The organism is Paenibacillus xylaniclasticus (assembly GCF_004001065.1).
Taxonomy (GTDB): Bacteria; Bacillota; Bacilli; order Paenibacillales; family Paenibacillaceae; genus Paenibacillus_T; species Paenibacillus_T xylaniclasticus.
The window spans coordinates 1-47,703 of record NZ_BIML01000031.1; the positions used below are offsets into that span (position 1 = coordinate 1).

Below are 47,703 nucleotides of genomic sequence, written 5' to 3' on the forward strand. Positions count from 1 at the left end.
TTAGCGTTGAGTAAGCATAGTCACCCACCCTAAGAATATTCCAGTTGGTCTCGCTGTCCGGCTCGAACGGAAACAATTGAGCAGCACTGGCGCTTGCCGTGAACATAAGGATTACGGCAAGGCATAACGTCCCCAATGAGGCTGCTATCTTCTTACCGAGCTTCATCATCATAACCATTCCTCCTGATCATATCATTCATTCGGACTGGCCAGTCACAACATAAATCTATCCAAATTCCCTTACCTAGGAAATAATACCTAAGCCCTATTTTATGGAATGGATAAAATATCTCAATGAGTATTTATAGTATTATGCGCATAAAAGGAAAAGGTACAAAGCCCTCCTTCATTGTGAGTGCACTGTACCTTTGGCCTCTTACCTCCACAAACGACTGTGTACTAGAGTATATCCCGTACAGGTCCCTCCATTACTTATGATATCTGGATGAAATATGGATTCCCTATATAATATTGAGTGTATTCACCCGTCACGGTAATCATGAGTTCTGCACCTGGAGCGCATACGAAGTCAAACTGGTAATATCCGTTTTGCACCACTACCGGAGTTATGCCTAAAATGCCATTCCCGGAAATGAGTGGGACATAGTTGGCGCCAGACGGACTACGGAAGGTCAAAGTAATCGTACGTGTAGATAAGGTAGGATTCGTGAATTTAAAGTAATCTTTATCCAATGGATATAGCGTAGCGTAAGACCAGTCACCCAAATTAAGAATATTCGGGTTGTCGAGGCTGTCCGGCTCGAACGCGATCACATTGGCAGCGCTTACATTATTCGAGAACATAAGCATTACCGCAAGGCATAATGTACCTAACGTGGATACTATTTTCTTACCGAGCTTCATCATCATAACCATTCCCCCTGATCGTATCATTCATTCGGACTGGCCAGTCACAACATAACTCTAACTAATTTGATGATACGACGAAATAATCCCCAGGACCTATTTTTCTAAAATTTATTGTTTACTCTATTAACATCCATTTTAATGGCGCGATAAAAGAATACAGGCCCTCAAATGGTTGAGAACCTGTACCTCTTCGTCTATCTCCACTCTGATGCCTTATAATTCCTCCGTGCTTAACGTAAAGCCTTCAATTACCGCGTCCTCGTCAACCTCGATCAGTATGCATCGTTTTCCTTTATAATTCACCTGCTTAACATATTTCAGATCCTGCGGGCTGACCGAGATTGTAGCGACCTTCGTATCGATCTTGATCGATTTCGAGTTGAATTTCGGAATAACGCTGCTCGCTTTGAATTCGTAATACTTGTCATCGGTGACCGTCTGGAACGCCTGCTCTACCTTGTCCTTCGTCACGTTCTCTACGCCGCTTGCCGTGAGCAGACGCTCCACATCCGTATAGTCCAGCGTCGGAGGCTCTTCTCCCTCGTTATCCTCAATAACTCGATGAATCTCCTCGTATACACAGGCGATCGTAGATGCATCGAGCTGTTCTCCCGCTACTTCCTTCACAATCTCCTCGAATACAGCCTTCTCCTCAGGCGCCGTCACCGTCTTCTCGGCATTGAGCACTTGATCGATAAAATGCTGGTTCGGCTCATTCGCCTTGCCCGAGCAATACATAATACGATTCACGTCTGAATAGTTATCCGTTACGCTAGGGTAGAAAAATCCCTGCTCCGGCGAATTCAGCTTAATGATCGGATCAACAAACACATTATATTTGTACTCCCGCTCGACATAGTCGAACATGAGTGTTTTACGCTGCTGCTCGGTCGTATTCACGCTGCACAGAATAAACGGGTGAGCAAACACCTCGTCCTTCCCGGTCTCCTCCGCTTCATCGTTCCGAGCCTTGGTTGGTCTTGAATATTGTCCGCGAACGAACGTAATAACGGTATCCCGCTCGTATTTCGTATCCTTCAGCATTTTCTCCACCAGCACAATCATCAGATCATGCCATTCATCCGGATCGCCAGTTACAAGCGCTTGATGAAGCAGCTCCTTCGTTGGCTCTTCAACGTTCTCCTGAAACTTTAGCTCGAACATCTTCTGATCCAGTTCACCAGTGAGCAATTTTTTGAAATTACCCATGTACAGCTCCTGCTTCTCTCTCTCCACCATAGCAAAAGGCTGCCGCTCATAATGATAAATCTCATTCGTTTCCTTCATAATATACACGTTAAGAATGTCATAGATCGTTAACAGTTCATGGTCCAGCTTCAGCTGCTTGCGAATATGTGCGAGTTCTTTTTTGTTCATGGTCCGTCAGACAACTCCTAACAAGTGAAATGGCCTTTCCAGTATAACCGATGGAGACCGAAATTTGTAACGGATGGCCAGCCTTTTCATGAACAGCGGCAGGCAAAATAACATCCTTCACTCCAGCACTCAAGAACTGTACGCCAAGCTCCTCACCTTTATCAGCTAATCGGGACAAGATGAAGGATGCAACGTCCTCTTTTCGCCTCAGTAGATCGTCCAGCTTGAGTGTACCAACATATTCTCGAAGAATAAGCTGCAGCTGGATGTGTATTTGATCATCGAACGATTTCATCTCCAGCACGCGTAACGGCTTGATGATCTTGTATTGGCAGACGAAATTCAAGCGCAATGTTACCTTGTCCTCCGTCATCATTTCTTGACCGACGAGATCCATTTGCTGCCAAATAGTGGATTCGTACCGACCAGTCGTACAGGATACCGCAGCCTAACAGGTACGGCACTGCGGGATTAACCGATATCCCAGCCTCGTTACGACCGTCCAATAGGAACCGATGCGTCTTACAGGTTCTATAATCGCTCATTTCAAATGGAACGAACATGGTAATTACGACTCGTCATGAGGGTTGAACTTTTGGGCGAGGAAGTACAAAAATAGCGGTGCAGGGACGACACCCTGACACCGCTATTTGCAAGAAGGTCGATCACTATAGCTGGATCAACCCTTCGTTGTTAGCTTATGCAGCTTGGACTACTGCTCCGCTTCCTCTTTCTTCTCTTCCTCACGAGCCTTTTCTAATGCAGCCTGCCCAGAGCTCTGCATCGTGGCGAGTGCCTCATCGATACTTTTGCTGCCCGATTGGACTGCCTGCAGCTCCGTCGTTGCGATCTGGTTAATCTGCATATAGAAGTCCCCAGGAACATTATACCAATAAGTCTGCTGATCTCTTGGCTTAAGCTTATAGAATGCTTCCAGGCTAGTGCCGTCCTTCGCTTTATTATACGCCACGCGTGTCTTCAAATCGGAAGTGTCCGTGCGGGACAGCAGCTTTGCGACTTGATCGCTATTTATACTCTTAACTAGCTGCCATGCCGCCTTCGTATTGGTCGACTTCGCATTAATTGCATAGATATCCGATACGCTGAATGACGTAGACAGAGTCGGATTGGCGGGATCTATCGGCTCGGTAAGTACGCCCCATTGGAACGGCTTGAACGACTGGCTGTATAACGCTCCGTTCTCCAGTTGATTCACATAATAAGAGCCTTTCAACGACATTGCCGCCCTGCCGCTAAAGAATAGGTCATTGTCCATAAAGCTCACATAATTTCCCGATTCCTGCTCCATATTCGGCACATAGAGAGCACCAGATTGTATAGCATCGATCGCTAGATCAAAAGCGTTCTTCCATCCATCTGACTGAATCGTTACTTTCTCCCCTTGGGAATCGATAATCTGCAGTCCTGCCGTTCCTCCGATCGCAGCACCAAGCTGGAAGACGCTCGATCCATAGTCCAAGGTTAGGCCATAGATACGATCCTCATTGCTGCCGGTCGTCGGAAACCGCTTCGCCAGATCGATAACCTCCTGCCAGGTCAGACTCTTATCTGGAACAGGCACTCCATACTTATCGAACAAATCTTTGTTATAGTACAATCCCTGGCTGTAGAAGCTCGGAGACAGCCCATATAGCTTGCCCCCGCCTTTCTCCCGCAACCAATCCGTCAATCCCGGAATCAAATCCTCACTCTTAAAATCCTTCTCCTGCAGCATCTGCTCCAAATCTAACAGCTTGTTCTCCTCTGCATACTTCGTGTATCGATCCGAATCAAGCAAGAGAACGTCCGGGTTTTCTTTCTCTATAAGGTCATCTAGGGCCTTCTTATAATCAGTAACGCCATCCCGATATAGGCTTTGCATATCGACCACTTCAAGCTCTACATTAGGAAACTTCGCATTGAATAAATTCCCATATTGCTGATAGAAATAAGACTCGTTTTGGGCCATGACCTTCAACGTGCCGGATTCCTCTTCCCCCATCGAATAAGCCGACTTATTGTCACCGTTCGAGCATCCTGTTACCAACATTGCCAGCACAAGCGGCACTCCCGCCCACGCTTTCTTCGAAACTCGCATTGTATTCCTCCCAAAATTATACTTCTTCTTGATTCTATCAACTCTTGTAAGTTTGTCAAATTATATATATTTACATAAAATTATTCTAAAAAATCATCACCAAAACACAATGGTCTGAGTTTGATTTACTACCTTCTTTTACCACAACAAGAGGAATTTAAACCTCCCTCCTGCATATCGGAAGAACAAAAAAACCTGCACGTTAGGCAGGTTCAGATAGATCCATCATAATGCGCTTATTCAATTCTCTGGATAGGTTACCTCAAGGATCAGCATTTGAAAAATTTCGTTCTTCCCTGATCCGAGCGTAAGGTAAGGCTGCCATTTCAAATCGTATGTGCCTGTGATGTCAATCAGCTCTTCACGGTTCCACGTCGTTCCATCGGAAGCATTCCTCCAGACAAGCTGGCCATGAAGCTGTCGACCGTGATGGATACGAAAGTCTTCATCGACTGAACGATCCCGCTTGGGTGGCTGCCAATAGTTACAATCATTCGTAATAAGAACAACATAACCCCTTGTTCCCGGCCTACTTGCAACAAGCTTTTCAATTTTCTCGACATCTTTCATATAGTCATAGCGTGCAATATCTCGTGCGAGTTGATCTTTTAGCTTGATCGTAGTGCCTTTATATATCGTGTTCAAAAGCGCTGTCTTATACCGCACCTCGATGGCAATAGCGTTCTCACCGTCTCCATCCGTCGCCCAAATATCGATTTTCATCGTCCCGATGTCTCGATTAACCTCTACCTTATATCCCATTTGCTGAAGTGCTGCTCTCAGCCTATCACGGAGATCAAGCTGGGACACGGGAATGACGCTTAATGAGCGAACAATAGAACTAATCGCTGGTATTGAACCCAACTGCTTGCTTAATGGATGACCAGGAGTAACCGCAGCCGCATCCCGAAGCAGCGATTCGGGGCTAACGGAAATTAGAAGTGACTGAATCGTTCCGGCCGGAGTATCGTTAAGGTGGCTGTACGTTGTCCAGTTCATCGTATACGTGCCCTCAATGGTTAAAGACTCTTCTCGCCCCTTCATCGTGCCTGCGCCGGTGTTCTCGCCCCAAGCGAGCGTACCTGTAATTGTCCTTCCCTGATGAATACGGAACTCCCGGTCCGCTGTAGGCTTGTCCATGCCTGTGTCCTTATAGTAGGATGCATCATTCGTCAAATAAATGAGATATCCTTGATCTACGATTCCTCTCTTCACCATTTGCTCCAGTCGTTGAAGGTCTTTCAGAATATCATAGCGGCCGTTGTCTTGAGCTCCTTGGTTGAGCAGACTGAAAGTCTCCCCTTCCCACACATACTCCAAGGCTCTCATTTTATACTTTAACTCGATTGCCACCCGTTGTCCGTCCTGCTCGACAAAGATATCTACATATGTACGGCGGTCGTTCGCAATGTCCACTCGCTTCTCCAGCCGGATTGTGCAATCGTTGCGCTCCCGTATTTCCCATGCCAACGCGTGTTGAAAATCAGCCTCGTTATGAAAAATGGGACGATTCCTCGCTAAAGCTTCTAACACCTTGTAAATATTCATCGTTTCCTCCTGCTGCAATAGGTTAGTACGAAGCTAAGTATATCACGGTCTGAGTGACATCAGCTTGCCAGCGAATAGACGTTCCCGCCATTTCATGATGCACAAATAGCACACTTAATAAGTGTGCTATCCCGCTGTCTTAACGTTAACGTCTCCAGCTTCCCTAGACGCCCGTCCGACGTTTCTGATTGTTCGGCTTTTTCTTGATCTGGCTCTGCAGCTTCTTCACACCCGTGTTGGAATTGGCCGGCTGACCCTTGCTCTGGAACTGAGCCTGCATCTTCTCCTGCAGCTTGCGCTTCATCGCTTCCGCCAAGCTTATTCTTCGCGGCTCCTTCGATTGCTCGCCATTCGATTTATCTTTATCTTCCATGATGCCTCATCCCTTTCGCGCGTAGTGCTCGCTTCCTCTATGCTAAATCATTAGCACCTAATACGCAATCGAACAGGAGGGAACGGCAAGCTTCCGTCTACCTTACACCACCGTACGTACCGTTCGGTATGCGGTGGTTCATGGCCCCTCAAACTCTCCAACCGAAGCGCTCTTCTCCTAGAAATGAATCGCATTCGTCAGAATGCCCTCTCGCTCATAGAAAGGATCATCCGCTTCAATCGGGAACTGGACACTCTGACCAAGACTCGCCGCCTTATAGATGCCGACAATGAGCTCCAGCGCGCGGCGGCCGTCTTCGCCGTCGATCAGAACGGGCTCTCCCGTCTCAATCGCCGTCAGCACATTGTCGATCTGACCGGCATGCCCCTCATAGGGAACGTCCGGCAATTGATCATATGCGGCGTTAATCTCGTCTACCAATTCCGTATTCGGAACCGGGAAGCCGTTAGGCCTCGCACTCGACGCCGCTACACGCCACGGTAAGGATACTCGACCTTTGGCCCCTTGGAAAATAAGTTGCTGCTCCTCGCCATGATGGACGACCGAGCTCGTAATTTGCGCAAGCGCCCCGTTCTGATAACGAAGAATCGCGATGGATAAGTCCTCGACTTCCGCGTTGTCATGCGACGTATTCGTCATCACCGATACGAGCTCGCTCGGGCGACCCATCATCCAAAGCAGCGCGTCAATATGGTGAACAGCATGGTTAAGGGTGCAGCCGCCGCCTTCCTTCTCCCAAGTGCCGCGCCACCACAGGTCGTAATACGAGTGACCGCGCCACCAGAACGAATCGACCTGCGCATGCACGATTGGCCCAATCATCTGATTATCCAGAATCGACTTCAACTTCATCATTGGTGACTTGAATCGGTTCTGTGCGACAACGGACAATATCCGCCCGTTCTTGCGCGCCGCCTCATTCATCGCATCACATTCAGCAAGCGACGACGCCATGGGCTTCTCGACGAGCACATGCTTGCCCGCTTCCAGAAAGTCGATTGTAATCGGCGCATGCGTATACGGCGGTGTACATATCGAGACAAGATCAATATCGTCATTCAGAAGTTCCTTGTAATCCGACACAATCTTCGCCTTCAAGCCGAAGTGATCAAGCTGCTGCTGCGCTTTGTCGATATCTCTGTTCGCGACCGCAACGATTCGACAGCGGCTGCCGAATTGTAAATAAGCTTCGATATGCGCGCTCGAAATCGAGCCGGTGCCAATAATAGCAATTTTCAACATATAGAGAACCTCCCAAGTTCATTATTAAGGACGAGTCATGAACATGGCAGCAACAAGACGCTCCGACCTTCGCGATATTCCGTTCTACTTCGTTACGTCCATTAAGACAAAAGCAAGATGATTGATAGAGAAGATGGCGAAGGATTTGCATTTGTCGCCCTATCATTTATCCCATTTGTTTAAAGAGTCGATCGGCATGACTTAATTCCAATATCGCAGGCGCTGGAGCAGCTAGCCGTTTCTGCAGCGCCATGCCTCATCTAACGTACGCTAACCAGTTTAAAAAAGGACAGATTCGCCGGCAAGCGGCGAATCTGTCCTCCACTCGAATATGTTTAACTTATTCACCTCGGCCGACATAATACGTCTCAGTTGGTCCCAAATAGCTCTCTGCAGGTTTGTGACCAGCTGGATAGATGACCAGCTTCTCAAGCACAAAGCCTGGACTAACCGCGAAGACCCGCACTCTATTCAACCCGCTCTCGCAGACGATCTGGCTGCTGTGACGACGGATATTATCCAGGACACCGGCAGCCCAATGCGGATTGTACTCCCCTACCGAATGACCCTTTGGAACAGCATTCAGCACATGAATCGGCCCATCATTCGCTTGAATACCGTAATAGATCGTATTTTCTGTCGTGACCGGGTTAGAAGGCTGCATATACAACTCAAGCTCATAATCACCAGCTTCCGAAACGACAAAATGGTATTCCAGATACGGTGCATCCTGTCCTGCTGTATAATATTGCGTCGTTGGAAACACCTTCATCGCAGATAACGTCTTCCCGTACGCCTCAAGCAGCTGAAAGCCGCCTCCTGCTGCATCCTGCTTCGCAGTATAATGCTCAGCTTCAATGGAGATATATCCAAGAGTATCTACGAATGTGTTGACCGTTAGTCCGCTCAGCTCCGGCTGCTTGGCATCTACAATGATCGTGCACGTTCCGACTGGCAGCTTCACGACGAGCTTCGCCTCGGTCTCGTCCTTCATCTGGGTGCGATCGATTCGAACGGTAATCTTGTCGCTTGCTTTATGGATTCCATCCAGCACACCACTATAGCTGGAGCAGGACAACCAAGCCGCTTCGCATGCAATCTCATATGGAGCATTCTGATCACTGAGACTGCTGATGGTGAAGGAAGCCTCTGTCACATCCGGTTGTCTGAAGTCATTCAGATACAGCTTATTCACATGCCAGCTGCTGCCCTCCGAATGCTGCTGCGTGCCGTCCAGCGATACAAGTAATCTAGGCTTCGCGGTCGGCATCACCTGCATCAGAATCGGATAACGGCATTCATCCTCATTCCATTTCGTGAAGCCTATATGCTCGGACAAGCCCATACCGTACCATTTGCCGTTATCGATCGTATGGTATTCATCCACAAGCTCCCGATCCCGCTTCATGCATGCTTTGACTTGCTCCGCCAGCTGATTCGCTTCCATCAGGTTAAGCTTCGCTGCATATTGATTCTTGCCCGCGAGCAGGTGCATCCTCTGCAAATTCAAATTTCCCATCGCCGGATAGTAGACCAAGGAGAAGAAGCTGGACATCGCCTCGCCATCCATCTTCTTGTAAAGCTCATCCGCTTCAGCCATAAGAGACTCAACCTCGGTCAGCAGACGATCAGCTTCCTGATAATGAACCGGATGATAGACGTCCGCGTTCACGGCTTCCGGCCTGCGGTTATGTGCAATTCTCGTGTATCCATCTAGGATACGATAGATCTTCTTCCGATCTTCTTCGCCGCATACAGCGCCGAATTGCTGCTCGACCCATAGACGGGTATATTCGCCCGTTTTATTAGGTGCACTTGTTCCCCATTTGTCGAAATCATAAGCCAGTTCAAGGAAATAAGACAGAGGGAACTCCTGCGTCGCAATATCGCCTACGTTAACGATCCACAGCTCACGAATGCCAAAATCATAAGCCATAGTCATCTGCTCCCATACCTTCGGCAAATAAGAGCTGTTAATCCATTCGAACGAGATCGGACCGCCATGATAGTCGAAATGGTAGTACATTCCGTAGCCGCCCTTATGGGAACGCATCTCCTCGGTCGGCAGCGTACGCAGGTTGCCGAAGTTATCGTCACAGAGCATCAGAATCACATTGTCCAAATCCTCTGAACCGATAAGGCCTGGCGTCACTTCATCTCCGTAGAAGAACGGCTCCACCTCTTTATACAGCGCCAGCATACGAGGCACTTGCTCCAGATTCGGGTTCACATGCTCCTGAATCAGCCGATTCTGAGTCCGCAGTACGTCCCGAAGCAAGTTAATATTATCGGCAAAGGTTGCTTCCTTGCCCATAATCGCCGTATCCGCCTCTCCGCGCATCCCGACCGTTATGACGTTCTCGAATTTGCCGCTGCGCTTCAGACCATCGGCCCAGAACCGGGTGATGCCTTCCTCATTCGTTCTGAAATTCCATGCATCGCCATAGATCGAGTCTTTGCCCCGCAAATATTTGTACTCTTCTCCCTGACGCAGACATGGCTCGTGATGGGAAGCTCCCATAACAACACCGTACTCATCCGCGAGCTCGGAATTAGCAAGTCCTGGGCCATCGTCATGGAAGCGGGCCGACCACATAGCGGGCCACAAATAATTGCCTTTCAGACGAAGCAGCAGCTCAAAGATATGTTCATAGGCCTCAGCATTAAACCCGCCGAAACGTTTAAAGCACCAAGAGCCAAAGGCAGGCCATTCATCATTAATAAAAAATCCTCTGTATCGGACCGATGGCTCCTTCGATACATATTTGTAACCGCTGTCGAGAACGAATTCCTCCTGACGCTTCGGCCTCACGTCGTTCCAGTTGACAAGCGGTGAAACTCCTAATACCTCTGACAGATGGAACAGACCATATACCGTTCCTCTCTTATCGCTGCCGGCAATAACGAGCGCTTGATCAACTTCCGTGCCCGGTGCATCTATGGTCTGGAATAGATAGACTTCTCTCTTTCCTCTTATCTCCTCGAGATTGATTAAGCCTTGCTCCGCCAGACGATCGAGCATAGGACTCCGTCCGATGGTCCCATAGATGACTGCACAGGATGCCAATTGACCGACAGCCACTGCCGACGTTGGACGGACGCCAAATACGAGCTCGATATCCTTCGCTACCTTATCCGCGATTTTGTGAACCCCGCTGAACGCTTCCTTTTCTTTCAGAAAGAATGCGCCTCCGCCTAGTACTTTCCGGTTAATTGTAAAGTTCATAGCTGTCTCCTTCTGCCATCATCATGCTGAATAAATAAGCATGTAGTTATTACTCTTAATATATCGTAATTTCAATTCGGTTTGATTTCGTTAATTATAGAAAAATTATTAATAATTAAAGAATTATTCTTCGTATGTAACATTTAATTCTGAATCCGCTTTTATCGGACATCAACACAACAACCAATTATTCTTAAGCTATATAAATGTCTAGTGTAATTAACTGAATTTTCATCATTCGTATTCTCCTCCAATAGGTAAATTGGTAATATGACTGTTAAGAGGGGTTGGGATCAGTGAAGAGGGACTGAAATATTTTACAACACTAATAACGAGTACGTGGGATGAGTCGATGTGGACAGCAACAAAAACAAGAAACTCCGAAAACCTATAACATGATAGATTTTCGGAGTTTCTTTCACTCTAATAGAGGCTATTTCAAAATGTACATTATAAGGATAATTATTCAATAAATGGTGTTATCCCACTTGTTTGAATATAGATTTTTAAATTTCTTTTTTGCACGTTCTAACCTTTTCCCTATAACATTACACGGTAATCCTGTAACCTCAGAAATCTCTCTATAAGACAAGTCTTTTATGTACTTTAAGTACAATAAACTCTTTTCCTCACACTTAAGTGAACCTAGCACTAAATTTAGTGTCTCGTTTCGAGCGATAGTTTCTACAATAACTTCTGGCGTATTCCTACTACCTACATTGTACATATTCTTATGTTCCGCTTCCAGCTGAACAGATAGATCTGCCGGAGAAGAAATGTAATATTTTTTATTTTTACGAAGAATATCATATGATGTATTCCTAGCAATCTGTTTAAGCCACGGTATTATATTCACCTCATCTGATAAACTTGGTCCATTTAGCATTGCCTTTATAAAAGCTTCATGAATAGCATCGTCTGTAAAGTACCTATCAATTAAAATATACGAGACTGTTCGATGCACTAATGTTCGAAAAGCCGAATACAACATTTTCTGTGTAGTGGAATCTGCGTCTCGTATGTTCTCCCGAAACATGCTATAAACCATATCTTCCAATAGATACCCCTTCAATTCACTAATAACCAATAACTTTTTCTTGAACGAACGTCAAATCGATCTCCCCTAATACGTTATAGTATTTAGAACCCTCAACCCCCCCTTTTTAATAACTTATTTACCATTTTTTTCGAGTAATTATATGTGTGAATGGGTTCTTATTTGACATACAAATTATGTAATTTAATGGAGGTGACTTCATAATGTGATTTTTCAATATGTATATATTTCAATAATATAATCTATTTATCAGTATTAAGTTATTTGAAACCTAGACCAATTTAAGAAGAAACACGAATATTAATTATTGTATTTTAGTGGAGGTAACTTATGAAGGTTTTAAAATTTTTCCTTTCTTTAATATTAATGTTTACTCTTTTCGGATCAGTTGCAATGGCATCACCAGCATCACCTGCATCCAATATAAAAAGCAAGCACAAATCTTTAATGCTTAAAGTTAGAACTTTAGTAGAAAAAGGACTTAATGAGGAAGCTATGAGATTACCGGAGGTCAGACAACTCAAAGCTGAGTTCTCTATGAATAAACAACAAGAGTCAGATTTTATTAAGTCACTAGATGCTAACAATCCAAGACTTGTTAAGGAAAAAATGAAAAACATTAAAGTGAACAGCAATGAGCGTAAAGTAATCCCGTTCGATGACGGCAGCTTTATTGTCCTCGAGAATAAAACCGAAAAAGTTACAGATCAGGTACAAGCACTGGATACATTTAACACAACTATAGGAAAAGAATGGACAACCAATGCTAAATATGAAATTTGGGGAATGTATCTTGCGGCCGAATATCACCTCATTTCAGTCTATAATGTATATTCTGGTCATACTGAAATAAAAACTACAGCAGTAACGGGCACAAAGGCTTATTTCCCGACAACTGTAAGCTCCGCGACCTCCCAAATTGTTACTAATAACTCTAGAACTAATGTAACAAGAGGTGACTACACTCAGATTGACGGGGTCTCAATTGGTGGGCAAACAATCGGCTTTACACACTTTTATAGTTTAACCACTACCATAACCGTCAATTATGCGGGCAATGGAAACATTAACTTCTCAGTAAGCAGTACTTGGTCTGGCTAATATAATAAACTCTTATTGCCACAATTTACTTACCTGACTTTCTTTTCGTTCTTCTAATGACTAAATAGACAATAAGAATTAGAGGTATTCCGACAAGAATCATTTGCGAGATAGCGCTACTTAAACTAAAATCCATAATTTTACCTACTTTATAATAGTTTACAATATAGCACGATAAAGAGGGACATGTCTATGGGACTAAAGCACAATCAAAAAATAACTTTAATTTCAATATGTATCCTTATAGGATCTTTCGCTTATATATTTTTTCTTAAAGCTTCTCCTCAATTTCCTCAAGATCAACCCTTTTTAAAACAAATAAATCCTATCCCTGTAGATAGTCCAACAGAAAAGAATGTTACTATTGCTTTAGTCGATACCGGAGTCGATTTAAATCATCGATTACTAAAAAAGTATTTAGTTCAAGGACAAAATATCATAGACACACAAACTGAGCCCCAGGACGATAATGGTCATGGTACACGCGCTGCAGGGGTAATTGCTTCCATAATTAAGTCTAGTGGTGTAAATGATTCAATTAAAATAATGCCTATAAAAGCATTAAATAATGTGGGATTAAGTCAACCTGAAATTTTAGCCAAAGCAATTCGGGTAGCTGTAGATCAAAAGGTTCAAGTTATCTCATTATCGTTAGGAATACCTTATGATTCATATTTTATTAAAGATGCTGTTAATTATGCTAAGCAGAATAAGGTTTTAATAGTCGCTGCCAGCGGCAATGATGGAGGGGAGACTTTATACCCTGCTCTATATCCTAGCGTCCTTGCGGTAGGTGGTATTAATGAAAACGACACTGATATAGCGCCTTCAAATATCGGTTCGTTGGACATAGTTGCACCTTTGAGTGTACAGATATTTAATTTAAACGGTGGATATACCCAAACCACTGGTACATCGATGTCATCTGCTACAGTAACTGCAGCAGCAGCCCTTCTCCTTCTCAAGAATCCGAGCCTAGAACCTTATGATATCATCAATGCTCTCCGGGAATCAGCCTCACAGAAGGGAGAAAGGTGGTCGGAAAAATACGGGTTCGGGATGCTAAATATAGGTAGATTATTGGAGACAAATTACATACCACATGATATAAACGAACCAAATAACAGCAAAAATAACGCTGCAATTATCCCAGATAATAAAACTATATTAGCCTTGCTTACACGAAACGATACAGACTGGTACTATACAGATCTAAAATATAGTGGAAGTATAATTCTTGACATCAATACTATGCAAAATAATTCATCCGATATACGAATAACAATATATGAAAAAGAAAATAAATACCATGAAGTTTTCTCCAACAATATTTCCTTACAAATAAGTACAAGCGTAGGAAGAACATATTTCAAGCTATCTTCCCTATCCAATGAGAGTATAGAGTATACTATAACACTAAAAAAAGTAATATATAGTGATCTTCAAGAACCAAATAACTCTAAGAATGAAGCATTTTTAATAACCGATTTAAATAAAAAGTATATTGGAACCTTTGATAATAATGATGTAGATTGTTATGTTATTAATAAACCATTAAAAGAACTAGACGTTAAAGTAAAACCGTATACAAACAAAATCGATCCTATCATACAGATTTATAGTCCTATAAATGCTCAATCCAACGAAAGTATTGATTTACATGGATTTGGCGTTGAAGAGAGTTGGAACATATCTGATTCTTCAGGTGACTATTGTTTTTGTATCTCAAATAATCACAACAATCCCGCATATGGAGAATACGAAATCAGCTTTATTGGCAAATAAAATATTTGTGACTGTCCCGATACAGGCTATGATGAGGATTTCGTCGTAGCCTTTGAGTCTGTAAAATGGTTTGTGTAAACTCCAAAACCAACTAAAATGAAAATAATAGAAAGGTTGGAGGAGAACACATGGGACTGTGGACGAAGGAGTAGTTGCGAGCGTTTATCAAAGAGAATAAACGGGTCACGGCTCAAGATGCGCAGAACACTTTATAGGATCTCTTTGCCGAGACGATCCAGGAAATGCTGGAGGCCGAGATGGACACGCATCTTGGCTATGAGAAGCACGAGGTAAAGAACAAAGCAACGACAAATAGTCGAAACTGGAAAAGCCGTAAGACTGTCGTAAGTGAATACGGTGAGCAGGAGATCTCCGTTCCACGCGACCGTAATGGTGAGTTCGAGCCTCTTGTTGTGAAGAAGCATCAGCAACGTAACTGGTATTGAGGATCAGATCATTGCGCTCTATGCGAAGGGTGTAACGACACGAGAGATTCAAGATCACCTGAATGGGCTGTACGGCATCGACGTTTCAGCTACGCTCATCTCCAATGTCACCAATAAGATCATGCCGCTTATTAAGGAATGGCAGAATCGGCCGCTGCAGAGCGTATATGCGGTTGTCTTTCTCGACGCTATCCACTTCAAAGTGAAGCAAGAGGGTGCCATTGTCAACAAAGCAGCGTACATGGTGATCGGCTTAGAATAAAGATTAGTATCATGTACAACCTGTAGCCCGCACTTTCTACAATAAATATCATCGTCTTGAAATTCTGTTCCGCAATTGGTGCAATTCATATAAACCCCTGCCTTGTATGTCTTCTGTGGAGGAACAACTTTAAGGAAAACTCGGTCACCCGTTTCTTTACGAATGTAATGAGTTTCAGATATATCTTTCAAGATGTAAGGCGCCGTTCTCCCAATACTCTGGATATTCTTGCTTAACCTTAAACCCATGCTTGATATAAAAACCTACGGTCTCATTGTATAGCGCATTGGTATGAGGCGGTACAGTCAACAAATCAATTCTTCCAATTCCATACTCGATTGTGGTATTAAATAAATGCGTTAATAAACTACTGCCATATCCCTTTCCACGCAAGCCTTTCTTGGTTGCCATTAGCGATATCCGTAACGAACCGTCGAAACTAGTGTAATTTATAAAGGATACAACATGACCGTCTTGTAATAAACATAGCGAATCATGGAATCGCAAATCCAATCCAATATCATCAATTACATCATCGGAAAACCATTCATCGGTTAATTCAGTAATGATATTCTTTATATCATTTGCAGCATTCATGTTAGTTAACGCCGGTCTCGGAATCATAATAATCTCGCTTTTCATATATGCTCCTAGTTTATATATTTATAGTAATTGCCTTATCAATCATCATCATATTTACAAAATATGACTTTGAAATTCCCCCTCAACAACAAATGTCCAATAACCTCTTCAATTCGTTCACGACTGCACTCATCTACTAGAATCATGTCACTGCTCCAGAGATACTTTCCATGCAAACATTCTCCCGTATGCCGATTCTTCTCCACAAGTGACTGTACGTTCTTGTATGTAAAGAATGATGCTACCCATCTGGAACCATCTTCAAATGTAACGATGACATCCGTATTATCGTCATACGGGTTCCATCCTCCCTCCCATTGTTCGGCTTCAATCCAAATAAAATACCGGCCACGATCTTCCATTGCTGTCCTCCCCCACACGATACTCTTAACTATCCCTTAGACCCGGCATTCGTCGTTGACGTAAACCTCGAATAACAAGATAACATAAAAAACCGAACGGACCGAACATGAGAATGGAACAAAGCAGGACCGATTGTACGAGCAGCGTAACGTAATGATGCACCATATTGTCCCGGTACACGTAGAGACCGATCGACTGGTCGAAGCAGAGCAAATGCAGCCATACGAGAAGAGCAAAGTCAGGATCGGATAAAAGTCGAACTACCCCATCCGACGAGCCAAAATCGTTTACGAAACCGAGGCCGCCCTCCGCTATGACCGTAATCATTCCGATGGTATACAACAAGGCAAGATATATCGGGAAGATGGCAGTGTTGGCCACAAGCCGAGTGAGTCGCCACTTAGGCAGCACGATCATAAGCAGCCAGCCTAGCATCGCAATTCCATTCATCGAGAATAAGATATCCATTATCGGGAACGCCCCTTCCTATTTCTTCTATCCTTCATTCTAAACCCCCTATATATTGTATTCAATTTCCCTATAACAACTTTATAAAGTTAGCTTTTCGGCGGTCCCATACCAAAAAACTATACCCTCACATAGTTTTAATGTGTTTCCCGATACCAGCCTCCACGCCCTATAATGAGACCAACTTAGCACGTAAGGAGCTGTTACATATGAAAACATCCATTATCGGTTATCCGCGAGTCGGCGGACTTCGAGAGCTTAAATTCGCATCCGAGAAATACTTCAAAGGCGTACTATCAATCGAGGAACTGCGGCAAACAGCGGCGCAGCTTAGATCTGCACACTGGAAGCTTCAGCAGGAGAATGGGATCGACTTCATTCCGTCTAACGATTTTTCCTTCTACGATGGACTGCTCGACGCCGCTTGCTTACTTGGAATTGTTCCACAAAGATATCAAGAGCTTGGACTTAGCCCGCTGGAGACCTATTTCGCAATGGCAAGAGGCTATCAAGGCGACAAAGGCGACGTTAAAGCGCTGGCGATGAAAAAATGGTTCAACACGAACTATCACTACATGGTTCCTGAGATTGACGATACGACAAGCATCCAGTTGGCTGGTTCGAAGCTGTTCGAGGAATTTACGGAGGCCAAACAGCTTGGCATCTCTACCAAGCCTGTACTGATCGGCGCATTCACTTTGCTTAAGCTTGCGAGATTCACGGGCTCGAAGAAAGCAAAGGATTTCGTGCCTGCAGTTGTCGAGGCATATAAGGCTGTCCTAAGCCAGTTGAACGCGCTTGGTGCAGCATGGCTTCAGCTGGATGAGCCTTCACTGGTAACGGATTTGACCGCTGAGGATATCGCGCTGTTCACAGAGCTTTATGATGGTATCCTCTCCGCCAAAGGCAGCGTGAAGGTTATCGCGCAAACCTATTTCGGCGACGTTCGCGACTGCTATCAGCAGCTTCAAGCACTGCCGTTCGACGGAATCGGCATCGACTTCGTTGAAGGCAAGCAGTCTTTGGAGCTGGTGCGCAAGCATGGATTCGCCAGCGGTAAAGTGCTGTTCGCCGGCGTACTCAACGGCAAGAACATCTGGAAGAACTCCTATAAGCAGACCCTTAACCTTGTTCGCGAAATCAGTCAGCATGCAAGCGAAGTCGTTATCGGCACCTCCTGCTCGCTGCTCCATGTTCCTTATTCGCTGAAGCATGAAACGAAGCTATCAGCAGCCTTTAAGCCGTATTTCGCGTTCGCAGAAGAGAAGCTGCGCGAGCTCGCAGAGCTCAAGTCCATTCTGGAGCAAGCAAATCCTGAAGAATCCTCTCTGCTTATAGAGAACGAGAAGCTGTTCTCCGCAGCGCGTCTTACGAACGATAACGCTGTGCAGAAGAGAGTGGCAGAGCTGACGGACGCCGACTTCACAAGATTGCCTGCGTTCGAGGAGCGGAAGGCGATTCAGAAAGCGAAGTTCAAGCTTCCGCTGCTGCCTACGACAACGATTGGCTCGTTCCCACAAACGGCTGAAGTCCGGGCCAACCGCGCAGCCTTTAAGAAAGGCAGCATCACCGAGGAACAATATAAGCAATTCAACTTTGACCGGATCGCAGAGTGCATTGCACAACAGGAAGAAATCGGACTCGACGTCATCGTTCACGGCGAATTCGAACGTAATGATATGGTGGAATACTTTGGCGAATGCTTGGATGGCTTTATTTTTACAGAGAATGCCTGGGTGCAGTCTTACGGAACACGCTGTGTCAAACCGCCAATCGTATGGGGAGACATTAGCCGCAGCAAACCGATTACGGTTGAATATTCCGTCTTCGCGAAGAGTCGGACAAGCAGGCTGGTCAAGGGCATGCTGACAGGTCCGGTTACGATCCTGAACTGGTCGTTCCCGCGCGAGGATATCAGCCTGAAGGAAAGCGCTCTTCAGATCGCTCTTGCCATTCGGGACGAAGTACTCGATCTCGAAGCTAACGGTATTGAGATCATCCAGGTTGACGAGGCTGCATTAAGAGAGAAGCTTCCACTCCGCCAGTCGGACTGGCAGAGTGAATACTTAAGCTGGGCAATTCCTGCCTTCAGACTTGTTCACAGCGGAGTTAAAGCCGAGACGCAAATTCATACTCATATGTGCTACAGCCAATTCAGCGACATCATCCGCGATATTGATGCGATGGACGCCGATGTGATTACGTTCGAAGCGTCGCGCTCGGATCTGGCCATCATCGATGTAATTAACGAATGCGGCTTCCGTACGGTAGTCGGTCCCGGTGTATACGATATCCACTCACCTCGGATTCCTAGCGTCGACGAGCTTAAACAAGGGCTGCACCGTATGCTCGACAAGATTGAAGTGTCCAAGCTATGGGTTAATCCAGACTGCGGACTTAAAACTCGCGGTGTCACGGAAACTTGGGCCAGCTTGACAAACCTTGTCCAAGCAGCCCAAGAAGTTAGAGCAGCACTGGAATAACATGCACAATGGAGGATGGGCTTAGTTAAGCTCATCCTCTTCGTTTATGATCGAATAGCCGAATTCAGCAATGAACGCTTTAAGCTTCATAACGTAGGCGGCAGCCAACTGGCTTAAGCTTGCCTTCTGATTCACGATGTATCCCACCTGTATGCACTCGTCCGTTCGAAGCCGTACCGATTTGATTTGCTCCCCATTCAGATCCTTATTCAGTACTCCCGAGCTAATCGTATAGCCGTTAAGCCCGATCAGCAGGTTGAACAGCGTAGCCCGGTCACTAACGAGTATTTTCTTCTTGTACGTTCGAGTGCTAAGAATTTCTTCTGCAAAATAAAAGGAATTATATTCGCCTTGCTCAAAGGCCAAACATGGGTAGTCGTCCAAATCTTCAATGTCAAGCAGCGACTTGGAAGCAAGCGGATGCTCCTTGCTGATGAATACGTGCGCTTCCGCTTGGAACAGCGGATGAAACCGCAGCCCATTATCTTTTAATAGCTTCTGAATCACCTTTCGATTGAACTCGCTCATATAGATAATTCCGAGCTCGCTTCTCATATTCCGCACGTCTTCGATAATCTCGTAGGTGCGTGTTTCTCGCAGCGTACACTCATACTCGTCTACGTTAAGCTCCTTCAGCAGTCCGACGAAAGCCTGCACGGAGAATGCGTAATGCTGTGTCGAGATCGAGAACAGCTTCTTCGAAGGCTTACGATTCATGTATCGCTGTTCAAGCAGCTCCGCTTGCTCTACGACTTGTCTAGCATAGGATAGAAACTCCGCTCCGTCGCTCGATAACACGATTCCTTTGGACGATCGACGAAAGATTTCAATACCCGCTTCCAGCTCAATTTCTTTCACCGCGTTAGACAAGCTTGGCTGCGAAATAAACAGCTGCTTGGCCGCTTCGCTTATTGAACCGCATCTTACAATGGTCAGAATATATTTCAATTGCTGCAAGGTCATTAGAATGTTCCCCTTCAAATTCTACTTTCGCTCAGGAGTTCAGAGACTGCTAATAACAAAAAAAAGCGTCCTCCCTTAAAAAAATACATAGGGAAAGACGCCTTCATCATCGTGTATTATGACGGTTCATCTAACACTTCCCTATCTCCCGTAGGTACAGCAGTGCTGTCAGAACAGGCAGGTCTCCTGGCTTTCGGAATCATCACTCGGCAGCGGCCTTCCCGATCGATACAGATCAGTGGCTGATGGAGCTGCCTGCTCCTCCGTTACAGTGGCGGGACCGCGTCGGTGTTGCACCGAACTTCCCTTTTCAGTCTGAACGACAAGCCTACTCGCCGATCAGACACCTGTTCTCCTATATGCAATTGGTACAATGTCTACATATTACTCGACTAGGAGCGGCAAAACAAGTGCAGCCGATTCCTGAATTAATTTGACCCTCTCCGTTCTGCTTTAGCTCTCTCAATTACGCCCGTTATGAAAGGATGCTTGGCATTCGTATACGCAGCTCTGTCATAACGATATCGTTCAGCCAAGCTTTTCTTTAGCTGGTGATATTGTTCCCGCACATCAGAGTGAGCTCGCAAATAATCTCTAAACAGAATATGTTTATTCCATTCGTCACTCTTATACTTGTAAATGTGCAAATGATGCGTTCCTGCTCTCCACTCACCTTTTCTAAAAAATCTTCGATTAGGAAACTCTTTATGACCCACATATTCATATCCTATTGTCGCCAGAGGTTCAATAAATTCATCAGCATCACTCAAATGATGAACACCAAGCATAAAGTCGATAATCGGTTTTGCCCCTAACCCAAGAACAGACGTACTCCCGATATGCTCAATATCCATTGCTTTATTACCCAATAACTCCATTACTTTTCTAGCTTCTTGTTGGTATTCCATAGCCCAAGCTTCATCGTATTCTACAATCGTTACTGGTTTATCCATATATCCTCCTCGTCCACTCAATCGGATCTGGGAACACCCTGTACCCGCGTAACCGTGTAAGGACAACAAAGGCCGCCACTTAGATGGCAGCCATTCATTACAATATACCATAAAATGCGAATCTGCGAACCCGCTTCTCCTGCCCGCCTTCGGTTCAGACTTTAATGTTATTTTATTTCTTGGCCTTCTGGGCCTTGGCCGCTTTATCAGCAAGAGCTTGCGTTTGGGTCTGAATAGCGGCTGAGGCCTTGTCCAGCGTTTTCTTCCCGTTTACGACCTGTGTCAGCTCTTTAGATAGAACGGACCAGAAGCTCACTTCCATATTTGACGACTGCTCGTGAGAGCATAGCTGGTTATGGATGGTTCAAAACTTGGCTTTAATTTATAGAACGCATCCAGCTTGTAACCGGAGTACTCCTTCACCATGCGCGACAGAGGAGCAGAAATAGATGAGCGTTTGTAGTACTGCTGTGCATAATCCTCCCCATTGAAATATTGAATAAAACCCCAAGCGGCGTCTACTTGAGCAGCTCCTTGTGGAATCGCGAAGATCTCGTGTATATAAACACTACCTGTTGACTTGCGATCCTCGGAAGCGGCAGGGGCGGTTACTATCCCGACCGTAAAGCTCCAGACTTTGTGGCCTCGACCGACAGACGATAGGACTTTTTCCACGCATCCGTATTTGCAGCAGCCTTAAGCGTATCCGGATCGATATACGTCAATCCTTCTGTTCTAGCGATATCCATCACGAGATTACTGGAGCCGGAGGCGCTAAGACCCCGAATGCGGGTGCTCTTATCACCTTTTGTAGGGAATTTAGCAGCCAGCTTCAATATCTCCTCCCACGTCATTCCGTCGCTAGAGTGTTGTCGTGTCATACTGATCTCGATTAATTAACGCCCCTAGGTCAACTAGCTTATTATCGTTAGCCAGCTGTTTGTAATGATAAGGGGGCAGTATCACTAGATCGGGTGAATATAAAGTTCCCATTATTGGAAACAAGCTAGTGTATTATGCGTAAAACTATTTGCAAGATATAACCCAGAATATTAGAGAGGATTGAACATTAGTGAATGTTAGAAAGTTGATTGTGGTATGTGCATTGGTTTCTGTATTAAGTGGTTGTGGCACAACGAGCAAAAATCAAAAGAACGAGGCTAATCCTACCAGCACGGATATAACGGGAACAGAGCTAGTCTCGATGAATGATGTAGTCATAACCGGAGATCAACTTAAAGACGACATCTATACCCAAATCTCAGTATCCAGTGACGGACAAAATAAAACCTTCACGTGGAATCAGGTTGCGAACGAGACCTATGCGCCGAAGTTAATGATTCAAGATATTAATGATGATGGAAGTGATGAAATCGTTATTTTTCTAACCACGGGAACTGGAACTGCAGTAAATGTGCAGGAGGCGCATGTTTTAGAAAAACAAACGTTAACCGAATATGTTGTTGAGAAGCCAATTGATTTTCTGGAGCACAATTCGAGTTCCATGATAGAAAAATATGACGATAAGGTTCAGGTTAGCTTGACCGTTCAGGATAAGAGGCTGGAGAAAGAATTTGATTCATCATTCGTTACGATGTGGCTTGATAGAGTTGGATACGGTTCTATTGTTAACTTTGATGTTCAGGACGGACGATTGGTTGCACAAGTACCGGGCGCTGTTTCTCCAACCGAGTTCCCGATCGTTGCTGAATTACAATACGGAACAGATTTTAAGATCAAAGAAGTCGAGATAATTGAAAATTAATTATTGTTAATGCATGAAATTAACTAGAGCAACTACATTGTCTTAGAGATAAGATAACGATGCAAGGACCGTCTCACCCTGCATCGCCATCTCTTCAAGCTACCCTATTAATGATACCTGTTACAGCCTAAACTGCCTTACCATGCCTTGCAGCGATTCTGCCATCTGGGACAGAGAGCCTGCTGAAGAGGATACTTCCTCCATAACGGCAAGCTGCTCCTCTGACGAGGCCGCAATCTCCTCCGTTGCCTCGCTCGTATGCTGGGCCATTTCTAATAGTTGCTGCATGACGGTGGCGACTTGCTCGACTTGAGCGGAAAACTCTAAAGCGGTTGCTGAGATGTCCTCCATTTGAGGATTTAGCTCCTGCATGCTCGTTAGAATATGACCAAATTTTTCGGCTGCGTCCTCTGTTACTTCAATACCGGTTTGGACCGTATCCGAAACGATCCCCATCATCTGCACAGATTGAGTCGTGTCGGATTGAATGATTCCGATGAGCTCGGCTATTTGGGCAGCGGAATCACGGGATCTCTCGGCTAGCTTACGAACCTCGTCTGCTACAACGGCAAAGCCTTTGCCGTGCTCTCCAGCACGCGCCGCTTCAATTGCCGCATTCAATGCAAGCAGGTTGGTTTGTTTCGCAATCTCGGAAATTACCGTAACGATGGAATCGATTTGAGCTGAATTGTTGTAAAGCTCGTTTATTTTTTCACTGGATTGTCCAACGGTATGCTTAATCTTCTCCATTTGATGTAATGCTTGTTCAACAGTCGTATTGCCTATGTTCGCAAAGCCTGTTGTTTCATTGGTTAATGCAGAAACCTTTACGCTACTCTCAGCAATGCGCTCTATACCCTCTGCCATCTCGTTCATCGCTTGTGCGCTTTCTTTAATACTTTCGACCTCTCGCTCTGTATCTACCGCCATTTGATTAACCGCAGCTGTCGAGTGCTCTACCGCCAACGTCACTTCCTCTGCGCTTGCATTTAGCTGTTCACTTGAGGATGCGACATGCTCAGCACTAGCTGCAATGCCTCGAACAAGGTCATTAAGCTGACCGGTCATGCGATTAAACGCCGTTTCGATATTCCGCATTTCATCCTTCGTATTTAATACCAGCTTGGTATTCAGATCTCCATTGGCAACCTTTGCCGTTCCCTCTTCCAGCAGTCTAATCGATTGGCGAATCGCAAGATATAAGCTAATGAACAAAAGCACTGAAACGATAAAGAGAATGGACAGTACGATAAACAGAAGACGCGTCGTACGCTCTAAATCATCATATTGCTGCTTCATAATAGATTCCAAGGTGTCAAGACTGGCAACAAAAAAATTAAAATTGTCATCTATAGCTTTCGTTGCAATATCGTAATATTCTTCTGCCGTAAGTTTCTTTGTACTTAAGCTTTCGATTGCATTCAAATAGGTATTTGTACTTTCTTGGACAGATTCCATAGGCGCTTGCAGCTCCGCTGCAAAGCCAGGATTATTAAAGATAATGGACGAGCTTTTCCAGACGTCTTGTATGGCCGTAAGCATCGGGTAGTAAATCTCGTTCAATTGTGCGTTTAGAGCTTCATTCACCCCGTCGCTATTCAGAGTACTTACTCCTAAAGCGCGCATTTGACCAAGCTTCTCTGTTAACTGCGGTAATTCAATCGACGCATTATAGATCAGATTAAACGACTCTTTGGAACGAGCCAGCAGAAGCTCAGAATTATTGGATACATCCGACATTAGATCCAGAATAGCTCTTGTCGCAGCTGCATATTCGGTCAAAATTTGCTGTTTATCTGTCCATGTTGTTTGCTGCAGTTGAGCCGCATTTTGTTGGATCGTTTGTAATTGCTCCTTCGTGCCAAAGTCATATTCCATTTGGGATTCCAATACGTTCATGTGCTCCAAAGCGCGATTTACTTTCTCTGTAGCTTCAGTTATTTTCTCTGTAGCCGATGTATCGCCACCTAGAAGAGAAATATTTAAAGCTCTTAGCTGCTGAGTGTTCTGCAAGACATCCTTTAGCCCAATATTATAATTTGCCCCCTCCAACCGTTTATTAATTTGAACCTTTTCTTCCTCCATAGTCCCTAAATAGAATAAACTTACTAAAAATAATGGAACTAATAGAATAAAACCAATAAATGAGAATTTCCTTGAATATTTCATCTTGTTTAATAAATGAATCAATGGCAAAAATACTTTCATGCAAGCCTCCTAATTGTAAATTAAAGGTAAACTAATGAGAATAGTAATGAATATATCATACTTCTCGAATCCGAAACAAGCCCAATCTTTAATATCATCAATCGTTATCACTTACTCATGAATCAGGCGTATACAAAAAGCCGTCCACGCCGAGAGAATAGCTCCTCTCTGCAGGACGGCTGTTCTGTATCATTCCGATATCTGTGTTATTTATATAGTTTAAATTTACCTGTTAACGCCTGGAGGTCCTCAGCCATATGGGCTAAATCTCCGGCGGAGGAAGCGATCTCTTCCATGGAGGCCAAGGTTTGCTGAGCCGCGGCCGCTACATTTTGCGTCGTAGAAGAGGCTTCAACCGAAACAGACGAAACTCCTTGCAAATCTTTCGCCATGGCATTCGTCTCTCGTGTAATGGACTGAGCTTGCTCGGACACCGTCTCGATTTGTTCGGTAATGTGACGGATGGCCCGCCGGATCTCGTCAAACCTTTCGCCAGTGTCATGAATAATCCGAATGCCGTCTTCTGTTTCGGCTGCTGCGGATTGGACCGAAGAAACGACACTGCTAATTTCGCTTTGGATATCTGCAATAAGCGTTTCGATCTGCTTCGTTGCCGCTGCCGACTGATCCGCAAGCTTACGAACCTCGGCTGCAACTACAGCAAATCCGCGTCCCTGCTCACCGGCTTTAGCCGCTTCGATGGCCGCATTCAAAGCCAACAGGCCCGTTTTCCCGGAGATATCCTTGATCAAGCTGACGATGCTGCCAATTTCCGCAGACCGATCCCCGAGCTGCTGAATGTTGGAGGACAGAGAACCAACATTGCGTTGAATAGAGCTCATCTGCTGAACAGCGGAATGTACCGACTGTCCGCCTATTTCCGAATGGTCTAAGGCTGCAGAAGCCCGCTTATCCAATACACTTACACTCGATGTAATCATTTGTGATCGATGAGCAAGCTCGGTACTGGCAGCGGACGAATGATCGATATACTTAACCTGAGTTTCGGCTCCTTCCGCCATCTCCTGTGCATGAATAGCAATCTGCTTGGTCGCTTTGGTCGTTTGCTCAGAGCTTGCGGTCAGCTCCTCGGAGGAAGCCGCAACCTGATTAGACGTCTCGATTACGTTAAATAAGATCGAACGAATAGAGCCAATCATTTGGTTAAAGCTGCTGCTCAGTTCGCCGAATTCATCCTTCCGTTTATAGGTGATATCTACGGTCAAGTCCCCGTCTCCGATTCTTCTTGTAGCCGCAATCAGCACCTTCATCGGTCTTATAATCGAACGCAAAATGTAATACGCCAGAATCGATCCCAAAATGATGGATATGGACACTACAATTAACGATGTGCGCAGTATTGGCGAGGCAGTGTCCGTAAATTCTGATGTATTGAAAGTGCCCGCAAGCTTCCAGCCTGTAAGCTCGTTAGTCAGAAACACCATTTCTTTCTGGCTTCCGTCCTCGTGCTTATATTTGAAAGTACCTTCCTTCTCGCTATAGATGTAGTTGCTTTGGACCGTCTCCGGTGCCTGGGAGCCCGCTTCCATCTCAGGATGATAAATAAAATTCCGTTCCTCATCCATAACATAGGCATAGCCTTCGTTACCTATTGTGATCGATTGTGCAAGCTTTTTAACCTGATCCAAATCAACGTTAATCGCTGCTACCCCTTGACCGTCGGATGTCGTTCTGGAAACTGTAATAACAAGAGTGTTAGTAGCTAAGGACGTATAGATCGGAGTTACGACAATCTCACCCTTATTCTCCATGGCCTTGATGTACCACGCTCTGGTTCGCGGATCATAATCAGCCGGATTCAACAGACTGGACGGAGCATTAATATATACACCGTCCTCTGTCGCAATATATGCAAGCGAGACTTCTGGATGGCTCGTTTTGAAAATACTCAACAGTTTAGTAGCTTCTGCACTTACGCCGACATTAGAGCCTGGCTTAGCCTTAACATTACTTCCATGTAAGGATTGGGCTAAAGTCTCGACCTCCTGCATCTTCGCTGTTATGAATTGGTCGATAACACCGTTAAGCAAATTTATACTCGTTTCCGCTTTATCTATCATTTGCTCCTGAACCTGCTGTTTGGCGGATTGATAAGAGTAGGTAGTTATTAAGATGCTAGGAATCAGCAGCACAGCCAATAAGCAAATAGCTAACCGCCCTTTTACAGATAAGAAATACATCTTGATTGACTTCCAGTTCAAATGCCCGATAGCCTTACTCATCATGTCTGCAACTTCCTCTCGTTGTATGTATCGATTCTCAGAGCATTATCAGGCTGGTGTCACTCGTCCCCACACAACCCTTTATGTTTATCGGCTATTTGAACGAAAAGGTTATATGTAAAATATTCCTGACCAATCGAGCTTTAAGGGTCATTCGTTTGATTCGCGTATGATTTGGTAACAATGAATATAACTTGTTAATGATATGGGAGACAGATAGACCATGTACGAACTTAATCCGACGGAAGCTCAAACGATCGTTGAACGAATGATGAAGGATATTCCTTACAATATTAATATTATGAATCATTCAGGCGTTATTATCGGAAGCGGAGATCCTAGTCGAATCGGGACCACGCATCAGGGAGCTGTAGAAGCTATTAAACAAGGGCGTACGATAGAAATCTATGAAGAAGATGATCTGGTCAAGAAGGGGATCAATATTCCGATAGATATAAATGGTGAAATTATTGGGGTTGTCGGAATTAGCGGCGAGGTAGCAGAGACCAGGCCGTTCGGTAACCTATTAAAATCAACGGTCATTCTATTAATTAACCAGAGCATTGATTTTAACAAAGAAGCTGCCGATCAATCCATTAAACAACAGTTTTTCCATCAAGTCATCAACAGGGATACGATCTACACACCCGAGCTAATTCAACGTGCCTTGCAATATGAGATTGTTCTTACTAAGCCCTCACTCATTGTCTGCGTGGATGCTCCTGCTCCGACGAGGTTAAGGATGAACGATCCTTCAGCATTTCATATATCTGCTCATTCTCTATGTGTCGTCATTCAGGATGAACGTCAATTGAACAGCCTTTCACAGGACATCCGCTCTAGGCACTCCAACGCTTTTATCTCAATTAGTCAATGGAACGACACCATTGCTGCGGGCTACATTCAAGCGAAATCGGCCATGCGGATTGTGAAAGGACTTAATATGAATGAAAGGCTGATCTACTACTCCAGCTGCGAGCTTACTGCTAATATGCTGGCATCTCTGCATAGCAGCACTCCAATGGCATTTGACCAGCAGCTATTTAAGCTGGATAAGGAAATGATTCATACCCTTCAGGTTTACTTAAACTGTAATCTGAACTTAAATGAAACGGCCAGTCAGCTTATGATTCATCGTAACACCTTGAGTTACCGTCTAAGCAAAATCCATTCCATTACGGGTAAAGATCCCAAAAATCTATTAGACCGCATCGAGCTCCTCTTCATGCTCATTCACCACAGCAGTTAAAGGGGCTGTCCAGAAAGTCAGGTTGCTGTCACGGACTTTCTGAACAGCCCCTTCCTATTAACCGCTTACCTTAACAATCTCGCAACGCTTTCTGCTGTACGCGCTACATTGTCTTTCCCCTGTACCAGCAAGTCCTCCAGATTTGCCGCTCCAGGAACGATACCAAAGATCGCGTCAAAGCCTTCCTCATATAAGTCTTCCACGTTCTTTCCGATACATCCGGCTAGAGCAATCACTTTGATTTGCTTATTCGTCCGTCTGGCGACCTGCGCAACGCCATATGGAGTTTTGCCGAATTTCGTTTGAATATCTATTCCGCCCTCACCGGTGAAGCAATAGTCGACATCCTTCATCTTGTGTTCCAGCCCGGTGTATTCAATGACGATGTCTACTCCTTTCTTCATCCGAGAGTTCGTAAAGGCCATCAGGCCGGCGCCGAGCCCGCCTGCACCACCTGCACCCGGTACATCCGCAACTGCAATACCAAGCTGATCTTCAACAATTCGGCTAAAATGAAGTAAATTCGCATCTAATCGCTGCACCATCTCAGGCGTTGCGCCCTTTTGCGGACCGAACACGACAGAGGCTCCACGCAGTCCGCATAACGGATTTGTAACATCCGAAGCAATCGTAATGCTAACCTCTCGTAATTGCGGGATAACGTTGGACGTATCGATGCTTGCCAGCTCTCCCAGAAACCCGCCACCGAGCGGAATCTCATAACCATCCTTATCAAGAAACTTATATCCAAGCGCTGTCGCCATACCGGCACCCGCGTCGTTCGTCGCGCTGCCGCCAATCCCGAGAATAATGTTAGTTATCCCCTTCTCAATACAAGCTCTTATTAATTCCCCGGTACCTAGTGTCGTCGTAATAAGGGGATTTCTCGTTTCCTTCGTTACATGATGGATACCGCTTGCAGACGCCATTTCGATTACAGCCGTTGTCCCATCGCCCAGAATCCCATAATGAGCTTGGACCGGAGTTCCCAGCGGCCCTGTCACTTCCATTGGCACTAACATCCCGCCTGTTGCGTCGACCAAAGACTGGACAGTTCCTTCTCCGCCGTCGGCCATCGGCACATGAATGCATATGGCATCAGGTATTGCTCGTTTGATCCCTACTTCCATCGCTTCGCATACTTCCTTCGCCGTCATACTTTCCTTGAAAGAGTCAGGCGCCAGCATGAACACTTTCCCCATTGTTGTCAGCCTCCGGTTCTACATAATAAACCCAAACCAAATAATTGCAACGATTGTCATCGTTAAGCCTACTAGCGATTCATAAAGAGCAACCTTCATCCGGTCTTTCATACTCATGCCCATAGCATTACGGGTAACGTGGAAGTACGTGCCATGCGGCAGGTGATCCAGAACGGTCGCACTTGCATGCGTCATAACGGCTGCCGATAACGGCGCTGTACCTGTATTGAGAATGGCGCTTGAGAAAGAGCCCGTTGCCAGAATAACGCCTGTCGAAGTCGATGCTGTTGCGGCAGCCATTAACAGACCTGCAATTGGTGCAAGGAATGTACCCGAAATTCCGATATTCTCAACGAGACGAACAACTTCCGCAGACAGCGTGGATGCTGTAATGAGACCACCAATCGCACCTGCACCAATAATGATCAGAATAGTCGGCGTCATCCGATTTAAGCCAGCTGTGCAGTAATCTAACAATTGCTTGGACTTGCCTAATGCAATAGAGCCTACAATACCTGCGAAAGGCAAAATAAATAACGAGTCGATTTTGATCGCTTCCAACGCATCGATGCCTAAAACTGTGCCGACCGGACTAACCATTAATAATACAATGGCGATGATGGGAGCGATAAGCGCTTTGGATAACGGAGGCAGATGGCCGGCACTATTCTTCTCCAGCTCTTTCGTTTCTTCATCTGTAACCTTGCTGCCTTTGTATTTCAGGATGGAAGCCAATAGTACAGCTGCTAGTAATCCAAAGATAGCAGGTACAATGCCGCCCATCATCACTTTGTTGACGTCTAGGTCAAATCCGCCTGCCGCTGCAATCGTATTCGGATTCGGCGAAATAATATTCCCCGCTTTACCTCCGCCTGAAAGGGCAACGAGAATAGCAATTTTGGAATACCCCATTTTATGACCAACTGTAAGGGCAATTGGTGCAACGATAAGAACCGCTACTGGAATAAATACGCCGACGGCTGTAATAACCATCGTCGCTAATGCTAGTGACAGCATCGCTTTCGTACCGCCAAGCTTATCTACGATAAATTTGGCTATCGACTCCGCAGCACCCGATTCCATCATAACCCCGGCAAATACACCAGCCGCTATAATACGAATTACAGTGCCTTGTACACTTTGTGTACCAGAGATCAAAATACTAACAACTTCTGAGAAATTAGCTCCACCGATAAAACCGCCAAGAATAGCCCCTAATATCAACGCATACGTTGGTGCAAGTCTAAACAAAATTAATGCGATCGCAATGGCCAGGCCAACCAATGCTCCGATCCAGCTAATTTCCACCTTGATGTCCTCCCCTTGATGTCGGAATGCGCTTTCATCTCATTCAAAACGTGTGACAACTGTTTTTGTATGCGTTTTCAGTATAAGTCCGGGCGGTTGTAGGAACAATTGATAATATAACGAATATATCTGTTCATTTGCACAAGATCATTCCAGCTTCATTCAATATATAGAAATAAGGGGTTGTCCGAAAATCAGTGAGAACTGACGGACGCCCCTTTCTTCGACTCTTCGATCCACCTTGCGTATCCGTACTATAGACCGTTGGTGACGTTCTCCCAGTCGCGAACCCCGGCATCCAGCAAATCTTGAATAGCGTCGTTGACGTGATCCTCAAAGCCAATAACGTTGAATATTCGTAATCAACCATATCCCCGTGCATGGTCCAAGGATACGAGCTTACCGCATTCATTGCAGTAAATTTCATCACTTCAGCTCAACCTGCTTCCCCAATCGCTCCAGCTTTCTCTTAAGCTGTAAAAACACATGTACAACCTAGTAGATATCAATAATCATGTAACGGAATGTAATGTTTTATTACATTATTTCGACGTTTTTTTTATTTTTTCATCTCTTTTCGACAGTAAAATCATATTTTCTATTTATCAAACGAGATTTATGTGTTATATTAGTTAACATCAAGTGTAGGGATCTCGATCACTCACATTATTCACACGGGAGGTACCAGTATGAATCTAACTAGAAAATTGAGTTTACGCATCATGGGCTTCATCACACTACTATCGTTGTGCTTCCCATTCACGGCGTTCGCAGCAGAAGAAGGATCGGCCATTAATACCGGCGATAATGCGTGGGTGCTCGCCTCCACCGCATTAGTCTTGTTAATGTTCCTTCCCGGCCTAGCCTTGTTCTACGGATCGATGCTCGGTCAGAAGAGTATGATTTCAACGATTATGATGGTTATGTCCAGCTTAGTGATCGTAACGTTCGTATGGGTGCTATTTGGTTATTCGTTTACATTTGGACCAAGCGTAAATGGCATCATAGGCGGTCTTGATTATCTCGGTTTCAAAAATGTCGGTGGGGAGGCAATGGATGGGCTAGGAATCACTCATATGACTTTCGCTGTATTCCAGTCTATGTTCTGCGCGATTACCGTTGCAATCATTGCAGGTGCTGTCGTTGAACGGATGCGTTTCTCCGCATGGGTCATTTTCTCTGCGCTATGGGCAATCCTTATTTATGCTCCAATGGCACACTGGGTTTGGGGCGGCGGCTGGCTCGCTGACGTTGGCGCACTGGACTTCGCAGGCGGAACGGTTATTCACATTCTCTCTGGTGTCAGCGCATTGACTGCGGCTGTCATTCTGGGACCAAGAAAAAGCTACACAATGAACAGGACTTCCCCTCCTCACAATCTCGTATTCTTCTTCATCGGAGGTATGATGCTGTGGATTGGATGGATGGGCTTCGACGGCGGTACGGCTCTTGAAGCAGGCCCGCTAGCTTCACTTGCTGTTTCTACCACACATATCGCTGCAGTAGCTGGCGTTATTGGCTGGCTCGCAATGGAATGGATCGTTCGCAAAAAACCGACTCTTGTCGGTGCAATCACTGGCGCAATCGCAGCGATGGTCGCAATCACGCCAGCTGCCGGTTTCGTTTCCATCCCTTCCTCCATTTGGGTCGGTGGATTAGGCGCAATCATCTGCTATTTGGCAATCTACTACTTTAAGAAGAAAATTAAAATCGATGATACGCTCGACGTATTTGCTCTTCACGGTATCGGAGGGATCTGGGGCGCAATCGCTACTGGCATCTTCGCTAGCACGGAAGCAAATCCTAATGGCAACGACGGTTTGATTCACGGTAATGGGATGCAAGTCGTTCACCAGCTGGTCGATGTTGGTATAAGCATAGTGCTCGGCATAGTTGGTACGTACATTATCCTGAAGGTGATGGGACTGTTCATGAATCTTCGTGTATCCGAGCAAGAGGAAAGAGAAGGTCTTGATCTCAGTCAGCATGGCGAGCAGGCATATAACAGCTTCGAGCCTGGTACAAGCGACTCCTATCCTCAAATAACTGTTGAACCACAAGCTCTCAAACCTGCAAATTCAAAGGTATAATTACGAGGTGCACATTAAATATCTTTGAGGAGAGAACACCATCATGAAAATGTTAACGATTATTGTGCGGCCAGAGATGGTTAGCAATGTTACGGTAGCTCTGCAGGAGATCGGCGTTACGGGCATGACCATAACGGATGTTAGAGGTCAAGGCACTCAGAAAGGTACGAAAACGATCTACCGGGGAGTCGAATACCGAACAGACTTCGTGCAGAAGAGCAAAATCGAAACGGTCGTTCCTGATTCTCTGTATGAGAAAGCAATAAAAGCCGTAACCTTATCCGCTCGAACGGGACAGATCGGCGACGGTAAAATCTTCGTTACAGAAGTGGCCAACGCCGTTCGAATCCGCACTGGAGAACAAGGGGACTCTTCACTCCACTCCTAGAGCGTAATAACGAACAATATAGACCGTCCTCCATGTCAATAGACTTCGAGGACGGTCTTTTCGTTGATCATCGGTGCCTTTGGCACCTATTTCGATGCGCGGGCGCCAGTCGCCTGCAGATAGGTGCCTTTCCGTATCAGCGCCCTAATTCTGGACACTTATCACGTTCATTCTGCCTTTCTCGCATCATAGCGCGATTTCTTTCGGCATTATTTCACCTTGCTTAAATAAACGCATGTATTCCACTGGCGGCAAGTCCATAAGGCTGCCGTGGATTCGACGATGGTTGTAATAACTAATAAAGCGATCGACTTCAGCAAACGCCTCCTCGTAGGTCCCGAAGCAGTTACGCGTGTAGCACTCTCTTTCCAAGATGCTGTGAAATGTACGCTCAGGGTGCTGTAGGCGATAGTAGTAGGTTGATCTTGGCACACGGCAAATACGCAGAACGTTCTGAACAGGATAGCCCTTGCCGATCCAAACAACCGCTACTTCAAGTCTTTCAACTTCGCTAGGGCTTCCGGATTCGTTTTTTTAACAGGCTGCGGTAACCTAACAACACCTCGGCTACCAGCTCCCGTTTAGCCTCAACAGGGCACCAAAATCTTCGTTTCATGGACAATCCTCCATTACTTATAAATATATCTGAAGTGATGGAAGTGTCCAACTGGTTTAGGGGGCTATTATGTTTCGGCACCTATTTCGCCGCGCGGGCGCCAGTCGCCTGCAGATAGGTGCCCATTGGCACCTATCTCAGCGCCTGGGTGCAGGCGCCGTCAAATATAAAAAAAGATGATACAAGGCTATCGCCCTGTATCATCTCCTGCATTACCTATACTTTTACTTCCGGACTCCAATCTTCCAGCCCGCTTCTACTAATATATCCCGCACCGCCTGCATCTTGGCTGCCGATCCCGGCGTGTCGCTATGCACGCATACCGTTTCGATCGAGCTGCCTTCAACGATGGCCAGCGCCCGCTTCGCAATATCGCTCGGCTCGCCGATTTCCTCTAGCGTCCATCCGAACATCTTCACCTTATTATCATAGTATGGACGATCTGCGAAATACTCGCTTACGACTTTAAGATTAGCTTCGGTTGCCGATTTGTACAACTCGGAGCCCGGAAGGGTGTAAACCTCCAAGTCCGGATTATAAGCCAGAACAGCCTTCACCGTTGCCTCGCTGACTTCCTGCTTCTCTGCGGCCATCATATACCAAGCGCCATGCGGCTTAATGTGCGACATCGTTAGTCCTGCCGGCTTCAGGAAGGCGTCAAGCGCACCGAGCTGATACAGCACGTAATCATAGATTTCCTGCGGCTTCACATTCATCTCGCGACGTCCAAAACCGATCCGGTCCGGCAAGCCTACGTGAGCGCCGACTCTTACGCCATAGTGAGCAGCCAGCGCTACAGACTCGCGCATGACATGCGGATCGCCCGCATGAAAGCCTGTCGCCACATTCGCCGAGCTAATTAACGGCATGAGTTCCTCGTCCATTCCATACTTGTACAATCCGAAGCTTTCGCCCATATCGCAGTTAAGGTCAATGATTTTGTCCATGGTCGCACCTCATTAAGTCATATTATTTTGTAATAGCAGCCAGACGTTGACCTGCATGAACGCCGTCTCCCGGCTTCACATTGACAGAGTAGATCGTGCCGTCGCAAGGAGCCAGTACTGGGAATTCCATCTTCATGCTCTCCTCGACGATCAACACATCGCCCTTCTTAACCTGCTGTCCAGGCTCCACGATTACTTTCCATACGTTACCTGGCATCGAACAGAGGACAGGCACGGTACCTTCCGGAAGCTCTTCCTCTTCAGAAGCCTCGACAACCTCTTGCTCCGAAATATATTCATCCAATCCAAGCCGCTTCCAATTATCCTTCTCCGCCTTGAAGGCAGCCTGCTGACGGGTACGGAATTGTTCTGTGCTGTCTTTGATCGAATCCAGGAATTTCAGATATTCTCCTAGATCAAATGTCGTTTCCGTAATTTCCACTTCGTATCGGCCTCTGAGAATATCCTCACGGAGCTGAAGCAGCTCATCAGCTTCTACAGGGTAGAATTGAATTTGGTCGAAGAACCGAAGCAGCCATGGCTTACCCTTCTGGAAGCTTCTCGTATCGCGAAGTCGATTCCACATCTGTACCGTTCTGCCTACAAATTGATAGCCGCCCGGTCCTTCCATGCCGTATACCGCCATGTAAGCACCACCGATTGCCACAGCGTTCTCAGGTGTCCAGGTACGTGCCGGATTATATTTCGTCGCCACCAGCCGATGTCTCGGATCAATTGGCACAGCGCAAGGAGCACCCAGATAAACATCTCCCAAGCCAAGAACGAGATAATTCGCATCGAACACAATTCGCTTAACGTCATCGATATGATCGAGCCCATTCATACGCCTAATGAAATCGATATTGCTTGGGCACCAAGGCGCATCAGGGCGAACATTGTTCTGATAACGTTCTATAGCCAGACGCGTTGCCGGATCATCCCAAGACAGCGGCAGACGTACAATACGCGACGGAACCGTAATCGATTCTAGTGGAGGCAAGCTCCGATCGAGCTCAAGAATACGACGTGCAGCTTCCTTCACGGTTATCTTCGCCGGATCAATGTGAACCTGCAAGGAACGAACCCCTGGCGTCAGATCAATAACAGGCAGGTCACTTGCCTGAATGGATTGCATTAACGCTTGAACTTGGAAACGATAGACGAGGTCCAGCTCCATAATTCCGTATTCAACGAGCAGCGTTTGATCGCCGGCGCAGCGAATCGTGAACGGAAATCTCCGATCCTCTGTCTCGTTGACCAGCAGCGGATAAGCCTGTGTAATGGAAGAATCTACTGCTGGCAGCGCCTGAGGCTCCACCGGTTGACCTTCGCCGATTGCACGGATATACCGCTCTTGCTCTTCCCTCATCGCTTCCGCCTGCTCCAGCGTGAGCAATTGGAACGTAATTTTATCTCCCGGATGCAGCTGACCCAGCTTCCATAGCTCTGCCGTAGCTGTCGTTGCCGGACATACAAATCCGCCAAGGCTTGGACCGTCAGGACCGAGTAGAATCGGCATATCCCCCGTCAAATCTATCGTACCAATAGCATAGGCATTATCGTGAAGGTTAGATGGATGCGAGCCTGCTTCTCCGCCATCCTCACGTGCCCATAGCGGCGCTGGTCCGATCAAGCGAACACCGGTACGTGAACTGTTGAAATGGACTTCCCATTTCGTCTCCGTAAGCTGCGTTAAATATTCCGGCTTCAAGAATTCCTCTGTACAGAGCGGCCCCGGAACAATACCAATCGTCCATTCGCGCACGACAGAAGGTCTGTAGCTCTCCGCAAGCTCATTTAACACTTTGCTCTCTTGCGTTCGATTAATTCCGAGAACATCGCCCGTGCGCAATGCCCGGCCGCCATGTCCGCCGAAGCCTACCGAAATACCGAGCGTGAATGTAGATGCACTTCCCAAAATTTGCGGCATATCAAAGCCGCCTTCAATGAGGAAATAAGTGCGCATCCCTTCCTTCGCTTCGCCGAACGTAATCGTCTGACCGCGCTTAGCCAGGCAAGGCTTATACAAGGCGACAGGCTCTCCATCAAGCTCCGCTTGCATATCTGCACCCGTTAAGCAGAACCATCTGTCATCCCGGAAGCGATAAGAACCGCCGCGCAGCGTCATCTCCAGACCAGGAGCATGATCCTCATTGCCGAGCAGCTTATTACCAATCCGGAAGCTCAGCGAGTCCATCGGACCCCCTGGCGGCACGCCGACATCCCAGTAGCCTAATCGGCCAGGATAATCCTGCACCGTCGTTTGGACGCCACCGTCGAGAACTTCGAGCGCACGCTCTGCAGGCGCAAATCCATTTAGCATTTGCGTATATACATTACCTGCTCGGCACTCCTCATCCTGAAGCAGCGCTTGTACGTACTGAAGGTTGGTCGTAATACCGTACAGCCGCGTTTCTTCAATGGCAGCAACCAGCTTATTGATCGCATCTTCTCTCGTTTCGCCGTGCACGATGATTTTGGCTAGCATTGGATCGTACAGCGTTGTAACCGTCATGCCGTCCCGTACCCAAGTTTCAATGCGGGCATGCTCAGAGAATTTAGCTTGATCCAGCTGTCCGGCACTTGGACGAAAATCCTGCAAGCAATCCTCTGCATAAATACGAGCCTGAATGCTATGCCCCTTCGGTTCAGATACGCGGGATTGGAGATCCTTCAGCTCATCCGCTGCCTCAAGAACCATCCATTCCACTAGATCGATACCAAGCACTTCCTCTGTGACACCGTGCTCGACCTGCAGCCTCGTATTCACTTCCAAGAAATAAAACTCTTCGGTTTGCGGATCGTACAGGAACTCAACCGTCCCCGCACTGCGGTATCCTACTTCGGCCGCCAGCCGTTTGGCAGCGTCCAATATGCTGCGACGAACCTCGGAAGAAAGATTCGGCGCAGGACTTTCTTCAATAACTTTCTGATTTCGGCGCTGAATCGAGCAATCGCGTTCTCCTAACGCAACAACCTCTCCGAAACGATTACCGAAGATTTGAACCTCAATATGACGGGCTTTTGTAATATATTTTTCTAGGAAGACGCTGCCATTTTTGAAATTCGCTTCAGCCAAATAACGAACGGAATCGAATGCCGTACGAAGCGCTTCCTCATCGGCACATACGCGCATTCCGATACCGCCGCCTCCGGCTGTACTTTTCAGAATAACAGGATACCCGATCCGGGAAGCCTCGCTAACCGCTTCCGCAAGCTCAGTAATAAGCTCCGTTCCCGGAAGAAGAGGAACGCCCGCTTTGACCGCAATCTCTCTGGCCGAATGCTTCAATCCGAACCATTGCATTTGCTCAGCCGTAGGTCCGATAAATTCAATTCCATTTTCTTTACAAGCCTTAGCAAACTCCGCGTTCTCGCTCAAGAAGCCGTAACCCGGATGAATAGCCTGCGCACCGGTTTGAATCGCCGTCTGCAGAATCAGCTCCGCGTTCAAATAACTGTCTTTCGCAGGGCCTTCGCCGATCAGCACCGCTTCATCCGCGTTATCGACATGAAGACTGTCTTGGTCAGCCTGTGTATATACCGCAACGGAAGCAATGCCCATTTTTTTCAATGTCCGCTCAATTCGAACCGCAATAGCTCCCCGGTTAGCAATCAATACTTTTGTAAACATCGTTAACTCCCCTTAGTTGTCCCATACATAAAGCTGTACTGGAGTCGGATTATAGTCATTGCAAGGATTAAGCAGCTGCGAGCAAACGCTCATGAGCACCAGCGTGCGGCGCTTCGCCTGAACCTCCACATAAGATCCCTTAGGGGAGATACCGTCTACAAATTTAAGCCCGCCTTCAGGTGTTAGAGGCACCTTCGTGAAGAAGTTAACGTTAGGCGGCAGGTCCCGCTTCGTTAAGCCGAAATTATGCTTGGCCATCTGCAGCAGGTACGTATCTCGGCAGCTGTGATTATGAACTTTATCGTGACCGTAGCGTACCGTATTGCTCTGCGAGGAGCAGTAACCGAACCACAGATCATGGTAGCCGACAGTATCCGCAACGATCGTTAGCAGCTCTTTGCCCGACTCCGTTAGCAGACTTGAGCCTGTCGTCACGAAGATTCTGCCTTCCTCCTCCATCGTCACCACCGAGCTGTAATGATCCTCCGGATTATCGGCGTCATAGAATATAACATCAACCGCTTGGTTTCCCCCTAGATCAACAATTCGCAGCACTTGACCTTCCTCAAGCTCATACGTCCAGCCTTCTCCAGACAGTACGACCTCCTGATGGACAGCATCCTCTACTCGACGTGGACTTTCAACTCTATTAAGAACGGTCATTTTATTTCCCCCTATCGAAATATTTGCGCTTAGCTTAAAGCAAGAAACTCCCAGCTGTTCTCGAATGCACGCTTGTTCTCCGGTCTGAGATTAACACAGTAATCAAACTCATTGACAGGCGGTGCTTCAAACACTTCAATCTGCACAGGCACCGATGGATACTCCGTTCGCGGATCATGCGGATTCGGCGTATTCGACAAAACTAGCAGAACATCTAGCTCCGTACGTAAAGTTACGGTCGAGCCTTCTGGGCAGTGACCCTCTTGAAAATGCAAGTACCCCTCTTCATCGCACACAATCTTCGAGAACAAGTTCACAACCGGCCCCAAATCGCGTTGGCTTAAGCCGTTTCTTATGAGCTCGATACTCAAATTCTCGTCGCCGCTGCGAAACCGTTCATTGCGCTGCTCTTGGAAATTCGTTACGCCATACTTCATGTCAGTTTTGCTGCGTCTGATATATCCGCCGATTGGGTCGTGCCATCCAAGGCTGTCCTCAACGATGCTCGCCAATGCCCGTCCGTTATCTCCCAGAAGCACATCGCCTCTCGTTAATCGGGATATAAATTGCGCCTTCATCGTATCCGACATGTTATAGCTCTCATTCAAATCCTTCGCGTTGAAGAGCAGCACCGACACATTCGCGCCCTCACCAAGCGCTGTAAAGCGGATCTGCTTCCCATGTCCTACTACACCTGACCACTTACCGCCGGGAGGAAGGATTTTTGTCCAAACTTTGCTCATATAGAAATCTCCTTTACAATTTTGTTGGAAAATTCAGTCTATTTAAAGTTGCGTACTAACTGGCTTATATTGCTGCAGGTTAAGATGTTCATTCAAGCAGTGGGAACTTCCTAATCAGGATGACTTTGCGTAGCAATGTGTTTCTCGATGTCGTCATCTTAACTGCCTCCCTATTGAAAGAATGATCTTTAGCATCTCAAGCGTTGCTTTCTCACGCTTCCTCGAAACCATTTCGTAAATCTTGTGTTAGGTTTCTTAATACTCATGTAACTGTTCAGGTAATGTTTCCTTACATAAAGAATAAACTCTATACTAGGTATAGAGTCAATACATGTGAATAAAAAAATCCAAATCCTTCGGACTGACTCTAGTCCATAAGAATTTGGATTTCGGCAATTAAATCCACTTCGCCTTCGGATTTAAACCGGTTGGGCGCAGAGAACTCATAGATTCGGCCTTGCGTCTTGATCCGATTCTTAAGCAGATATCGATATAACTTCTGATATGGCTTCATATAATCTTCAGGACAAAGCTTAAAAGCAATCGTTATATAATCCCCTTCGGGAATAGTGAGAAACGATATTTCATCGGTATCCGACAGTTTGACGCTGTCTTTCACGATAGGCGAGAACATCGCTTTATATTCGATATCCTCGGTCCTCTTATAATCCTTCAGCTCATAGATACAACCATATTGACTCGGAAGTAAGCCGCCATTGCTCTCGATAACCGCCCCCAATTTTCTCATATACAAATCGATTGGATCGTAAGGACTTAGCTTCTCCGAGCATTGGACGACAACCACTTGCCTTTCCATAATTCTTCGCTTCATTACAACATTCAGCTGTTTCAATTGCAGCTGTTCACTCAATTGCAATTTCTGCTGATTAAGGAGTACTTTCGCCTTCTCCAGCTCTTTAATTTTATTATCAATAATCTTCTCTTGATTATTGAGAAATTCGTACATATTCTCTGAAGAGCCTTCCATAATCTTTTTAATCTCCATCAAAGGCGTTCCTATGTTTTTTAAGTATTTGATTACATTAAGAAAAATCATCTGTTGTTCCGTGTAATATCGATAATTATTACTGCTATTAACGTACGCAGGCATGAATAAGCCCATTTTTTCATACAGCCTAAGCGTCTGCACAGATATATTATTCAGCTTAGCCATTTCACCAATGCTAAAATAACGATTCATATTCACGCACCCTTCCAATTGTCCTCGCTAATCCATAAAAGGAACTGATCTGCTGTTGAGATTACACCTAAGTATAGGATGCATCCCCAATTACTCGGATTTATATCGTAACAAAGCTGACAACACGATCAACAAGGATAAGGTCGAATATTCAATGCGTCTATAGTACCAAATCGTAGGTTTGATGAACAGACAAACCGTGGGCAGAAAATACTGGTTATGGAATTAAAAAAGGCGGTTTACTGTCCAGTAAACCGCCTTAAAGTGAACAAGATTATTGAGCTGTAAGCCCGCCATCCGCAACAAATTCAGAGCCCGTGGAGTAGCTGGATTCATCGGAAGCCAAGAAGAGCACAAGGTTCGTAACCTCTTCTGGCTGTGCCACCCGTTGAAGCGGGATAAACTTCGAGAACTCTTCAATGGCAGCCTTAGAATCCTCTTGTTGAATCATAGGCGTCGCGATAACGCCAGGATGTACCGAGTTGACTCGAATGTCTTGTCTGGACAGCTCCATCGCAGCAGCCTTGGTCATACCGCGCACAGCGAATTTCGTATCCGTGTAGCCAATAGCACCGCCGACAAGTCCATTGATCGAGGAGACGTTGATAATCGATCCATTTCCTGCTTGCTTCATCGAAGGCACAACGGCTTTCATCCCTAGAAATACAGAAACTTGGTTAATGTCAACGATTCGGCGATATTCATCGAGCGTCATCGACAACAGGCTGTTGTTCACCGAAATCCCTGCATTGTTCACCAGAATGTGTACCGGTCCGAAAGTTTCCTCCGCCTTCTGGATGACATTGGCCCAATCCGCTTCACTTGCTACATTATGTTTAACGAAGATCGCATTCTCGCCAAGCTCTGCAGCAAGAGCGCTTCCTAAGTCTTCCTTCAAATCGGTCAGCACGACCTTCGCGCCCTCTTCAACAAAACGTTTGGCATGGGCAGCGCCCATTCCTTGGGCAGCCCCCGTAACGATAGCAACTTTGTTATCTAAACGTCCCACAAGAACACCTCCAAAGTTAATAAGCCCATTATAATGACTTATTTACATTTTGTAAACGAAATAACTTTCCATACATTGTTTTACCCCGAAAAGCACAAAAATCATACAAGCATGTTACAATTAGGTTGGGTGATTCTATAGTGAGACGTATTGATCCAAGACAATTGAAGTCCAAAGAAAAATTGCATGAAGCGTATTTAACGCTGCAATTACAAGGATATGAGCAGTTCACCATTCAGCAGCTTTGTGATGCAGCCGAGGTGACTAGACCTACCTTTTATAAATTATATAAAGATGTTCAAGAGCTTCGCAGTGACATACATGCAACGGTTCTCGCTGATTTGAAGGAAGCCTTAACCATTACCCATCCAAAGCCTTTATCTCAAATGCCACGACAAGAAATGCCGAAACATTTAACGCTTCTATTCCAGCATATTAAGGCCAAGCACATCGCTTATGAGACTTTTTTGGTCCATCAGCCTGATGCCGTGTTTATGAATGGCGTGAAAGAGGTCGTGAAGCAATTTGTCACCGACGGCATTCGATATTCACAGGCACAAGATAAATTGCTGCGGGTTAACATCAATCTGATCATTGCATATGCGACAGGCGCTTATATGGAAAGCATCGTCTTCTGGATGAAAGAAAATTATGCGACGAGTCCTGAAGAGATGGCCAACAGCTTAATTGAAATCTCACTATTTGGCCCCTACATTTCTCCACATCCGCTCAGTTAAGCTGTAAAGATAGCTTACGCGAGAAAGAGGCTTGTCCAGAAGTCAGCAGCAGCTGACTAACGGACAAACCTCTACAAAGTTACGCTCCATTGGGTACAGACACAAGGAAAGCCTTGCTTTATGCCCGCTTGCCCCTTCCACCTGGATGCGATTGGGTAATTTCCGTTATTTTCTCTCCATTGACTGTTACATCTCCACCAATTAATTGAGCAGTACCATCTGAGTCAAAGGCAGAAGAAGCTACTATATTAAGGGTACCTCCGGTAACATCATTAATCTTAATCGCGGTCGCCTCGATGCCTTCTTCGCAGCTCTCTATGTTAATCACTCCGCCGTCGATTTGAACAAAGCGGTTCGCGCGGATAGCATTATTTACAGCAGTAATGTTAAGGTTCCGCCTTCCATATAAATGTATCCGAGGGAAGTATTGGACTACAGAGCGTTTTCGGACGAACGAGCCTTAACCGTGCCTCCAGTAATTTTGAGATCATCCTTGGAGGAAATACCGCTCGTAATGAGATCTTTAAATGTTTGATTCATTTATTTTTATCTTCAATTCTTCTTTTTTCCAAATCCAATTTGATCTGATCGATCATTCCCCGCACCTTGTCACCCCGAAAAATTAACGAGGTCTCATATCTGCACCAACGACTATTAGCTTGACGTACTGCTGATAGCCAATTAAACGATCCTTCTATAAGCATATCTTGATCTATCCAAAGCGCCTTACTATGGACACGACTAGTCCTCACTACATTAACTCCCCACGCTGATAGCATTTCTTTCGCCTTAATGAAGTGAGGAAGCAGCAAACCGTTACGTAGATTAAGCGCTTCATCAGTATATACAACAATTTTTACCCCTCTACGAACTGCGTCCTCAAAGATACTTTGTAAGCCATCAGCAATTAATGCATTGGCAGATAAAAAAGGCGAAACAATATGAACCTCTCGGTTTGCGGTCCGAATACATTGAGTAAGCATGCTGCGATGGCCTTGTAAATCGTGAATATGATCGACAGGCGAAGCTAATCGAGTTTTGAAATATAGCGGCATTTCCACATTTTGAATCTCCTGCTCCTCAGAAGCAAATAAGTACCGCGCTAATACACCAGAGGGTTTATTTGATGCTGGGTCAAAATTACTCATATCCCCAAAAACAAGAAAACTATCTTGAGCACGAGAAACCGCAACATTTAACAGGTTAACACCTGAATCAAAAAAGAGAGAGCCATCATGGTTTCCATCATAAACCGGGGAAAAAATGATAACAGGTCGTTCTGCTCCTTGCAGAGCATGTACAGTTCCTACCGTAATGCTCTTCATCGATTTCAATCCCGTTTGCTCCAGCTTCTCTAAAATTAATCTCTTTTGCTGATAAAACGGCGTTATAATAGCGACAACTTTATCGATTCCAAGCGGGGTACTTCCTTTTTTTATATAGGGTTTAGTGAGAAGCTCCTGATTGCGATGGATCCAACTCACGATCGCATCCGCTTCTATTTCATTAAGAAGACTACCGTGTTTTTTCTTCGCTTCCCCCGGAACATGAGCATATCCCAAATGAGGCAATGGGTATGACAGTAATGAAGGTCTCTTAGCTTGCAGCCTTCCATGATAAGCTAGTTCATTGCAAAAATTAATAATTTCCGGAACACAACGGCGATGTTCTACTAGCCACATCCCCCCTTCACTTGGCGATAGGGAAAACTTGGTCTTCCTACGAGCTATCAGCATGACTGAACCGCTTGATGCCGTAATTCCCTTCTCCTGAAGTTCGTAAGCTTTTTGTTTATCCTTAGCTAACTCGTACTGCAATAGATTACCGTCATCGATGGCAAAAGGAATATTCCAGACTGGCTCAATCTGAAGAATATCGCCAACAATCAATGCTTTCTTGGCTAGAGCGAACGAAGCGGCCGCTAATTCCGGAGTAACCTGTCCTGCTTCATCAATAATTAATGTATCAATAAACTCGTATAAATATTGATCCGATCCCTGCCAGGCTTTAAAAAAAGCAGGTAGCATGAAGAGCGTCGTTACAAAGCATGGAGTAAGCTTTGCGTATCTTCTCCATAGTTTTTGTTGGCTTTTTACACCCTTGTTGGTTTTATAATTAGGATCGTTCAGCATATCTCTTGTTTCTAGGATCCAGCGCCCTTCCCAATAGTGTACTGCCAATTTAAACATTTCATAGCGTAAGGTTCGGTCTAATAAGGCATTCAGCTCATTATTTGAATTACTTTGTATTTCATCTTCCGGAAAATATATTGAAATATCATCTATTAATTGATTGCTACATACCTCCCATTCTTTTCTACTTTGAGAAAGCTGTTCCTCATCTTCCCGTGCTCCCCTCAAGCTTTCATCCACTTCTGAGATTTTCTGTTGTAAAGACATTATTTCGCTTCGGAAATAAGCATTCACCTCATCATCGTTCTTGAGTAGGTCAATGCCCACAGACTTTAAAAACTCTCGATCTCGTCTGATTTTAATCTTTTTGACAAACGGGACAAAGGAGAAACACTTAACCAACCAATTACCTTTAGCAATATGACTCACCCATTCAGAACGAAGCTGCTCCAGTCGACTTTGTTGCGTTCTATAACGAGTTAGCTGACTTACAGCATGATTCATAAATACAGTAATCCCTTCAGGATACTTAGATGTAAATTCAGCCTCGTATTTATGTAGTTGTTCTATCGATTTCAATATGTGCTCCATTCGATTATTACATTGAGTTAAGCATTGGTGCAGGTATGCTACCGCATCTTCTACTTTTTCGAATGATCGATTGCTATAACGAGTCACATTGTCTAAATAGGTATAAGCTGCTTTTGAAACATCATCTAGGTTTTCCATACTCGACAGAAGACCATTTTTTATTTCGCGTGAATCCATTTTGATCGTTTGCCAGTGAGATTTAAGCTCTTTATCTTTTTTACTGCTTGAGGCTAAGTAAGAGCCATATCCTTCAATCTGAGGAATCCATCGACCGGCTAGAGGATGATTCGGTAGCTCCTGTATTTTTGTGAAGCTTTCAATTACATTCGTTACGGGCTGATTGTTAGATGAAGTAACGACCATAATTGGTGGTTCAGCCTGTTTTAATGCTGCTTTAACCCATGCTGTTGCAATAACACTTTGCAAAAAAGTCGTTTTCCCCGTTCCAGGTGGACCGTTAAGTGCCAGCATCTCTCCTTCTTCAACATGGAGCCAATGATGTAATGATTGCCTCTGAGAATCGGATAACAGGTGTTGCTGTCCCATTTGTCCTATATGCCGTGACGCCGTTCGAGTAGACAGCTCCAAGGGCAAAGCCAATTGATAGGGCTGGTCTTCTAATGATGCCAGATGACGCAACAACCTTAAAGCTGGCTTAGTTTCAATAATATGATCGTAAAGTTTCTGCACATAAGTTGCTGCTCCAGCTTTGTGCTTATCAAGCATGATGTACGATTCCTTCGAAGCAGCATATTGTTCATGTTCAAACAATCCGAAACTTATATCCGTTACTTCCTCAAACATCTTAATAGCATGGGACCAATAAAGATTCCAAGCTTCAAATTGAAATGGCTTCGCCGAGAGAAAACGATCCATCGCTCTTAGCGTTCCTATCGGATAAACGCTACCTAGACAAGGATCTAAATAATCTCTAGGTATCCATGGTATTTTGTGAGGAGGCACCAATAAATTTCCGCCCTTATTCAATAGAGCCGGTATCCATAAAGGAATGAGGATAGCAGGGTGATTGCCCTTACTCTTACTATGCTCAACTTTTAAATAGGATATAATAGGGCAAAGCAGAACTTGAATTGTGTTTATTTCATCCTTCTTTGATTCTTTTTCAAACAATTTAAGCGTGATATCGTCAGGAATTCTCCCTACCTTCAAGTAATCAAGATGTATTTGCAAGGCGGCCTTTTTTACTTCTTTCACGTCAGGGCTTAGTCGATCAGCATCAGCCAGACTATTGCGCCAATAATGTATAATATTCATCAGCGATATAATCCACCCCTTATTTAGATATAGTCGAGGAAATATGAAATTAGTCCTAACCTCTTTCTAATAAATGAACAAATTCTCTACATATCAACATTTTCCTCCAAAATTTTTCATAAAACAAACCAGTTAATTTATATCATATTCGCCCATCCAAACCATTACAGAGAAAGCACCTAGACATAGAAATAGCGCTTAGCGCTTTCTCACTTACGGCGCAGCGGCCATTAATTATCGTTAAACTATCATGCTATCTAATTATGACTCCACAAAATTGCTTCTTGACTGTTCGACTAAGAAAGCTAGGGAAATCATTGCTTTAGTGGCTAAAGAAGGTGATACTAAGCGGGAGTACCAGGACATTTTGCCATTCGTTCCATCCTCCTTTGATTTTGTGTATGCAAAAAAAAAAAAAAAAAAA

Annotated in this window: 36 protein-coding genes, 2 pseudogenes and 1 riboswitch; of the genes and pseudogenes, 9 read left to right on the forward strand and 29 right to left on the reverse strand. The window is 45.4% G+C overall.

The window, feature by feature from the left end:
- Window positions 1-432: 432 nt before the first annotated feature.
- The 9 genes and pseudogenes from PXY01_RS19180 to PXY01_RS19220 all read right to left on the reverse strand — a co-directional run bounded on the left by PXY01_RS19180 (window position 433) and on the right by PXY01_RS19220 (window position 11,803).
- Complete coding sequence (locus PXY01_RS19180) at window positions 433-870, reverse strand: hypothetical protein (RefSeq protein WP_127572262.1); 438 nt, start codon at window positions 868-870, stop codon at window positions 433-435.
- A gap of 213 nt (window positions 871-1,083) precedes the next feature.
- Window positions 1,084-2,247 carry a DUF4317 domain-containing protein gene (locus PXY01_RS19185; protein WP_127572263.1) on the reverse strand — a complete coding sequence of 388 codons (1,164 nt, stop codon included), beginning with the start codon at window positions 2,245-2,247 and terminating at the stop codon, window positions 1,084-1,086.
- Between the two features lie 85 nt (window positions 2,248-2,332).
- Window positions 2,333-2,650 (reverse strand): annotated as a pseudogene (locus tag PXY01_RS19190) (SPFH domain-containing protein); the annotation flags it as partial.
- A gap of 309 nt (window positions 2,651-2,959) precedes the next feature.
- The gene (locus PXY01_RS19195) at window positions 2,960-4,345 is read right to left on the reverse strand and encodes an ABC transporter substrate-binding protein (RefSeq protein ID WP_127572267.1); all 1,386 of its coding nucleotides are present in this window, start codon (window positions 4,343-4,345) and stop codon (window positions 2,960-2,962) included.
- Window positions 4,346-4,585: 240 nt separating this feature from the next.
- On the reverse strand, window positions 4,586-5,893 hold the full coding sequence (locus tag PXY01_RS19200; RefSeq protein ID WP_127572269.1) for a hypothetical protein: 1,308 nt from the start codon (window positions 5,891-5,893) through the stop codon (window positions 4,586-4,588).
- A 163-nt stretch (window positions 5,894-6,056) separates the two neighbouring features.
- A complete protein-coding gene (locus tag PXY01_RS19205) occupies window positions 6,057-6,266 on the reverse strand; it encodes a hypothetical protein (RefSeq protein ID WP_127572271.1) in 210 nt (69 codons plus the stop codon).
- 177 nt (window positions 6,267-6,443) lie between these two features.
- Window positions 6,444-7,529 (reverse strand): Gfo/Idh/MocA family protein, encoded by a 1,086-nt coding sequence (locus PXY01_RS19210; RefSeq protein ID WP_127572273.1) that lies wholly within the window; start codon window positions 7,527-7,529, stop codon window positions 6,444-6,446.
- Window positions 7,530-7,869: 340 nt separating this feature from the next.
- Window positions 7,870-10,755, reverse strand: a complete 2,886-nt coding sequence (locus tag PXY01_RS19215; protein WP_127572275.1) for a glycosyl hydrolase 115 family protein — start codon at window positions 10,753-10,755, stop codon at window positions 7,870-7,872.
- 466 nt (window positions 10,756-11,221) lie between these two features.
- Window positions 11,222-11,803, reverse strand: a complete 582-nt coding sequence (locus tag PXY01_RS19220) for an RNA polymerase sigma factor (RefSeq protein WP_246028010.1) — start codon at window positions 11,801-11,803, stop codon at window positions 11,222-11,224.
- A 339-nt stretch (window positions 11,804-12,142) separates the two neighbouring features.
- Between PXY01_RS19220 and PXY01_RS19225 the strand changes: the two genes are divergently transcribed.
- The 3 genes and pseudogenes from PXY01_RS19225 to PXY01_RS19235 all read left to right on the forward strand — a co-directional run.
- Window positions 12,143-12,913 carry a hypothetical protein gene (locus PXY01_RS19225; protein WP_127572279.1) on the forward strand — a complete coding sequence of 257 codons (771 nt, stop codon included), beginning with the start codon at window positions 12,143-12,145 and terminating at the stop codon, window positions 12,911-12,913.
- 192 nt (window positions 12,914-13,105) lie between these two features.
- Window positions 13,106-14,698 carry a S8 family peptidase gene (locus PXY01_RS19230; RefSeq protein WP_164744496.1) on the forward strand — a complete coding sequence of 531 codons (1,593 nt, stop codon included), beginning with the start codon at window positions 13,106-13,108 and terminating at the stop codon, window positions 14,696-14,698.
- A gap of 152 nt (window positions 14,699-14,850) precedes the next feature.
- Window positions 14,851-15,403, forward strand: a pseudogene (locus PXY01_RS19235) (IS256 family transposase); the annotation flags it as partial.
- 177 nt (window positions 15,404-15,580) lie between these two features.
- On the opposite strand, the gene PXY01_RS19240 reads toward PXY01_RS19235, so the two are convergent.
- From PXY01_RS19240 to PXY01_RS19250, 3 genes are read right to left on the reverse strand one after another with little or no spacing between them, the layout of a single operon-like run.
- The gene (locus tag PXY01_RS19240; protein ID WP_127572283.1) at window positions 15,581-16,048 is read right to left on the reverse strand and encodes a GNAT family N-acetyltransferase; all 468 of its coding nucleotides are present in this window, start codon (window positions 16,046-16,048) and stop codon (window positions 15,581-15,583) included.
- Window positions 16,049-16,086: 38 nt separating this feature from the next.
- The gene (locus tag PXY01_RS19245; RefSeq protein WP_127572285.1) at window positions 16,087-16,410 is read right to left on the reverse strand and encodes a hypothetical protein; all 324 of its coding nucleotides are present in this window, start codon (window positions 16,408-16,410) and stop codon (window positions 16,087-16,089) included.
- Window positions 16,411-16,435: 25 nt separating this feature from the next.
- Window positions 16,436-16,879: an ABA4-like family protein gene (locus PXY01_RS19250; protein ID WP_246028008.1), complete on the reverse strand. Its 444-nt coding sequence runs from the start codon at window positions 16,877-16,879 to the stop codon at window positions 16,436-16,438.
- A gap of 209 nt (window positions 16,880-17,088) precedes the next feature.
- Here PXY01_RS19250 and metE point away from each other — a divergent pair, with 209 nt between their 5' ends.
- On the forward strand, window positions 17,089-19,362 hold the full coding sequence (metE, locus tag PXY01_RS19255) for a 5-methyltetrahydropteroyltriglutamate--homocysteine S-methyltransferase (RefSeq protein WP_127572289.1): 2,274 nt from the start codon (window positions 17,089-17,091) through the stop codon (window positions 19,360-19,362).
- A gap of 21 nt (window positions 19,363-19,383) precedes the next feature.
- Here metE and PXY01_RS19260 read toward each other — a convergent pair whose 3' ends face one another.
- The 4 genes from PXY01_RS19260 to PXY01_RS19270 all read right to left on the reverse strand — a co-directional run bounded on the left by PXY01_RS19260 (window position 19,384) and on the right by PXY01_RS19270 (window position 21,953).
- Entirely contained in the window at window positions 19,384-20,325 is a 942-nt protein-coding gene (locus tag PXY01_RS19260) for a LysR family transcriptional regulator (protein WP_127572291.1), read from the reverse strand.
- A 159-nt stretch (window positions 20,326-20,484) separates the two neighbouring features.
- Window positions 20,485-20,691, reverse strand: a riboswitch (cobalamin riboswitch).
- 62 nt (window positions 20,692-20,753) lie between these two features.
- The gene (locus PXY01_RS19265) at window positions 20,754-21,278 is read right to left on the reverse strand and encodes a GrpB family protein (RefSeq protein WP_127572293.1); all 525 of its coding nucleotides are present in this window, start codon (window positions 21,276-21,278) and stop codon (window positions 20,754-20,756) included.
- 172 nt (window positions 21,279-21,450) lie between these two features.
- Complete coding sequence (locus tag PXY01_RS22450) at window positions 21,451-21,600, reverse strand: hypothetical protein (RefSeq protein WP_164744497.1); 150 nt, start codon at window positions 21,598-21,600, stop codon at window positions 21,451-21,453.
- Window positions 21,591-21,953 carry a hypothetical protein gene (locus tag PXY01_RS19270; protein WP_127572294.1) on the reverse strand — a complete coding sequence of 121 codons (363 nt, stop codon included), beginning with the start codon at window positions 21,951-21,953 and terminating at the stop codon, window positions 21,591-21,593. The genes PXY01_RS22450 and PXY01_RS19270 overlap by 10 nt, the downstream gene beginning before the upstream one ends.
- Before the next feature lie 397 nt (window positions 21,954-22,350).
- Between PXY01_RS19270 and PXY01_RS19275 the strand changes: the two genes are divergently transcribed.
- Window positions 22,351-23,043 (forward strand): hypothetical protein, encoded by a 693-nt coding sequence (locus tag PXY01_RS19275; RefSeq protein ID WP_127572296.1) that lies wholly within the window; start codon window positions 22,351-22,353, stop codon window positions 23,041-23,043.
- Window positions 23,044-23,163: 120 nt separating this feature from the next.
- Here PXY01_RS19275 and PXY01_RS19280 read toward each other — a convergent pair whose 3' ends face one another.
- Together PXY01_RS19280 and PXY01_RS19285 are read right to left on the reverse strand one after the other, a co-directional pair.
- On the reverse strand, window positions 23,164-24,933 hold the full coding sequence (locus PXY01_RS19280; protein WP_164744498.1) for a methyl-accepting chemotaxis protein: 1,770 nt from the start codon (window positions 24,931-24,933) through the stop codon (window positions 23,164-23,166).
- A gap of 524 nt (window positions 24,934-25,457) precedes the next feature.
- The gene (locus tag PXY01_RS19285) at window positions 25,458-27,497 is read right to left on the reverse strand and encodes a methyl-accepting chemotaxis protein (protein ID WP_127572299.1); all 2,040 of its coding nucleotides are present in this window, start codon (window positions 27,495-27,497) and stop codon (window positions 25,458-25,460) included.
- 220 nt (window positions 27,498-27,717) lie between these two features.
- Between PXY01_RS19285 and PXY01_RS19290 the strand changes: the two genes are divergently transcribed.
- Window positions 27,718-28,743 (forward strand): CdaR family transcriptional regulator, encoded by a 1,026-nt coding sequence (locus PXY01_RS19290; protein WP_127572301.1) that lies wholly within the window; start codon window positions 27,718-27,720, stop codon window positions 28,741-28,743.
- Window positions 28,744-28,808: 65 nt separating this feature from the next.
- On the opposite strand, the gene PXY01_RS19295 is transcribed toward PXY01_RS19290, so the two are convergent.
- Window positions 28,809-29,945, reverse strand: coding sequence for a glycerate kinase family protein (locus PXY01_RS19295; RefSeq protein ID WP_127572303.1), 1,137 nt, complete (start codon window positions 29,943-29,945; stop codon window positions 28,809-28,811).
- Window positions 29,946-29,963: 18 nt separating this feature from the next.
- The gene (locus tag PXY01_RS19300; protein WP_127572305.1) at window positions 29,964-31,253 is read right to left on the reverse strand and encodes a GntP family permease; all 1,290 of its coding nucleotides are present in this window, start codon (window positions 31,251-31,253) and stop codon (window positions 29,964-29,966) included.
- A gap of 791 nt (window positions 31,254-32,044) precedes the next feature.
- Between PXY01_RS19300 and PXY01_RS19305 the strand changes: the two genes are divergently transcribed.
- Together PXY01_RS19305 and PXY01_RS19310 are read left to right on the forward strand one after the other, a co-directional pair.
- Window positions 32,045-33,343, forward strand: coding sequence for an ammonium transporter (locus PXY01_RS19305; protein ID WP_373864307.1), 1,299 nt, complete (start codon window positions 32,045-32,047; stop codon window positions 33,341-33,343).
- A gap of 43 nt (window positions 33,344-33,386) precedes the next feature.
- A complete protein-coding gene (locus PXY01_RS19310) occupies window positions 33,387-33,731 on the forward strand; it encodes a P-II family nitrogen regulator (RefSeq protein WP_127572309.1) in 345 nt (114 codons plus the stop codon).
- Window positions 33,732-33,917: 186 nt separating this feature from the next.
- Here PXY01_RS19310 and PXY01_RS23375 read toward each other — a convergent pair whose 3' ends face one another.
- From PXY01_RS23375 to PXY01_RS19350, 7 genes are all read right to left on the reverse strand, one after another.
- Window positions 33,918-34,163, reverse strand: coding sequence for an IS3 family transposase (locus tag PXY01_RS23375; protein ID WP_164744499.1), 246 nt, complete (start codon window positions 34,161-34,163; stop codon window positions 33,918-33,920).
- Between the two features lie 408 nt (window positions 34,164-34,571).
- Window positions 34,572-35,294, reverse strand: a complete 723-nt coding sequence (locus PXY01_RS19325; RefSeq protein ID WP_127572311.1) for a LamB/YcsF family protein — start codon at window positions 35,292-35,294, stop codon at window positions 34,572-34,574.
- A gap of 22 nt (window positions 35,295-35,316) precedes the next feature.
- Complete coding sequence (gene uca, locus PXY01_RS19330; RefSeq protein WP_127572313.1) at window positions 35,317-38,928, reverse strand: urea carboxylase; 3,612 nt, start codon at window positions 38,926-38,928, stop codon at window positions 35,317-35,319.
- A gap of 12 nt (window positions 38,929-38,940) precedes the next feature.
- Window positions 38,941-39,591 (reverse strand): DUF1989 domain-containing protein, encoded by a 651-nt coding sequence (locus tag PXY01_RS19335; protein WP_127572315.1) that lies wholly within the window; start codon window positions 39,589-39,591, stop codon window positions 38,941-38,943.
- A 29-nt stretch (window positions 39,592-39,620) separates the two neighbouring features.
- Window positions 39,621-40,334, reverse strand: coding sequence for an urea amidolyase associated protein UAAP1 (locus PXY01_RS19340; RefSeq protein ID WP_127572317.1), 714 nt, complete (start codon window positions 40,332-40,334; stop codon window positions 39,621-39,623).
- Window positions 40,335-40,701: 367 nt separating this feature from the next.
- Window positions 40,702-41,535 (reverse strand): MerR family transcriptional regulator, encoded by an 834-nt coding sequence (locus PXY01_RS19345; protein ID WP_127572319.1) that lies wholly within the window; start codon window positions 41,533-41,535, stop codon window positions 40,702-40,704.
- A gap of 274 nt (window positions 41,536-41,809) precedes the next feature.
- A complete protein-coding gene (locus PXY01_RS19350) occupies window positions 41,810-42,544 on the reverse strand; it encodes a glucose 1-dehydrogenase (RefSeq protein WP_127572321.1) in 735 nt (244 codons plus the stop codon).
- Between the two features lie 140 nt (window positions 42,545-42,684).
- On the opposite strand from PXY01_RS19350, the gene PXY01_RS19355 reads away from it, so the two are divergent.
- Window positions 42,685-43,281 (forward strand): TetR/AcrR family transcriptional regulator, encoded by a 597-nt coding sequence (locus tag PXY01_RS19355; RefSeq protein ID WP_164744500.1) that lies wholly within the window; start codon window positions 42,685-42,687, stop codon window positions 43,279-43,281.
- A gap of 118 nt (window positions 43,282-43,399) precedes the next feature.
- Here PXY01_RS19355 and PXY01_RS23380 read toward each other — a convergent pair whose 3' ends face one another.
- Window positions 43,400-43,696, reverse strand: a complete 297-nt coding sequence (locus tag PXY01_RS23380; protein WP_127572329.1) for a carbohydrate-binding domain-containing protein — start codon at window positions 43,694-43,696, stop codon at window positions 43,400-43,402.
- 121 nt (window positions 43,697-43,817) lie between these two features.
- Window positions 43,818-47,279: an AAA domain-containing protein gene (locus PXY01_RS19365; protein WP_127572325.1), complete on the reverse strand. Its 3,462-nt coding sequence runs from the start codon at window positions 47,277-47,279 to the stop codon at window positions 43,818-43,820.
- Window positions 47,280-47,703 lie beyond the last annotated feature (424 nt).

Excerpts from the sequence above, each read along its gene's own strand:
- PXY01_RS19180 (WP_127572262.1), bottom strand. The coding sequence starts at position 870 with ATGATGATGAAGCTCGGTAAGAAAATAGTATCCACGTTAGGTACATTA.
- PXY01_RS19185 (WP_127572263.1), bottom strand. The coding sequence starts at position 2,247 with ATGAACAAAAAAGAACTCGCACATATTCGCAAGCAGCTGAAGCTGGAC.
- PXY01_RS19195 (WP_127572267.1), bottom strand. The coding sequence starts at position 4,345 with ATGCGAGTTTCGAAGAAAGCGTGGGCGGGAGTGCCGCTTGTGCTGGCA.
- PXY01_RS19200 (WP_127572269.1), bottom strand. The coding sequence starts at position 5,893 with ATGAATATTTACAAGGTGTTAGAAGCTTTAGCGAGGAATCGTCCCATT.
- PXY01_RS19205 (WP_127572271.1), bottom strand. The coding sequence starts at position 6,266 with ATGGAAGATAAAGATAAATCGAATGGCGAGCAATCGAAGGAGCCGCGA.
- PXY01_RS19210 (WP_127572273.1), bottom strand. The coding sequence starts at position 7,529 with ATGTTGAAAATTGCTATTATTGGCACCGGCTCGATTTCGAGCGCGCAT.
- PXY01_RS19215 (WP_127572275.1), bottom strand. The coding sequence starts at position 10,755 with ATGAACTTTACAATTAACCGGAAAGTACTAGGCGGAGGCGCATTCTTT.
- PXY01_RS19220 (WP_246028010.1), bottom strand. The coding sequence starts at position 11,803 with ATGGTTTATAGCATGTTTCGGGAGAACATACGAGACGCAGATTCCACT.
- PXY01_RS19225 (WP_127572279.1), top strand. The coding sequence starts at position 12,143 with ATGAAGGTTTTAAAATTTTTCCTTTCTTTAATATTAATGTTTACTCTT.
- PXY01_RS19230 (WP_164744496.1), top strand. The coding sequence starts at position 13,106 with ATGGGACTAAAGCACAATCAAAAAATAACTTTAATTTCAATATGTATC.
- PXY01_RS19240 (WP_127572283.1), bottom strand. The coding sequence starts at position 16,048 with ATGAAAAGCGAGATTATTATGATTCCGAGACCGGCGTTAACTAACATG.
- PXY01_RS19245 (WP_127572285.1), bottom strand. The coding sequence starts at position 16,410 with ATGGAAGATCGTGGCCGGTATTTTATTTGGATTGAAGCCGAACAATGG.
- PXY01_RS19250 (WP_246028008.1), bottom strand. The coding sequence starts at position 16,879 with ATGGATATCTTATTCTCGATGAATGGAATTGCGATGCTAGGCTGGCTG.
- metE (WP_127572289.1), top strand. The coding sequence starts at position 17,089 with ATGAAAACATCCATTATCGGTTATCCGCGAGTCGGCGGACTTCGAGAG.
- PXY01_RS19260 (WP_127572291.1), bottom strand. The coding sequence starts at position 20,325 with ATGACCTTGCAGCAATTGAAATATATTCTGACCATTGTAAGATGCGGT.
- PXY01_RS19265 (WP_127572293.1), bottom strand. The coding sequence starts at position 21,278 with ATGGATAAACCAGTAACGATTGTAGAATACGATGAAGCTTGGGCTATG.
- PXY01_RS22450 (WP_164744497.1), bottom strand. The coding sequence starts at position 21,600 with ATGGAAGTGAGCTTCTGGTCCGTTCTATCTAAAGAGCTGACACAGGTC.
- PXY01_RS19285 (WP_127572299.1), bottom strand. The coding sequence starts at position 27,497 with ATGATGAGTAAGGCTATCGGGCATTTGAACTGGAAGTCAATCAAGATG.
- PXY01_RS19290 (WP_127572301.1), top strand. The coding sequence starts at position 27,718 with ATGTACGAACTTAATCCGACGGAAGCTCAAACGATCGTTGAACGAATG.
- PXY01_RS19295 (WP_127572303.1), bottom strand. The coding sequence starts at position 29,945 with ATGGGGAAAGTGTTCATGCTGGCGCCTGACTCTTTCAAGGAAAGTATG.
- PXY01_RS19310 (WP_127572309.1), top strand. The coding sequence starts at position 33,387 with ATGAAAATGTTAACGATTATTGTGCGGCCAGAGATGGTTAGCAATGTT.
- PXY01_RS19325 (WP_127572311.1), bottom strand. The coding sequence starts at position 35,294 with ATGGACAAAATCATTGACCTTAACTGCGATATGGGCGAAAGCTTCGGA.
- uca (WP_127572313.1), bottom strand. The coding sequence starts at position 38,928 with ATGTTTACAAAAGTATTGATTGCTAACCGGGGAGCTATTGCGGTTCGA.
- PXY01_RS19335 (WP_127572315.1), bottom strand. The coding sequence starts at position 39,591 with ATGACCGTTCTTAATAGAGTTGAAAGTCCACGTCGAGTAGAGGATGCT.
- PXY01_RS19340 (WP_127572317.1), bottom strand. The coding sequence starts at position 40,334 with ATGAGCAAAGTTTGGACAAAAATCCTTCCTCCCGGCGGTAAGTGGTCA.
- PXY01_RS19345 (WP_127572319.1), bottom strand. The coding sequence starts at position 41,535 with ATGAATCGTTATTTTAGCATTGGTGAAATGGCTAAGCTGAATAATATA.
- PXY01_RS19365 (WP_127572325.1), bottom strand. The coding sequence starts at position 47,279 with ATGAATATTATACATTATTGGCGCAATAGTCTGGCTGATGCTGATCGA.